The organism is Pseudomonas sp. IT-P294, assembly GCF_949767865.1.
Classification (GTDB): domain Bacteria; phylum Pseudomonadota; class Gammaproteobacteria; order Pseudomonadales; family Pseudomonadaceae; genus Aquipseudomonas.
Genome location: NZ_CATKQW010000033.1, coordinates 677,416 through 734,792, shown reverse-complemented (window position 1 = coordinate 734,792; position 57,377 = coordinate 677,416). Strand labels below are relative to the sequence as shown.

Sequence of the window (57,377 nt, the reverse complement as noted above, 5' to 3'; positions counted from 1 at the left end):
TGAGGATCGCCAGCCCGCCCACCAGCATGACGATCAACGCGAGTACCCAGGCAAAAATGGGCCGATCGATAAAGAATCTGGACATGCTCAGTTACCCCCAGCCACGGCACCGGCCAACGCCGGTGCCACGTTTTGAGCGGCGGTCACGGAGACCTTCATGCCCGGCTTGACGAACTGCAGCCCTTCAGTGATCAAGCGATCCCCCGCTTCGAGGCCACGCTCTACCAACCATTGGTTGCCCACTGTGCGATTGGCCGTCAGGGGACGCTGTTCCACGGTTCCGTCAGCGCTGACCACCAGTGCGCTGGGATTGCCCTTCAGGTCGCGAGTCACCCCTTGTTGCGGAGCGAGAATGGCGGCCTGCCGCACACCGCTCTGGAGTTTTGCCCGCACAAACATGCCCGGTAGAAGCAGGTGTTCAGGGTTGGGAAACACGGCACGCAGGGTCACCGAACCGGTGGAGGGATCGACTGACACCTCAGAAAACTTCAGGCGCCCAGGCAGTCCGTACGCGCTGCCGTTCTCCAGCGCGAGAGTCACCACGGCGGCGTCCGCACCCGCGTTCTCAAGGCGGCCTTGCTTGAGGTCTTCACGCAGCTTGAGCAGGTTCGCAGAGGACTCGGTGATATCGACGTAAATCGGGTCGAGCTGCTGAATGGACGCCATGGCTCCCGTTTGGCCGTTGTTCACCAACGCCCCTTCGGTCACGCTGGAGCGGCCAATGCGGCCGGCAATCGGCGCGAGCACACGGGTGTAACGCAGGTTGATCTCGGCACGCTTGAGATCAGCCTCCGCCGTCAATTGTCGCGCCTGCGCATCTTCGAACTCTTGACGGCTCACGGCCCTTTCTCCGATCAGCTGTCGATAGCGGTCTGCGAGGGAACGGGCTTGCTGAAACGAGGCGCGGGCACGAGCCACGTCTGCTTCGTACGGCGATGGATCAATGCGGTACAGCGGTTGGCCGGGTTTGACCTCGCTTCCTTCGTCGAACAAGCGCTGCTGAATGATTCCGTCCACTTGTGGCCGCACTTCAGCAACGCGAAAGGGTGCGGTACGCCCCGGCAGTTCGCTTTGCACGGTGTAAGTCTGTGATTGCAGCGTGACGACTCCAACCTGGGGCGGTTTGGCGACTTGCACGGGCGCCTCTTGCTTGCAGCCAGCCAACACGATCGACAGCGCCAGGGCGGAGACGATCAAGGGAACCGTCTGTGTATGTTTCATCGGGCATTCCTCATACTTTCGCCAGGCGATAGCAAGCCGTTGCCGGCCGAATCGGGGCGGGTTCTAAACGAAAATTTTTGTCAGTGGCCGCGGGATGCTGCTTTGACGACCGGGGTCAGTTGATGGGTGCCACTGTACGAACCCGGGCATGCGGGGAGAATCGCTGCCCTCTGCAAGGCTTCATTGCGCATTCGGCAACGCTGCTTTTACCCGAGCGGGTTATCAGGGCGGCCAGCCTCGTGCCTCGGTGGTATCGGCTGGCATTCGATTCGATCAAAGGCGACGCGCAAGGCGGTCTTGCCAACTGCACAGGACGTGCTTAGGGCGCTAGTATTTCCTGAAGAAACTCTATGAATACATTGATGCGACTGGAGCCACGGTGGTTAGGCAGATACAGCGCATTGATGCAGGTGCTTGCACTGCCGGGGTTGACCTCATATTGCTCCAACACCCGAGTGAGCCGACCCGCGCTGACATCCTCACGCACCAGCCAATCGGCCAATAGCGTCACCCCGCCACCGGCCAAGGCAGCTTCGCGCAGAATGTCGGCATTGTTGCTTTGCAGCCGTCCCTGCACATTCAAGCGGATGACGTCCTCATCGCCCTGGAATGTCCAGTTGTGGTGGCCCGTGCGGTAATCAAAACGCAAACACTGATGCTCCAGCAGGTCACTGGGGTGTCGGGGCAGACCGGTTCGAGTCAGGTATTCGGGACTCGCTACAACCCAACGCTGGAAATCACCCAGCCGCTTGCTGACGATGTCATCACTGACGACCGATGAACCGAGACGCACGGACACGTCGATTTGTTCGCTGAGCAGGTCACTGACCTCGTCGCTCAGCGAGAGGCTGATTTCCAGGCCGGGATGGCGCTCAAGCAACCGCCCCAAGTGCGGAGCGATGATTCGCCGGCCAAATTCCACCGGGACGCTGACCCGCAATCGCCCTTGAGCTTCGCTGCCACGGTCGGCAACGACGGCATCGGCTTCGTCAATGGCCTCCAGGATCGCCACGGCTTTATCGAAATAGTGCTGCCCCGCCACCGTAACGCTCGTGTTGCGCGTGGTGCGATTGAGCAGGCTGGCACCCAATTCGCTTTCCAGCCCCGCGACCTGCCGCGTCACGGACGACGTGGAGATGCCGAGCTTACGCGCCGCGGACGAGTACCCCCCACAGCGCACCGTTTCGACAAACATTTTCAGCGCCAGCAACTTGTCCATGAACGGATTCCGAGATCGAAAGGTAAAGGTAGCGACTGTGCATAACCAGTCAATGGAAGTCTTGCATGGCTGTGCTCAATGGCCTGATTGATTAAAGAGGCTTGCGATTCTTCAATTGATCGGATGATAATCAAAATCCATCAAATGATCGATTGATTAATAGAGCAGCGTGTCGGAACAGGTCCATGCCCATCGCGTGGACCGGTCGCTCTTAACCTGCGCAGCACCGAGGCGCGTACCTGAACTCGCGAAGACAACAATAAAAAGGAGATCGACGATGCAATGCCCCTGCTGTCTTTCAAAGACCCGTCGCCAACTGCTGGGCATCATGGCAGCTACCGCGGGTGGCCTGCTGGTAACCCGTTTATCACCCGCCTCGGCGGCACCGATCAAGAGAGGCGCCGATGTCCCGGTGCGATCAGTGGACATCCACGCGCATTACTACCCTGAAGAGTTCTTACACCTCTTGGGAAGTGAGGGCAAAGCGTTCGGTGCAAGCTATACCCGCCAGGAGACTACTTTCAGCTTCGCCACACCGGCCGGCGGATTAGGACCATTGCCCTTGAAATTTATCGACGTGCAGGCGCGCTTGCTCGATATGGACCACTCCGGCGTCGATGTACAGGCGCTGTCCCTTAGCGTGCCGATGGTGTACTGGGCAGATCGACAACTCAATGCCCGTCTGGCACGTGCCTGGAACGATGCCGCGTCGACTGTCCATCGCCAACATCCGCAACGTTTTGTGGTGCTGGCCACATTGCCAATGCTGGAGGCTGACGATGCCATTGCCGAGTTGGAACGCGCAGCCGAATTACCCGGGGTTCGGGGCGTGTACATGGGCACCAACATCAACGGCCTGGACCTGGACAATCCGCTCTTCGCGCCCGTCTTTGCCCGCATTGAACAGCTGGGACTCCCGGTATTCCTGCACCCTCAACAAACGGTCGGCGGCAGCCGCCTGAGCAACTATTACTTGAGCAACCTGCTGGGTAACCCGTTCGATACCGCTATCGCGGCATCACACCTGATCCTCGGCGGGGTGTTGGATCAATACCCACAACTGCATGTGTCATTGCCTCACGCCGGTGGGGCATTGCCGATACTCGTGGGACGTCTCGATGCCGGGTGGACCTCACGTCCTGAGACTCGGCGCCTGGCCCAAAAGCCGAGCAGCTACTTGACGCGATTCAGCTATGACACCGTGTCGCATTCCGGGCCGGTGCTGGACTATCTGATCGCCAACGTCGGCATCGACCATCTGGTGCTGGGCAGCGACTACTGCTTCGATATGGGCTATGAGCAGCCGGTGCGTTTTGTCGAAAGCATAGGCCTGGGTCCCCGCGAGAAGGCGGCAGTGCTCGGCGCCAACGCAGCCAGAATCCTGGGACTCCCCGCATAGCCTTGGCAAAACTCTCGATTTCCCTTTGGCCGGTCTGACCGGCCTTTTTTTTGCGTGTCGTTCAAGACTTTTTCAAATGGTACTTGTCGTTCTGCCAGGAAATACAATCCAGTTAATAAAACCAATTTGAGCAAATACCAATTAATTAACTCATCACTGGAAAAACTTGCAGAAACATCACTTTCGGTAATATTCAGTATCCAGTCTTAATATTTTTATAAACATCCTGACGACACCATAATCAGTTCCAGAAGCAAACAAAGAAACCTTGCTTTCTTTCTCACTCTTACTGGAAAACACCCTAATGAAATATGCAATGCTCGCCTCACTCATGATGTTTAGCGTTTACGCTTCAGCCCAGGATGGCGCCCACAACACTGCCTCTGCCCCTGAGCCAGAGCAGTACAATTATTCCGAACACCTGGATATTGCCAAGGTCATCGACATCACGACGGTAGAGGACACACAGAATGTTTGCGGTCCCGTGGGCGCGCACATGGTGTATGTAGATCACAAGGGCGTAACGCACGATCTGCAATATAAGATACTGAGCAGCGCCTGTCAGAATGGTTAATGTTTCAATGGACACAGGAACAAAAAAGGAGATAGCTTCGATCTGAAGCTAATCTCCTCTTTTATATTCAGCCTATAAAAACTGCACTAACACTACGGTTACAGCCCACTTTCATCCCGCGAATAAATCCGATGTGAGCCACACTTTCAGACCTGGGCGATCCCCATAATTCGATTGCCCATCCTCACCCCCCAATCGCCCATGCGACTGCCTTCTGCAAGTTGTTGTTTCTGCCAGGCTAGCAGGGCTTTATCAATGTCGCCGACGTCGTCGATTGCCTGAGCCAGAGACAATGCGTTGCGCGCCGCCTTGGCCGTACTTCCGGCGGTATGAGGACGCGGCACAAAAGCGGCGTCGCCAGTCAACAGCACACGACCAAACACCATTTGCGGGACGTTGAGATCGAGGATCGCTTGCACGAAAATATCTTTGGTCTGGCGAATCAGTTCCCGAAAAGCCGGGTTCGCCTGCCGCTCCCCCATTCCCCGTATGTAAGCATCCTGCCCGGTGGCCAAGGCCCCAGGTGGAATGGAGTGACTACGCCGATGGCCATCGCTGTCAGTGAGCACAGCGTCCAGTTCCGCCCCTTGCGCAGCTTTCAAGTACCACAGCCAATTGAACCGACGCTCGCCAGGATTAACGGAGCCATTCACACTCGGCACCATGTATTCCAGCATCAGCGATTCAGGGTCTTGTTGAAAAACGAAGTCCTCGTAAAGCTGCGTTTTGGCGAAGTCTGGAAGTTGCTCTTCATCGACAAGCCCACGCCACACCACATACCCCGAATACGTGGGTTCTGCCCCAGGCAACACCACGCTTCGCACGGTTGAGCCCGCGCCATCAGCGCCAATCAGCAGATCGGCCTCGGCCGTGCTGCCATCGGCAAAAATCGCAGTCACTCGGTGCTCATTCTGAGTCAGATCCACCAGCGTCTTGCCACGGTGATAATGCTCGGCAGGAAATGCAGAAAACAATGAGCTGTACAGTGTGTTCCAGGACGTCTGGGTTTGCGGCATCGGCTCTTTATGCATGACGCTACCGGCTTGATCCAGATAGAGACGATCATGGGACCGAACGCCGAGCGCACCTGCCGGATGAATGCCCGCAAAGCGAAAATGGTGCAGGACTTCCGCTTGCAGAACGATACCCCCACCACGGCTATCCATCGCCGCCGGGGATCGCTCGTAAATATCGACCTGCCACCCAATCGCACGTAATGCCGTGGCGGCGAACAGCCCTCCCAGGGAACCACCAATGACCAAGGCCTTCGGAACGCCTGAACTCTTCATTACCTTTCTCCTCGTTGCGTGGTGATTCCCCAAACGCCGGTTTACCGTTGCGTTATGCCAACACCGGATAGTCGATGTACCCCTTGGCGTCGCCGCCAAAAAAGCTGTTGCCGTCGGCCACGTTGAGTTCGTTGCGACCGCGCAAACGAGCCGGCAAGTCGGGGTTGGCAATAAACGGGCGACCAAAGGCGATAAGGTCCGCACGGCCCTGCGCGATGGCCTGTTCGGCCGTTTCGCCGGAATAACCACCCGCCAGCATCAGAACGCCATGGAAGTCACTACGCAGTTGCTTGATGATCGCGTCCCAGCGTGGATCGTTACTTTCATCGAGCACTGTGCCGACCATCATCGGTTCTACCAGGTGCAGGTAAGCGAGATTCCAGTGATTGAGCCGGGATGCAATGTAGCCAAAGGTTTGCTCCGGGGTGTCATCGCCCATCCCCATGAAACGCCCCATCGGTGTCAGGCGAACAGCAACGCGCTCGGCACCGACTTCCGCGGTCACGGCTTCCACGACTTCGAGCAGTAACCGCGCACGGTTTTCGATACTTCCACCGTAGCGATCACTGCGCTGATTGCTGGCGCTGTTGATGAATTGGTCGAGCAGGTAGCCATTGCCCGCGTGAATTTCCACACCGTCCATGCCAGCCAGCATCGCGTTGCGAGCGGCCTTGCGGAAGTCGGCAACGATCGCTTCGATCCCCGGAATGTCCAGTGCCTGAGGGACAGGTACATCACCCCAGACGCCCTCGCCTTGTTCATTCAGGATAAAAGTCTTGCCGGGCACCGGCTGCGCGGTCGGCGCCACCGGCAAGCCGCCGTTGGGCTGGAACACCGGGTGCGACACTCGCCCCACATGCCAGAGCTGCAGGAAAATCCGCCCGCCTTCTGCGTGCACAGCCTCGCTGACAGCCTTCCAGCCCTGAATCTGCTCGTCGCTATGGATGCCGGGCGTCCAGGCGTAACCCTGGCCCTGCTGGGAAATCTGCGTAGCCTCGGTAATGATCAATGCGGCACTGGCACGCTGACGGTAGTACTCAACGTTCATCGAGGTCGGTACGTTGCCCGGTTGTCCCGCCCGCGAGCGAGTCAGAGGCGCCATGGCGACACGGTGATTGAGAGTGAATTGACCAAGTTTGATCGGGCTGAACAAGTGATGAGTCATGATGATTTCCTGAATGGATAGGGATTGAACAAACGCCTTAAGCGGCTTGGCTTCGTTTCAGTATCTGGATCATTATTTCGATGGGCTGGGCGCCACTGATCACGTCATCTGCGATCTGAATACTCGGCACCGAGCGCACACCGGACGCCTTGGTTTGGGCTTCGAGTTTCAAGACTTCAGCCGTGCCTTCATCGGCCTTGAGAAAGTCGACAATGGCCGCACGGTCCTGCCCGGTTTCAGCAGCGATGTCGGCCAGCACAGCGAGGTCGCCGATATCCCGTCCCTCGCCGAAGTACGCCTTGAAAATGGCCTTGACCAGCGGGGACGCGTCTCGACCCGCCTGCTGTTCGCGCCATACCAACCGATGCGCGGCCAGGGTGTTGGGCGTTTTTTTGACGTGCTCATAATCGAACTCAAGACCGACGGCCTTACCGGCGTGGGTGACCTGTGCGTCCATGGCCTGGCTACGCGCCCAACTGCCGAATTTTCCAGAGCGATAGGCTTTGCGATCCATGCCTTGAACAGGCATGTCCGGGTTCAACTGATAAGGCAGGAAACTGATTGGGCGGTCCGTTGATAAACCCGAAGCGGCAAGAGCGCGTTCAAGATTTTCCTCACCGATCCAGCACCATGGGCAGATGAAGTCGTAAGTCACCTGAATTTTGGATGCGTGCAAACTCATGACGGTCTCCGTGGTTGAATGTTTCACCCCCCCAAGGTAGGTGCCGGAGCGCCGTCAGAGAATCCACCCGCTGCACAACGTTGCTTTTCGCAAAACGCAACGATGAGCCGATCACGCCTTGGATTGACGTTGCGACTTGAGTAATTCGGTGAGGAAATCAATGAACGCATTGATACGTTTCGAGCCGCGGTGATTGGGCAGGTACAGCGCCGAGATCGCCGAACTGGCACTGTTCGGATTGACGACAAAAGCGTCGAACAAGGACGTGAGGCGACCACTGTCGATGTCGTCATTGACCAGCCAATCGGGCAACAACGCCACCCCGCACCCGGCCAGTACCACTTCGCGCAGGACCTCGGCATTGTTGCTCTTGAATTGCCCTTCGACGGGCACGCGCAGCTCTTGGTCCTGCTCTGAAAATGTCCAGAACTGCTGCGGCGCGCCATAGTTGAAGCACATGCACTCGTGTTGCATGAGGTCCATGGGGCGGTCGGGAAATCCTCGAGCATTCAGGTATTCGGCGCTGGCGACGACTCGGCGCCGAAAGCTGCCGATGCAGCGGCTGACCAGCGTTTCCATCGCTGCTGGCGACCCCATCCGGATCGATAGATCGATGCGTTCGCCGAGCAAATCGACGATCTCGTCTGACAGCGTCATATCCAGTGCGAGCAGTGGATAGCGCGCTAAAAGTTCGCCAATGTGGGGGGCAATGAGACGGTGACCCAACGCCACGGGCACCGAGATGCGCAACTGTCCCGCAGGCACTTCACCGCGGTCCGAGACTGACTCATCCGCGTCAGCCATGGCACTCAGAATATCCCGGCTTTTCAGGTAGTACACACCCCCGGCATCCGTCAACGTGACTTGCCGGGTAGACCGATTCAGCAGCACGGCACCCAGGTCACCCTCAAGCCTGTCGATCATTCTGGTCACTGAAGAGGTCGCCAGATTGAGTTGCCTGGCGGCAGACGAAAAGCCCTTGGAATCTACCGACTGGATGAACATTTTCAGTGCGAGCAGCTTGTCCATGAAACCCCTTCAGTGGCGTCGGTACGATCCTTGAGGGTCTATCTTTGGGCATGGGCGCACGCTGCGCGAGTTAACGGTTGTTAATTCTGCCGCCGTTGCGCCTGGCGCAATGTAGCGTTGCGCCCTGATGGGGTACTCCATCACAACCACCCTCTCTAAGCTCACGCCATGGAAATCGCCGTACGCCAATCGCACGCGGTGGATTGAAAAATCTGTCGTTAATTCAGCTCGAGAGGTAAGGCGATGAAGCGCAAGACGATCATCGGTGCCGTTCTGGCAATCGGCGTCGTGGGGTTAGGGTTTGCGTTCTGGATGATGTGGAGGCCGGAAATTGCCACGGTCAGCCAGCCCTTGAATGCCGCTCGAGAAACCCTGGACAGAGGCCGCCGCGTCGTCGAAGCGGGAGACTGTGCGGTCTGCCACACACGGCCAGGGGGCGCCTACATGGCCGGCGGTTTGCCGCTGGTAACGCCTTTCGGCACCCTCTTCACCACCAACATCACCCCAGACCCGGAATCCGGTATCGGAAAGTGGTCGCTGGACGCCTTTGAACGGGCCATGCGTGAAGGCATCGCGCGTGACGGTCATTTCCTCTATCCGGCCTTCCCCTACGTGCATTATCGAAAGATGAGCGATGCCGATATTGCCGACGCCTATGCCTACCTGATGAGCGTGGACCCGATCAAATACACCGCGCCGCAAAACCACATGGTCTTCCCCATGAACTTCCGTCCGCTGGTGTCTTTCTGGAACTTGCTGTTTCTGCATGGGGATCCGCTGGAGCCACTTCCCAACCGGTCAGCACAATGGAACCGCGGACGCTATCTGGTCGAAGGAGCGGGACACTGTTCATCCTGCCATTCGCCCTTGAATCTCATTGGTGGAGAGAAAGGCAGCGAACTGTTCAACGGTGGCGTCGTCGACGGCTGGACCGCCCCTGCCCTGCGTGGAATGACCGAGGCGCAACACCCCTGGAATGAAGCCCAGTTGGTTGCCTATCTGACGGGCGAGGTCGCCGAAGGACACGGCGCAGCGGCGGGCCCGATGTTGCCGGTCAGCCTGAGCATCGCGCAATTGCCAGCGGAAGACGCCCATGCCATCGCGCAGTACATTCTTGACCTCAAGAAAACCTCATCGGATGCCCCATCGCCGCCCTGCACCTCTGGGGTCAAGCCCAGCGCCAGGGCGCTTCTGGGCGCCTCATTGTTCGACGGGGCCTGCGCGAGTTGCCACGGCAGCTCGGCACCGATGCGCGTCGTTGAATCGCGGCCGGCGCTGGCGAACACCTCGGCGGTGATGGCGGACTCGCCACGCAATTTGATCCAGACCATCCTGCAGGGCATCCCGATGTCCGGCGCCGCTTCCAGCCACTACATGCCTGCCTTCGCCCCTAGCCTGGACGACACCCATGTGGCTGCACTTGCCGAGTACTTGCGCAACGAGAGCTGTGCGAACCGACCCTGGACGGATCTCGACAAGACCATCAAAAGCATTCGGGCTCAGGAGCAGCAACCGTGATCACACTCGACATCAACGGCAAGACCCACGAACTGGACATCGCGGACGACATGCCCCTGCTGTATGCCTTGCGCAACCAGGTGGGGCTCAATGGCGCCAAATACGGCTGCGGTCTGGGTCAATGCGGCGCCTGCACTGTGTTAGTGAATGACAAACCAGTGTTTTCCTGCCTGACGCCGTGCGGCGCGCTGGCGGGCAAATCGGTACGCACCGTCGAGAGCCTGGGCAGCGCCGACCATCCGGGGCCGTTGCAGAAAGCCTTCATCGACGAACAGGCCGCCCAGTGTGGTTATTGCATCGCGGGAATGATCGTACGGGCACAGGCGCTGCTGGAGGCCAACCCTCATCCAGACGATGAAACGATCCTCCGCCACATGGCGCCCAACTTGTGCCGCTGCGGCACCCATGTGCGGATTCTCGCGGCAATCAAGTCGGTTGTCGCGCAGGGAGGCAAGGTATGAAAACTCCCGCGCAAAACGTCAATCTGAGCCGCCGTGCCTTCGTGATAAACGGGGCATTGGTGATGGGGTTCGCGATGCTTCCGGGCATTCCCCGCGCCTTCGCCGACACCGAAGTGGACACCTTGGGGACGGCAATCCTGGCACCCGATCTGCCCGGCAGCCTGCGGGCCACTCCCTATCTGGACGCCTGGATTCGCATCGATGCGAAAGATGGCATCACCGTCTACACCGGCAAAGTGGAGCTGGGCACTGGCGTCAAAACTGCACTCCTGCAGATCGCCGCCGAACGCCTGGAGGTCTCACCTGGGCTCATCCGTTTTCTCACTGCCGACACCGCACTGACACCCAATGAAGGGTATACCGCCGGCAGCCATACGATCGTCGACAGCGGCACCGCGCTGTTCAACGCGGCGGCCCAGGTTCGTCAGTTGTTACTCGAGTCCGCGGCACGCCAATGGCAGCTCACTATCGACAGCCTGACCACGCGGGACGCGGTGATCTACGATGCACAAGGCCGCAGCATGACCTACGCACAAGCCGTGGTAGGCGTTCAACTGCATCGCTTTGCATCGGCCAACTCGCCCTTCAAGCCAGCCAGCAGTTTCACTCTGATCGGCAAATCATTGCCTCGACTGGACATCCCGGCCAAAGTCAGCGGCGGTGCGGCCTATGTGCAGGACATGCGCCTGCCCGATATGCTGCACGCCCGTGTGATTCGCCCACCCCGGCGCGGCAGTCAGCTTCTGGACATTGACGAGACCGCCCTCAGGAAACTCCCCGGCGCGGTGAAACTGATCCGCAACGGCAGCTACCTCGCCGTGGTCGCCACCGATGAATGGCTGGCGATCAAAGCGATGCGCGAGGGCTACGCCACGGCCCGCTGGACAGCAGGTAACCCGCTACCTGACTCGACGCATATCCATCAACTGCTCACCGAATTGCCGGCGCGGCGCTACCCGGTGAGCGCCAAGGGTGACCTCCCGAAACCGGTGCCGAGTGCCTACAAGGCCCGGGTGACCAAGCAATACTTGATGCACGGCTCCATCGGGCCCTCCTGCGCAGTGGCCTGGTTCAAGGATGGAACACTGACCGTCTGGACCCACACGCAAGGTGTCTATCCGTTGCGCGCGGGCATCGCCGAGATGGTCGGCCTGCCGGTGGCTCAGGTGCGTTGCATCCACGCTGAAGGCTCCGGGTGCTATGGCCACAACGGCGCCGATGACGCTGCCGCCGATGCCGCGCTGATCGCCATGGCCGTTCCCGGCAAGCCGATTCGGGTGCAATGGATGCGCGAACAGGAAAATCTCTGGGAGCCCTACAGCTCGGCCATGCTTGCCGAAGTGGAAGCGGGACTGGACGACGGCGGGCGGCTTCGTGACTGGAAATACGAACTCTGGAGTACTCCGCACAACGAACGTATCGTCAATGCCGGGCGCCTTTTGCCGGCGTGGCTGTTGGCCAACCCCTTCACCCCAGCGCCTTCGGTCCCGATCGCACAGCCCGAAGGTGACGGCGACCGCAATGCCGTTCCGTTGTATGAGATACCCAACCTGAAGGTCGATATGAACTTTGTGCTGACCATGCCATTCAGGACCTCGGCCATGCGTTCGCTCGGTGCCCATATCAACGTGTTCGCCATCGAGAGCACCGTCGATGAACTGGCGACTCGGGCTGCCGTGGACCCGGTGCAATTTCGCCTCAATCACTTGAGCGATCCGCGAGCACGGGCGGTGGTCGAGCGCGTGGCCGCAGAGTTTCGCTGGCCGCAAAAAGCAACAGGGCCCGGCAGCGGAATCGGCTTCGCCTTCGCCCGCTACAAAAACATCATGGGTTACTGCGCGATTGCCGTGCAGTTGCATGTGCAGCGCCAGACCGGGCAGGTGACGATTGATCGCGTTGTCGCCGCCGTCGACGTGGGGCAAATTGTCAGCCCCGACGGCCTGCTCAATCAGGTCCAGGGCGGCATCGTGCAGTCCGCCAGTTGGACACTCTATGAACGAATCCTCTATGACGCCAGTGGCATGCACAGCTTCGACTGGAGCGGCTATCCGATCATGCGTTTTCCGGATGTGCCGCAACAGGTAGAGGTCCACATGATTGATCAGCCGGATCAGCCATTTCTCGGCGCTGCGGAAATCGTCCAGGGCCCCATGGCCGCAGCGTTGGGCAATGCCATCAACGATGCCACCGGCAAGCGCTTGCTGGATCTCCCGCTGGCCCGACGTGGCTGGCAGGATGCACTGGGGTCATGATCGATCCGGGCGGTGTCGACGTTATGCCCTTATTACTTGGCGAGCAGGGCTGACGTCGCCGTCCAAAGGGCTTGGCAGGCGGCGGCATTGTCGGCTGGAGGCGTCGGCCGTATGGGCTTTGCGTCCTTCACTGAAAAGTAGCCGCCCGATGCCGGAGAAAGGTCTGAATAGGTAGCCAGGCGTACGATGATATCCGCGCCACGTTGCGGATCACCGATGTCCAACCAGTTGAGCGTCCTTGCCAGCCACGCGCTCTTGGTTCTCGCGCTGGTCGAACAGTTCATCCACCTGGGACTGGTGGAGGCGCAACCGGATCCTTCGGATGGTCGAGGCACCCTTTTGAATGTGAGCCATCAAGGCCGGGCCAGAATCCGCCAGGCCATTGTTCACAAGGGCGACATTTTTCGGCAGCGTATCGACGACTGGAACGATGAGGATCTGGAACAGCTGACGCAACTGCTGCGTCGATTCAATGGACTATCAACGTGACGGAATAAAAAAAGGCGGTGAAGGATCACTTGCACCGCCCTACCCCAACCAAGGGAAATGTTGCTCTTCTATAAAACACGCCGTTGGAAGAGAACGACATGTACACGCAGCACTCGTTAAAGTGCTGCCTGTCAGTTACAGCGGCCAGTCACACACGACCGGACCGCCGAATACGTTTTTGATATCTGGATATCAGTTACGAAGCGGCCTCGATCAAAAAACTAAAACAACGCCAATTGGTAATTGATAATCACGCGATTCTCGTCTTGCTCACGGGCATTAGGGATATTGTTGCGCACCATTGCATTTTTCCACATCACGCCAACGCCTTTTAGGGGCCCCGATTGCACGACATAGGCCAGCGTAATATCTCGTTCCCATTCACTGGAATTGGTGGAAGCAACAGTATTGATATCATCGCCTTTAACGTATACAACCCCCGCCGTCGCACCGGGCAAGCCCAGTTTTGCAAAGTCATAAGAGTAACGGGCTTGCCATGACTTTTCGCCGGCACGAACGAATTTCTGAATCTGCATCTCCGTAATGGTGTAGGTGGTTGGGCCATCTCCCTGGTTCAAATAGGGAAAGTCACTTTTACCATTGCTGACTTCATAACCTGCACCAAAAGTGTGGCCCGCAACGGCGTAGGTAAATAATCCACTGAACAGATTATTGTCGACCTCACCTTTTAATGTCTTACCACCATAGTAGCCTGTCGTGAAATACGCAGGGTCATGGCCGTTTGCACCATCACTTCTACTATTGAAGTATCGAACATCACTGGTCAGGACTCCAGGACCGATCCCCCAGTTATGAATGAGTCCAAGAAAGTCCTGCTTATAGAAATCTTTTAGATTCCCATAATAGTATTGCAAGGTTAGATCTTTAGTCGGCTTATAATCGCCACCGGCGTAAATAAATTTATTACTGAAGCGTCCCGTGACCGCATTGTTCGCACCCGCGATGGACATGTTTTCATTGTTGCTGGAGTTACGCCCCTTCACCTCATCAATTTGGCCTCCCACCAACGTCAGATCTTTGATATCTGTCGAAGTAACCTGGGTTCCTTGCCAGGTTTGCGGCAATAATCTTCCATCATTACTGAAGATCACCGGCAGTTTCGGGACCAACGTTCCCAGCTTCAGCTCGGTCTTGGATATTTTTACTTTGCCGGTCAATCCCAGGTTGGAAAATTCGTCAACAGCATGGTTGCCGTCGCTTGGAAATACGATGCCACCGTAGTTTGTCCCCGTTGGGTTGCCATGCTTGCCAGTACTAGAATCCAGCTTGACACCCAACATGCCCAACGCGTCAACACCGAAACCTACAGGCCCCGGGGTGTAACCTGAGATAAATTCGAGCTGAAAGGCTTGTCCCCACTCAGCTTGATAACTCTGGTTAGCGGCTTTCTGAGCAGGTGTTGCTGAATCTCGGTAATCACTATTGATATAGAAGTTACGCAGTTTAAGCGCAGCTTTACTGTCATCGATAAAACCCGCCGCATGGGCTTGCTGCGCCAATACACACAAGGCGACTGCAACAGTCAAAGTACATTTCATTGTTTTTGCACCACAGTTGAGATTATTATTTTTGTCTAAACTATTCAGCGACTTTCAGGCGCAGGTATTCACATGAGCTGCACTTTCATGCAGCAACTAGTTAACGTGAACAGTAATAACCCGAACTAATCAGCTTTCAGCTGCGCATTCCACGTGGCTGGCGTACCCAGTTCAGAATCGACCAGCTGATTATCGAATCGATTGCGCTCATCAATGGCACTGACCGAGCGATCGGTAATAGAGAACCAAAAGATACCGACAAATGCCACGGCCATGGAAAACAAGGCCGGATATTCGTAGGGGAACCAGGCTTGCGGGTTGTGGAGAATCTTGACCCAAACGGTTGGGCTAAGAATGCAAAGCGTAATGGCTGATAGCAGCCCCAGCGATCCGCCAATTACGGCGCCTCGTGTGGTCAGGCCCTTCCAGTAAATCGACAATAACAGCACGGGGAAATTGGAACTTGCGGCGATGGAGAACGTTAAGCTCACAATAAATGCGATGTTCTGTTTTTCAAAAGCAATGGCCAATAGAATCGACAACACACCCAGCACGATGGTTGTAACGCGAGAGACGCGCATCTCTTCACGGTCGCTGGCGGTGCCCCGGCGCAAGGCATGTGCGTAGAGGTCATGTGAAACAGCAGACGAGCCCGCAAGGGTAAGCCCTGCCACCACCGCCAATATCGTCGAGAACGATACAGCACACATAAACCCAAGGAAAACATTGCCGCCAACGTTGTGTGCGAGGTGAATCGCAACCATATTAACGCCGCCCAATATGCCACCTGATGCATCGTGATAATCAGGATTGCTGGCAACCAGGGCGATGGTGCCGAAGCCGATAATAACGATCAGGGCATAACCAATGCCGACCAGACCGGTGGCATAAAGGATACTTTGGCGCGCAGCCTTGACGTTACCGACAGTGAAAAACCGCATGAGAATATGTGGAAGGCCCGCCGTGCCGAAGACTAACGCCAAGCCTAGGGAAATCGCAGACACCGGGTCAGTGATCAAACCACCTGGGCTCATGATTGCACCATGGGAAGGATGCACCTGGGTCGCTTGAGTAAACAGCTGGTTCAGGCTGAATCCGAATTGAGACAGCACCATGAAAGCCATAAAGACGCAGCCGGTCAGCAGCAATACGGCCTTGATAATCTGAATCCAGGTGGTTGCTAACATCCCGCCAAAGAAAACATAAATCACCATCAGCGTGCCCACGAGAAGCACCGCCGCGGTGTAATCAAAACCAAACAGCAACTCCACCAGTTTCCCGGCACCTACCAGTTGAGAAACCAGGTAAAGCAACACTATCACAATGGAACTGGAGGCCGAAAATGCTCGTATGGGTCGCTGTTTCAGCCGATAGGACAGTACGTCTGCCAGGGTATAGCGCCCCAGATTTCGCAATGGCTCCGCAATCAGAAACAGAATGATCGGCCAACTGGCAAGGAAGCCGATCGAGTAAATCAGACCATCAAATCCACTGGTGAAAACCAAGGCGGAGATACCCAGCAAAGACGCTGCGGACATATAGTCGCCCGCGATAGCCCACCCATTCTGGAAGCCGGTAATTTTTCCTCCTGCGGCATAGTGATCCGCGACGCTATTGTTTTTGCGTGCCGCCCACCGTGTGACGAACAGAGTGAAAATAACGAACGCCAAGAACAGGCCGATGGCAATGGGATTATGTTTTTGTACGGCAACAGGGGCGTCGGCCGCGTATACCGTTACCGAAGCAAGCATGGCGGAGATTGCAATAAGTAGACGCTTCATTTGTTGAAGCTCCTGATAATTGTTTTTATTTTAGGGTCGTAGCAGGTGTTAGTGCGCCAGACATAGACAGCCACGAGGAGAGTCGTGAAAGCGAGCATTCCAAAACCGATTGGCACGCCCCACGTCATCGGCTGCCCTACTGTGATAGGCGTACCCAAACGGGCAGGTATAAAGGCCAGGGAAAGAATAAAACCAAAATAGACAGTGAGCATAAGCGCCGTCATGCTCCACGAAAATAATCGGCGCTGTTTTACCAAAGCTCGAAACTCTGGATTTACGAGAATCGGATTTTGAATAGTGTCGTCAACCCGTTCAGCGGGCATGGTCGGGCCACCGTCTTGCGGATATGCATGTTCCATGGTGATCTCCTGCAAATAGCTTTTGGCTGAGTTAGAACTTCACGGGCACTGCAGTCTCACGCATCACGGCTTCCGGAGTCCGGTACAACTCCGCCATTTCGCGCTCTTCCTCGCTTTTCAGTTGCGCCTGCATATATGCGCCAAGATGCCTGGCGTGTTGAACAATCGATGCACCGAAACGACAACGTTGTTCGCTGTAGTCCGCTAATGCCTCTTCAACGGATGCATGTCGCTCCAGTGCCTCCACGATTGCCAAAGCGTCACCAGCGGCCTTGGTAACCCCCATCCCGCAATGAGGACGCGCCACAAATGCCGCGTCGCCGAGCAACGCGACACGTCCGAAATTCATCTTGGGAACTTCCAGATCGTAAATGGGCTGGAATAACGGCTGAGCCGCTTTCTTTACGACTTCGGCAAACTGCGGAGCCAGTAATGTCTCTGCGCACGTGTACATATTGTCGAGTACGTCACGGCGTATCAGGCCAGGAGGAATCCCACCTTCAAATTGTTTACCGCTTTCATCCCTCAGCAAATCCTTCAATTCATCGTCACCGCTGGTGCGGTACCACACAAAGTTGTAACGGCGCTCGCCGACGAGAGTGCTGTTGGAATGCCCGGCAACTGGATACCCCAAGATCTGTTCATGCGGGGGCAAACAAAACGCGAATTTATCGAACAGTGCGGCGTGGGCAGCGTCAGACAGAGCACTTTCATCGACTAACCCGCGCCAGGCGATGTAGCCGGCATATTGCAAGTGCACATCAGGTAAAAAATGTTGGCGAATCGTCGACCGAAACCCATCAGCCGCAATAATGACGTCTGCTTGATGAGTCGTCCCATCGGCCAATGTAACGCTGGCATGGGTTTCAGTACTTTCGACCGACACGACACTGCCACCGCAGCGATACAGTGAATCCGGGAATGCGCAGCGGAGCACTTGGTACATCTTCCCCCACGCGGTTAGCGTTTGTGGGAGTGCGTTCTCAAGTACGACATCGCCGTCCTGGGCCAAAGTGACGCGTGAAAGCACATCAATGCCTACAGATGCGTCGAGGGGAATTCCTGCTGCGGCCATCGCTTCGAACAATTCAGGGTGTGTAACGATTCCAGCGCCTCGTCCAGCGAGTTCATCCGGAACGCGTTCGAAGACCTCTACGTCCCAACCTTTGCGCAATAGCATGTTTGCTGCAAACAGGCCGCCCAGCGAGCCGCCGACGACAATGGCGCGGGGCTTGTTCAAGGAATTCATCATGGCTGCTCTCCCACCGTTGCAGCGACATGGGAGGCGTAAGAACCCACTGCTTCAATCTCGGAGGCCGGGAAATTGAGCTCGATGGTGACACCCGACGGATCTTCGATGAACACCTGATGCAGGCCAAGGCTCGGCACGGTGCGATCGCGCCACGCAATCCCTTCGGCTTTGAAGACGTTCCAGAACTCGACCAGGCCGGTGACTAAAAAAGCAATGTGATCAACCGTTCCAGTGCCTGTCAGCGGGACTTCTTTATCGCCCAGGTATTTCTTCAGGCCTTCAGGGTTGGAAGGATCAATCCCGATAATGTGGACCGTGCCGTAGTCCTTCTCATCCCCTCCCATGTACAACCAGACGCCAGGAAAATCGAATGGCGGCCGGTAGCCAGGAGTAAAACCGAGCACCCTTTCATAAAATCGACTGGACTTTTCCAGGTCGAATGACCGGATCGAGTAATGAGCGAGCTTCACGACTTGCATGGTGCCTCCAACAGTTTTTTGTATTTATTTATCAGTTGATAAACAATACGACCTGACGAAATTGAAGTAAATAGGTGGAGGACCAAATTTTTGCGGACAGACCTGAACCACGTCGCGGCGCCGCCAACAGAGGACGGGCTTCAGGTGTTGAGAAAGGGCTTTTCAGGGCAAAAAGGCGCGTGCGTCCCCCTTACCACCTGCTCAGTTGAAGGCTGAAACAGGTGATGAGTGGTCGACAAAAAAGCAGGCAACACAGGAGATCAGGAGGCAAGAAACAGGGGAATCTCAACCGATCAATTCAAGCGAGACTTCTCACCGAGGTCGTTATCGACTTGCTGCAGTACGTGGGGACTGCCGTTGAGGAACGCATCAACCATTTGCTCGATCAGCGCATCAATGTCCTCAGTCACTGGAAGATCATAAATCCATTTGCGCACGCCAATATAGAAAATGCTGGCATGCAGACTCCAGATCAGTTCGAGCTCTTTTTCATTGATCGTTTCACCGGAGGACGGCGCCAATCCATGAGCGTGGCGGATTTCTGCAATGACAGGAATGAAGACCCGCTCACGCAATTTAGCCAGATACCGATCATTGATACCTTCACGCGTCAGCCCGGCGAATACGAAGATACGAATCCATTCTCGGCGCAAAATCACGCGCGCGTATGAGGTGTAAAAATGCACCAGGCGAGACTGAAGGGGTTCGCAGCGATCCTTGATCATCGCCTCCCACGAGGAATCCCACTGATAGACCTCGTCGTACACGCGGTCTATCAATGCCTCTTTGCTGGGGAAATACCGATAGAGTAAAGGTTGGGTAATGTCCAGTTGTCGCGCCAGCTCACGGGTACTGCCCGAGAATCCGCACGTCGCAAAATGCTCAACGGCTTTCTGCACGATTTGCTTTTCCCTGACCTCAGGCGAAAGGCGTCGAGTCGTCGATTTGACGGGGTCTGCTGATTTCGCTGATTTCCCCGACTCGTTCTCGTCTCTATTTTTTGAGTCTTGCATAACGCCTCACTGGAGCTTCATTAAGGCATCATACAAAACAAAGGAACGCACTGGCTATGAACCACACCTATTTGGCCAGGCGGCTTTCAATATCCTCCTTGAACAAGGCGGGTCGGCTTAAATAATGCCCCATGGCCAACACTTCCATTTGGCCATCGATCTCCAGCGCAAATGCCGGAAAGCCTCGCGCATTCAGCGCTTCAAGCATCCCGTTGCTGCGGTTGATGTGGTCCTGCAATGAGTCTGCAGTGATCGAATCAAACGTTGCCATAAACGTATCGGGCTCAAACCCAAGCTCACTGGCAATGTCGGCGATTACGCCTCGATCAGCGATAGCCCGCCCCTCTTGGTAGTAAGCAATTTGCAGGCGCTTGAGCATTTCGATGCCACGTCCGGACAGCTGTTGAGCGGTCAACATCGCGGCAATCGGTGGTGAAGAGTCCAGCTGGACGTTCTCATGTTCCAGTACGCCTTGAACATAGGCGTCTGCGAAGGTTTGTTTGCTGAATGCCGTAATCCGAGCTTCGTGAGGACGAACAAAATCGCGCCACTCACCCGACATCAACTTGCTTTTGTCCCCCGAGAGCATGCCCACGCCATGGGCCTGAATTTCCAGGCCAGGAACAGCGGTGGCCGCCGTGATCATCGGCGCCGCGCCATAACACCAGCCACAGAACGGGTCGTAGACGTAATGCAGTGTCGCAGTGTTCATTCAAATCTCCGGGATCTGCCGTGCCTACACGGCCTGAAAACAGCAATGAGGAGATCAGCTCTCGGTTAAGCCTTCAGGCCCGAGCAATTCGCTGATGAAATCGATAAACGCATTGACGCGTTTGGAGCCACGATGGTTGGGAAGATACAGCGCGGAAATGGCGGAACTGGCATCGTTCGGATTGATAACAAAAGACTCGAATAATGAAGTCAAATCACCGCTGCCAATATCATCGTTGACGAGCCAGTCGGGTAACAGAGCCACACCGCCACCCGCCAGCGCAACCTCACGTAAAACCTCCGCATTATTGCTTTTGAAGCGGCCCTCAATCGGTACTCGAGTCTCCTCGCCGTCCTTTAAGAAAGTCCACACCTGTTGCTTTGGGCCATAGCTAAAACGCAGACACTCGTGCTGCATGAGGTCCATGGGATGTTCAGGAAAACCCTGTGCACTCAGGTACTCGGCGCTGGCCACCACTCGGCGTTTGAAATGACCGACGGGACGACTGACGACACCGTCCATGGCTGCTGCCGATCCCAATCGGATCGCCAGATCGACGCGCTCACCCAGTAATTCAACGATGTCGTCAGAGAGCGTCATGTCCAACACGAGTTGCGGGTATCGCTTCAAGAGCGAGGCGATATGAGGGGCAATCAGACGGCGCCCAAGTGCTACAGGCACAGAAATACGAAGGTGACCTGCAGGGAGTTCCCCACGGTCAGTGACCGAGGCATCCGCCTCGGCCACTGCATTCAGCACCTCCCGTGCTTTCAAATAATAGGCGGCCCCAGCGTCAGACAATGAGATTTGACGGGTGGAACGGTTGAGCAGGACAGCGCCCAACTCAGCCTCAAGTCCATCGATCATTCGAGTGACAGAAGATGTAGCCAGGCCCAGATGTCGAGCGGCAGAAGAAAAACCCTTCGAATCTACAGCCTGGACGAACATCTTCAATGCGAGCAGCTTGTCCATGACACTCCTTGACTCATCCGTTGTTCATCTTGAGCATGGCGCCAATTCGGGCCCGACGAGACACCACCGAAAAGACGACCAAAGCTACCAGCGACAATGCGCTTCCCACCGCAGCAATCGCCAACCAGCCGGCATGTTCATAAAGCGAACTGGCCACCGAAGAACCGATTGCACCACCAATAAAGATACTGATCATGTACAACGCATTCAGACGGCCTCTGTTGGCAGTGCCCAAGGCATAGACGGCTCGCTGACCCAGCACCATGTTCATCTGCACTGCAAAATCCAGCGCCACACCGGTGACCGCTAATCCAATCACACCGTAAAAGGGATTGATGAAGGCCGGGAGGAAACTCAATACACCCAGCACCATGGCCAACTGCGACGCTCGTCGAGTATGCCCCGCATCAGCGAGTCGACCACTGATAGGTGCGGCAATTGCACCGATGGCGCCGACCAGAGAGAAAATCGCAATCTGACTTTGCGTCAGGCCGAACTCACGACTCAATATCAGCGGAACAGCGGTCCAGAACAAACTGAACGCGGCAAACATCAGCCCTTGATAGAGCGCGCGCTGACGCAGCACGGGCTCGCGGCAAAACAGTTGTCCCAGGGACATCAGCAATTGACCGTACGATGCGCGATGGGTCGGTTGCCATTTGGGCATGGTCATGCCAATCACGATGGAGATAACGAGCATCAAGGCTGCGGCCCCGATAAACACTGCCCGCCAGCCGAAATGATCGGCAACTAAGCTCGACAGCGGCCGCGCAAGCAGAATCCCCAGCAGCAAGCCCCCCATAATCCCGCCAACCACCCGACCGCGCGACTCTTCCGGTGCCAGATGTGCGGCCAACGGGATGAGCATTTGCACGGAGACTGAGCTGAAACCGATGAGCGCCGATACCACTAGAAATACACTCGGCTGCTTGGACAAACCGGCGGCGACCAGGCTGAAGATCGTAATCACAATTGTCGTGATCATCAGCCGACGGTTTTCTACCAGGTCCGCCAAGGGCACCAGGAAAAACAAACCGAGCGCATAACCAATCTGGGTCAGCGAAACGATGAAGCTCGCGCTGCCACTCGACATGCCGATATCCGGGGCAATCAAGCTAATGATCGGTTGTGCGTAATAGATGTTGGCGACGATGGCTCCACAACAAAAGGCAAACAGAAGCACCAGCCCCTTTGTCATTGATGCTTTTTGTATCGTCGCTGCTGTATCACTTGTAGAAAGGCCCATGCCATAGACTCCTGAGTTTCGACAGCGGTGACTCTCCAGTGGAAGATCACTCGCATTCATGTTTTCCAGGACAACAACATAGGCGGCAGTGCACCTCGAGAGAATATGGAGAGGACGCAACGTCGTGTTGCGTCGTGCGCAAGAGATAAACGGGGTCAGTCAAATACCTCCGCTTGAATCAATGACGGGGAATTGATCGAGATGCCGCATTGTCGGCCCCTCCTCCTCATAACTTTTGATATCGATACCAGGCCTGAATGAGGCGAAACCACCGTCTATGGTCGGGCATCGACAAGCCGATCCGGCTGGGCGTAGACTACTATTGATCGACCGATCATTAAAAGGCCTTTTTCATAAAAATGGAGCGCCTTCACCTCTCCAGGCTCAGCAGTTTCAACCAAAAACACCCCCTGCTTTTATGCAACGCTGAGCCAATGAGCTCGAGGTAAAAATGGGTGGGTCACAATAAAATCTCTTGAGTGAGGCGAAACTCATCGTGACGCTTAATCTTCGTAGCAAAGTCATCCTTCTGGCGATCATCCCCGGCCTTTTACTAGCGGCGATGGTCAGTGGCACCACCTTTTGGGTTTTGCAAAAGCTGGCATCCGAAGAGGTCGCGCAGACGCGCGAGCTCCTGATCGATGAGCGAAAAACTTCACTAAAGCACTATATGGACATTGCCCAAACGTCGATTCAGCCGATCTATGACGCTTCCCGCTATGGGGATCTGGAGGCTCGCGATCAGGCCGTCAAAATTCTGCGGACGCTGAGTTTCGATAAACAAAACTACTTTTACGGCTATGACTCCTCGTCTGTTCGAGTGTTCTCTGCAAACCTGAACACCGATATCGGCAAGAGTTTTGTCGATAGCAAAGATGCCAACGGCGTGTATGTCATTCGCGGGCTGGTTGAAGCAGCCAAGACCGGCACTCATTTTTTTCGCTACGACTGGCAGACGCCCACCAGCCCTAAACCTACGCCCAAACTTGGTTACACCGTTTACCTGGACAAGTGGGACCTGACCGTGGGTACCCAAGTGAACCTGGACGATCTGGAAGTTCAGGTGCAGGCCATTGCCAGTGAGCGTTACGAGCGAATCGGCCAGTACACAGCGTACGTACTTGCCCTTGCCGGTTTCTTGCTGGTACTGGTCGCCTTAGTAGGAATCTGGCTTGGCAACGGACTGGTGAAACCTGTACTCGCTATCAAAAAAAACCTGGACGACATTGCCGCTGGAAATGGCGACCTGACACACCGTTTGCCAGTTTCGAGCAATGATGAGCTGGGCGATTTGGCTCACTCGTTCAACGTATTTGTGGAAAAAATTCATAGCCTTGTACGTCAGATTGCCGAGATGACCGGGCAACTATCCGAGCTGGTCGAAGATATGTCGGCCCAGGCACAACGGTCGGAGCAGGCCATGGATCGTCAGCGCCATGAGACGGATCAGGTAGCGACAGCCATTCATGAAATGTCCACGGCGGCGCACCAGGTTTCCGTCAGTGCCCAAGGTGCTTCACACGCAGCACGAGAAACCAGCGATGTAGGTGGGCAAGCAAGAGATGTCGTCAACAAGAGCATCGAAAGCATTCATTCGTTAATTGAGGAAATCGGGCAAAGCAGCACGTCTTTGGACAGCCTGAACAATGACGTGCAGTTGATTGCCGGTGTAGTTGACGTCATTCGTTCTATTGCAGAACAAACCAATCTATTGGCTTTGAACGCTGCAATAGAGGCAGCACGAGCCGGTGACGCGGGGCGTGGATTTGCGGTGGTTGCTGACGAAGTTCGAGCCCTGGCCAGCCGTACGCAAAAGAGCACTCAGGAAATCCATGGGATGATCAGTCTGCTTCAAAAAGGCACTCAAGACGCCATGATCACGATGGGCCGCTCCAGCGAATCAGGAAAAACAACGGGACAGTTGGCAAACCAGGCAGGGTTGTCTCTGGATGCCATCAGCCAACTCATTTATACAATTAATGACATGAACGCTCAGATCGCCAGCGCTTCCGAAGAACAGACTGCCGTTGCTGAGGAAGTAAACCGCAGCATGACTCATATCTCCCAGGCGGCTGATGTGGTCGCCAATGACGCCAAAAGCACCGCACGAACCTCCCGGAGCCTCACAGATTTGGGCAATCGGCTGGGCCATTTGGTTGGGCAGTTTCGGATTTAGACGTGAGCCTTTGCATTAGTTTGCGAATTTGAGACGGGCTCTCTCCAACCTCGCCGAATAGGCAAAAAAAACTCCGTGGTGTTTCGCCACGGAGTCTTTTTCTTCGCCAAAAACAGTCACTGATAGAGGACCAAAAAAGCCTCGACTACTCGGATGAAAATTTCACATCCACGATTTTGTTTTCCAGGAACGCAACATCCAGATAATTTACTTTTCCGGCAATTGCCTTGTAGGTCCGGCGAGTAACTGCGTTCTCCTTTGTCTCCCCAACTTGCACCAACTGAGTATCATTGGAGACCTTGCTGAATGACGCCTCTATCTCTGACACGTGTTTATCGTTAAATGCCTTGCGTATTTCCGGGCTTAACATTGGATCGCTTTTACCATCCATCAAGGCAATAACTGCTGCCTTAGTCTTTTGAGTCTCAGCCGCTGAGCCTTCGATTTCTTTTTCAAGAGGCAACAGATTTGGATCAATAATCCCGGCAATGCGCTTAACTATGTAATTGCTACGAGCTGTCTCGAGATTCGCCAGAAAACCAATGGAAATACCGTTATCGAACCTAGCGTAGTGCGCATGAAAGCCCTGGAACGATCCCCCATGATCGATCAGCCGATGTCCATTCACGATATTGTTGCGCCATCCGAATCCATAACCGGTAATGGGTTGACTGCCGTCAGCCATCAACGGCACTTCCCACTCGGTATCAATTGACTCTTTAGACAATGGCTTGCCTTTTGAAAGGCACGTGTCCCAGGCAGCCAGGTCATTGATCGTCAGCAACAGACTCCCGTCGGCTGTCTGAGCCAGGCTTTGCGAGACCGGCCCCGGGTTTTCCAGCTGTCCATCACTGGAGACATAGCCGGACGCCCGATTGGGGATAATAGTTTTCAGCATATTGACTTGCGCCGTTTGCATATCGCACTGGCTGAACAACCTTTCCCGAAGCAGATCTCCGTAAAATCTTCCGCTCGCACGCTTGATCAGCATCCCCAGCGCGACATAGCCTGAGTTGCTGTAGCGGTACTGAGTTCCCGGTGCAAAATCCAGTTTCTTGGACGCAAGAAGACCGATAAGTTGTTCGTCGGTGTAGTCTTGTTTTATATCAATACTATTGAACTGCTCATAGTCGGGTATGCCAGAACGCTGCTGCATGACCTGGCGAATGGTAATACCGTCCCACATGCCTTTGGCTTCGGGAAAATAGGGTGCAATCGGATCATCAAGCTGAAGCTTGCCGTCTTGTACCAAGAGCATAATGACGGAAGAGGTAAACATTTTCCCAACTGAGCCAGATTGGAAGACAGTCGCCGTCGTTGCAGGCGTTTTGGTTTCCAGATTACTGAATCCGTAAGCAGAGGTATAAAGTGGCTTCCCGTCTTTAAGAATTGTAATTGCTGCCCCCGGAATACCCTGTTCTTTCATAAGGGCACCCATAACATCATCGACTTCATGGGCGCTCGAGAACGGCGCGGCATGACACGCAACTCCCCACACCAAACTTGTAAGTAACAAACCTTTTGAGAGTACAAATGTTCGCTTTTTAGAATTTTTATTCATTGTAATTCTCCAGAAAATTTCTAGTGGCTGATCATTTCTGTGGTCGGTGGACGCTAGTTATTTGGTGTGAGTATTCAGATTCTCCTTTAAGCAAAAAACCACGGTGGGCTCTGCCATTATCTATACAGATCTAATCTGGATTAATAATTCCATAATGGACAATTACGTCCACATCGTCAAGCTTTCGAGAGACGGTTTTTCGAACAAGGAAACGGAAAAATGAGCGCGATCGGCGGAAGGCATTTTTGCTGTACTGATGACACCAGAGTGATCGCTCACAGGCAGAAATCGGCCAGAAGTAGACACCTGAAATGCCCCCCGACCTTTACATCGCTCTGGACGAGATCGCATTGGCCATCGTGCCTTGAGCAAGCACGGCTAGGCGCATTCGCGCCGCTATAGTCGATTCTATGACCGATCGTACTTCCAGGAGCTTTTCCCAGTGTCTGACATGCCGAGCAATTTCGCTTACACAAAACGCTTCAACGCCGTACTCACCTACATTGATGCCAATCTCGAAGGTGACCTGTCGGTGAAGACGTTGAGCCATGTGGCGAACTTTTCGGCGTTTCACTTCCATCGACAATTCACGGCGTTCGTTGGAGTGCCTGTCTCACGTTATGTGCAACTGATGCGACTACGTCGCGCGGCACATCGCCTGGCCGCCGTCACTGATCATTCGGTACTGGACGCCGCACTCAGTGCCGGCTTTGAAAGTCCCGAAGCATTTTGCAGGGCGTTCAGGCGGGCGTTCGGTACGACGCCGAGTGCGTTCAGGAAGGAACCGAACTGGCAGGTCTGGAATGCGGTATTCGCAATCCCCCACTTTTCCAGGACTATCGTCATGCAAGTAAGAATCGTAGATTTCCCTGAGGTCAAAGTAGCAGCGCTTGAGCACCGTGGACCACCCGGGCTCGTCAATGAAAGTGTGCGCAAGTTCATTGAGTGGCGCATGCAGAGCGGACAGTCGCCGGTGGCATCGAGTCGCACCTTTGGCATTCCCTATAGCAACCCCGATACGACACCTCCACAAGCATTCCGCTTCGCAATCTGCGGCGAGATTCACGAGGTTGTGAAGCCGAATGAGTTCGGCGTTCACCAGATCGTCATTCCCGCCGGCCGCTGCGTCGTGGTGCGACACACGGGGTCACCTGATCACATCGGCGAAACGATCTATCCGATTTACCGCGATTGGCTTCCTGCCAGCGGAGAGGAGCTTCGTGACCATCCACTGTTCTTCAATTACCTGAGCGCCTATCCCGAGACACCGCAGGATCAATGGCAAACAGATGTGTATGTTCCGCTGCAATAGCGGAGCAAGCAGCTTTCGAGCCTGAGCTGAGGTTGACGAGTGTCAGTTCGGGGTCGGTTGCCTCTGCGACCCTCTGGAAGAGGTGATCGAGCATTGCTACAAGAGGCTTATGTTAAGCCTGCTAGAGCTTGTGCTTACGCAAGCGTCTGGAATGCTCAACGGTTTTTGCTCGGGAAAATGGCGAGCGTCCGAGCTCAACTCCGGCGCAAGAGTGTATGAGGAGCCACACCAAAAGCTTTGCGAAAAGCATGGCTGTAATGGGAAAAATCGGAGAATCCGAAATCCAGTGCAGCTTGGGAAATGCTGCGAACCTGGCCACGTTCGATCGCCTCGCGGCTGGCGATCAGGCGCTCTTTCCAGATCTCCGCAACCGGCGTTTTCTGGTAACGGGCGAAAGCGCGCGTGACGGTTCGCGTGGACACATAATGCACTTGAGCGATGCGCTCGATCGAGAGGTCCGGATCGGTCAGATTCTGGTGGATGTAGTTCATGATCCGACCATAAAGATCCAGCTCCTCATGGGTCGTCTTGAGATCCTGGAGTTCCAGGCTGATCGCCAGCAGATCCAGCAAGGTATTGGAGAAGCGACTGGATAGCCCCTCGTCTTGAAAGCTCGCGGGAATGCTCGCCGCTTGACGCAACATCTCGCGCAACGGAATCACCCCTGGACGGCGATCGTCCAGAACCACGGCTGTGCAGCCTCCAATACCTGGCAACCGCTGGCTGAGCAACTGTCTCGGAATGCGGACCAGGTGGTTTTCGGTACCACCCAGGCTGAATCTGAACGTCTGGGATGCGTCATAAAGAAACAAATTGTCCGCCGCCAGAGTTGCCCTGCGCCCTGCCTGCTCCAGTTCACCAAAGCCTCGCCGGGTGAAACCCAGCCATAAATCCTCATCAGGACCGCTGCGCAAATGCTGGGGTGAACGCTCCCAAAAATGCAGTGGCGAGGACAGCGTACAGATGTCCAGCGGACCCATGCCGTGCACCTCTAGCGCCCCGTCGAAATCGCTCTGCGTCAATGGTTTGCTGTCCGCCGCCAAGCAGTGTCGGCACACCACTTCTTTCCAGTAATCAAAGCGACGTGGAGCCGCAACGGCGAGGGTTGAATACTGATTGCTATGACTCATGGCATTCACCTCACGGTGGCGACTGAACAATAAGGGTGACGGAAACATTGGTTCCCTGTTTAGCAAATAGCAGGCCACTCCAGTTTTGTACTGCCAAGGTTATGTGAGCCTGAGATATCAGACCCGCGCGCGCTCGGGAAAGAGTCTGCGTGAGGCTGTCACACGGACGACTCCTGCCCGTTATCGTTACATGCATTCGCAGTGCACGCACCCATTCAGCCCATCCTAATCCTGTTTTCAGGGCCTGTCCTTTCTAGCCAAACGGTTGTCCGTTCGAGCCAAGCGTACGGTGCCGTCCCCGCCTAACTTCTACCCCACACCGTGCCACTCCAACCACAGCTGATGAGGTGTCCCATACAACCGCCAGAGCAGCAGCGACAGTCCGATTCATCCTGGCTTTTGCAGATGCGCGACCTGGCACCTGAAGAGTTCGCCACCTACCTGTTAGAGCTGGGGACTCAGGTGCTGCGGCGTCGACTGGTTGCACCAACCGCCAGACAGCCGCGCCCGTCGAAACGTTGAACAGATAACCGCATACCAAAAAAAACAAAGGAGCCCACCATGGAATCTGCGATCGATAAGCACCTCAAATGCCCGCGCACGTTGTCTCGTCGCGTCCCCGATGAATACCAACCCCCCTTCCCCATGTGGGTTGGACGCGCCGATGAGCAACTGGAACAAGTAGTGATGGGGTATTGGGGTGTGCAATACCGCGGGGAGGACCAGCGTGAAGCAGCCCTGAACGCCATGCGCCACATTGCCGCCAGCCTGAGTTTGCCCGATGGCCCTCTGAGCCATGACCTGACTCACCACACTGACAACAGTGGTTACGACAACCTGATGATCGTCGGTTACTGGAAAGACCCCGCCGCGTATTGCCGCTGGCTGCGCACGCCTGAGGTCATCGAATGGTGGTCTTCAGAGGATCGGGTGAGCGACGGCCTGGGTTACTTTCGGGAAATTGTCGCGCCGCGAGCCGAGCAGTTCGAGACGCTGTATGGCTTTCGCGATGAGTTGCCCGGTGTTGGCGCCGTGATGGACAGCATCAGCGACGAAATCGAAGAGCACGGTTACTGGGGATCGATGCGTGACCGCTTCCCGATATCCCAGACCGACTGGATGGCTCCTTGCGGCGAACTGACGGTCATCGCTGGCGACCCGGCCAAAGGTGGGCGCGTGGTCGTGCAAGGCCACGACAATATCGCGCTGATCCGCTCCGGGCAGGATTGGGCGGATGCCGGCGACGACGAACGATCACTCTATCTCAACGAAATTCTGCCGACGCTGCAGGCGGGTATGGACTTCTTGCGCGACAGTGGCAAGGACCTGGGTTGTTACAGCAATCGCTTCGTAAACTACATCGACCTGGACGGCAATTTCCTGAACCTCAGCTACAACATTGGCCACTGGCGCTCCCTGGAAAAACTCGAGCGCTGGGCCGAATCCCATCCGACCCATCTGCGGATCTTCGTCACCTTCTTTCGTGTTGCCACCAGCCTGTCGAAGCTTCGGCTCTACCACGAAGTTTCGGTCTCCGACGCCAAGGATCAAGTGTTCGAGTACATCAACTGCCACCCGCAGACCGGCATGTTGCGTGACGCGTTGATCCCTAAGACCTGACGTCTGACGCAACCCGGCGTTCACGGGCGGTCTTGATTCGAATTCCGCCCTGACACCGTTATCCCCCCCGCACATTTTTTTCGGCCCCCCATCTCCAGCGCATGGGGTTGGGGGCCCTTTTGCCAGGAAATCGATCATGAAGTTGAGTCACTTTTTACTCGTGCTGGGCATGCTGCCCTTTGTCAAAAGCCAGGCCATCGAGGTAGCTCCAGGCGATTTCGAGCCATTGCCGGCCGGCGCCAACGCCTTGCTGCTCTACTACCAGCATGCCGACCGCTCGGAACTGTACCAGAACGGCCATAAGGTCTCCGACGACGCCCGGCTCAGTTCTGACATTGGCATCCTGCGTTATGTGCACGCCATCGGCCTGTCAGAAAACCTCTCATGGGAACCGCAGATTCTGTTGCCCTTCGGTCAACTGAACGCTTCCGGAGATGTCGGTACGTTGGGCGATACTCGTGGCATCGGCGATCCGATCATCACCGCCCCGCTGAAGTGGACGCTGCCGACCGCGAACAAGGACATCTTCTCTTTGGCACCGTACCTGTCCTTTCCGGTGGGGAGCTACGATAAAAACGATGCCCTGAACCTTGGCGAGAACCGCTGGCGCGCCACGCTACAGGCGGCGTACATCCACCATTTCTCCCCGAAATGGGCCCTGGACACCGTGGCTGAAGCCTCATGGGTGTCGGCCAACAATGACTTCGGCTCGACCGGGGCAAAGCTGGAAGAAAACACCCGCTACGAGTACCAGGCCGCCGTGCGCTACAACTGGACGCCGAGCACCACCTTCGCCATTGGCGGCGGCTACATCACCGGCTCGGCGACCACCGTCAACGGGGTCGATCAGCACGATGGGGTATCCACCTCCTATGGCCGTTTCACCGTCACGCACTTCATCGAGCCCACGCTGCAGATTCAGGCCCAGATCGGCACTGACATCGAGGTCGAACAAGGCTTCAAGGAAGACGCACGCCTGAACCTGCGCGTCTTGAAAGTGTTCTGAGCGCGCCACGCTCGGCAGGTTGTCCTTTTCAACCAAATGGCTGTCCTTCTCAGCCAAGCAAATGCCAAGACGGATGCCTAACTTGAACCTTGTTACCCACATCGATTGATGTCGCTCCAGGTACCGGCCGAGTGTTTTGCTAACACCGTCGAACGCTCCCGTACTGACTGACCCGTCGTCGATCACAGACAAAAAGAATAGGAAAATCATGGCCATTGTTCGCCCTACCCTCGATCAACTGCAGGACATCGCTGGCCGGCTGAATATGCAGCTGCCCCATGAGCAGGCAGCGGAATACCTGGCACTTATGCAGCCAAGTTTCGACGCCTATGACTTGGTCGACGAGTTGCCGGATTTCACTCCGCCGGTGCGGTACGACCGCAGTTCGGGCTACCGCCCTTCACACCCGCAGAACCTGCTCAACGCCTGGTATTACAGGACTGAAGTCAATGGCGCCCGTGAGGGCAAGCTTGCAGGCAAGACTGTTGCGCTCAAGGACAACATCGCCTTGGCTGGCGTCCCGATGATGAACGGCGCCTCAATCCTGGAAGGGTTTGTACCGTCGTTTGACGCCACCGTGGTGACCCGCTTGCTGGACGCCGGGGTCACCATTCTGGGCAAGGCGACCTGCGAGCATTACTGCCTCTCCGGTGGTAGCCACACGTCTGATCCGGCCCCCGTACACAACCCATACCGGAACGGTTTCGCTGCTGGAGGTTCCTCCTCCGGTAGCGCTGCATTGGTGGCAGCCGGCGAGGTGGACCTGGCGGTTGGCGGCGATCAAGGCGGTTCGATCCGCATCCCTTCAGCGTTCTGCGGCACCTATGGCATGAAGCCGACCCACGGTTTGGTGCCTTACACCGGGATCATGGCGATCGAAGCCACCATCGACCATGTCGGTCCCATCACCCGCAACGTACGTGACAACGCGCTGATGCTGGAAGTCATGGCCGGTGCCGATGGACTCGATCCTCGCCAGGCCGCACCTCAGGTCGACGCCTACTGCGACTACCTGGATCGAGGTGTGAGCGGGCTCCGGATCGGCGTCCTGCAGGAAGGCTTCCAGCTGGCCAATCAGGATCCACGCGTTGCCGACAAGGTACGCAGCGCCATCGCCCGCCTTGAGGCTTTGGGCGCTCGCGTCGAGGAAGTCTCTGTTCCAGAGCACAATCTGGCGGGTTCGCTGTGGCACCCCATCGGCTGCGAAGGCCTGACCATGCAGATGATGCATGGCAATGGCGCAGGTTTTAACTGGAAGGGTCTCTACGACGTCGGCCTGCTGGATAAACAGGTCGGTTGGCGCGAACAAGCGGACGCTTTATCCGCGTCGCTCAAGCTCTGCATGTTCGTCGGCCAGTACGGCCTGGAACGCTACAACGGTCGTTTCTACGCCAAGGCACAGAACATCGCACGCTTCGCCCGGGCCGGTTATGACAAGGCACTGGAGACCTACGACCTACTGGTCATGCCGACCGTACCGATCATCGCCCAGCCCCACCCCGAACCCGATTGTTCGATCACTGAGTACGTGGCCCGGGCGCTGGAAATGATCGGCAACACAGCGCCTCAGGACATTACCGGTCATCCGGCCATGTCGATCCCATGCGGTCTGGTGAACGGTCTGCCGGTGGGGCTGATGTTCGTTGGCAAACACTATGCCGAAGGCACGATTTACCAGGCAGCAGCAGCGTTCGAGGCCGCAGTCGACTGGAAGACGTTGTAAGGCTGCCTCCCCCCAAGCCTCCCGTACATCAATAAAAAACCGGGGGGCTGATCTTCACCTTTTTTAACCGTGTTAACCGATGAGGAGTTACATCATGAGCGCCACTGTATCCCCAGCATCCACTTCGACGCCCAGCGAGCGGGCCTGGGCCTTGTTCAAGGTTTTGAAAGATAAAGAACTGATTCCGGAGGGCTATATCGAGCAGCTAACCGAACTGATGGAGTACCAATGGAGCCCGGAAAACGGCGCCCGTGTAGTCGCCAAAGCCTGGGTCGATCCACAGTTCCGGGAACTGTTGCTCAGAGACGGCACCGCAGCGTGTGCGCAGTTTGGTTTCACCGGCCCGCAAGGCGAATACATCGTGGCTCTGGAGGATTTGCCCCAGCTGAAAAATGTCATCGTCTGCAGCCTGTGCTCCTGCACCAACTGGCCCGTCCTGGGGTTGCCGCCGGAGTGGTACAAGGGTTTTGAATTCCGTGCACGTCTGGTTCGTGAAGGACGTACCGTGCTGCGTGAGATGGGCACAGAGTTACCAAGCGATGTGGTCGTCAAAGTCTGGGATACCAGCGCAGAAAGCCGCTATCTGGTCCTGCCCTTAAGGCCCGAAGGCTCCGAGCACATGAGTGAAGAAGAGCTTCAGAAACTGGTGACCAAGGATGTGCTGATCGGGGTTGCCCTGCCCCACGTACGTTGACCCAAAAGACTCTTCATCTTCTTCTAACTTTCGGAGGTTTTTATTATGGATGGCTTTCACGATCTCGGCGGTTTTCAAGGCTTTGGCAAGGTTCCCCATGTCATCAATACTCAGGACTACAAGCAAGTATTCAAACAGGAGTGGGAACACCTGGCTTACAGCCTGATGTTTATCGGCGCCGACCAGCTGAAAAAATTCAGCGTCGACGAAATCCGTCACGCCGTCGAACGGCTTGATGTCCGCCAGCACGTCGGCACGCAATATTACGAACGCTACGTCATCGCCACGGCCACGTTGCTGGTCGAAACCGGCGTCATCACCCAGGACGAACTCGATCAGGCGCTGGGCTCACCCTTCAAATTGGCCAACCCTCCCCACGACAAGGGCCGCCCTGCCATCACCGGCCGCCCGCCATTTGAAGTCGGCGACCGGGTAGTGGTTCGCGACGAATACGTGGCCGGCCATGTGCGCATGCCGGCCTATGTACGCGGCAAGGAAGGCATCGTCCGACACCGCACCTCGGAAAAATGGCCGTTCCCGGATGCCATCGGTCACGGCGATTTGAGCGCGGAGCACCAGCCGACCTATCACGTTGAATTCCGTGTAAAGGATCTGTGGGGCGATGCCGCGGACGATGGCTTCGTGGTCGTCGACCTGTTCGAAAGCTATCTGGACAAGGCCGTCGATGCGAAAACGGTGGCCGCATGATTGACGGGGCCCAGTTGGTTCGATTGCCGGTGACGGTCCTTTCGGGCTTCCTCGGCTCCGGCAAGACGACCCTGCTCAACCACATCCTGCGCAACCGCGCAGGTATGCGGGTGGCGGTCATCGTCAACGACATGAGCGAAGTCAACATCGACGCCGAGGACGTGGCACGCAACGTGTCGCTGCACCGCGGTAGCGATGAACTGGTCGAGATGAGCAACGGTTGCATCTGCTGCACGCTGCGCGCTGATCTGCTTGAGCAGATCAGCCTGCTGGCGCGTCAGCAGCGCTTCGATTACCTGCTGATCGAGTCCACCGGCATCTCCGAACCGATGCCGGTCGCCGAGACCTTCGCCTTCCTCGATTCGCAAGGATTCAGTCTGAGCGAACTGGCGCGGCTCGACACCTTGGTCACCGTTGTCGATGGCAGCAACTTCCAGGCGCTGCTGGCCTCACGGGATACAGTCGGCGACGAGGACGAAACGGGCACGCCATTACGTCACTTGTCCGACCTGCTGATCGAACAGGTTGAATACGCCAACGTCATCCTCGTCAGTCGGCTGGACGTGATTGGCGAGAAAGGCTTTCTGGAACTGAGCGCCGTTCTTGCGGGCCTCAATCCGCAGGCCGAAATCCTGCCCATGGACCACGGTGACGTCGATCTGTCGAAGATCCTCGACACCGGCCGCTTCGATTTGCCGAGTCTGGTGCAGTCACCCGGCTGGATGAAAAGCCTGGAATCGAGTGACGATCGTCCTCCCGAGTCGGACACCTATGGAATTGCTTCGTGGGTATATCAGGAGCGTGCGCCATTCCATCCGCAACGTCTGCTGGAGTTCCTGCAGCGGCCTTGGCAAAACGGGCGGCTACTGCGTTGCAAAGGCTACTTCTGGGTTGCCAGTCGGCATCTGGACATTGGCATGCTGGTGCAAAGTGGCGGGCAATTTCGTTGGGACTATGTCGGGCGCTGGTGGACATTCATTGCCCAATCGCAATGGCCTCAGGACGACTATCGCCGCGAAGGAATAATGGCCAAATGGAACGAAATCACCGGGGATTGCCGACAGGAAATCGTCTTCATCGGCCAGGGTATCGACCTGGATAATTTGAAGCTGCAACTGGATGCTTGCCTGCTGACTCCGCAGGAGATCTTGGAAGGTCCACAGACGTGGCCAACCTTGCCAGGCGCAACATCCTTTGACCTCAAGGCATTGTCGCCCTGACCGCTCGGCAGTCTACCTACCAATGCACCCACTTTAGCGAGGCCGGGCAAGCCTCGTTATGACCTTTAACTTCAATTTTCACGGACTGAGAGGCGCTGTATGTTGTTCTTCAACAGAACTACCCATCGGGCACTGGCCTCACTCGCCGATAGGCTGGATCGACCCGAGATCGCTGGCTCGGCAATCCCTTCCGACCGCCCGGTGTTGCGGCACATTCTGACAAGGGTGGAGAGTCTCCTCAACGAGCGACGAGGCCTGCTAGCGCGAGAAGAGAACCTGAGCCAAAACCTGGAACAAATCACCTTACGGCTCGCTGAGCGCGACGCTCAACTGCAACAACTCCAGACACGCTGGGAACTCGCCGTTCAAGGGACAGGAGACCTGTTCTGGGAACTCGATCCAGGCACAACTACCCAGCCCGATCCCGGTAGCGCACTGCGCTGGTCAGGTTCCTGGACGATCCCGACACAGTTGCCTGCCCAGCTCAATCTCTGGAGCGAGCGACTACACCCGGATGACCGCCAGCGCAACCACGATGCCTTGTCGAAACATCTCGCAGATCGCAGCGGCCGGACCAGCTACGATCTGGATGTTCGAATGACCTTCGAAGGTGAATATCGCTGGTGCCGCATCCGCGGTGAATCCCGTCGCGATGCCCAGGGCATGCCAGTGGCCATCGCCGGAGTGTTGCGCGACATCCACGCGCAACGCTTGCAGGACGAAGCGCTTTCACTGGCGGCCACCCGTTTCGAGATTGCACGGGAAATGCTCCACGACGGGCTCTGGGACATCGAGGTAGTGGCTGGCGATCCGGCCAATCCGAAGAACGCCATCTGGTGGTCTTTACAGATGCGACGCCTGCTCGGCCACACTACGGCCGAAGAATTCCCCAATACTTTGGAAGCCTGGTCGTCACGCCTGCATCCCGAGGACAGTCAACGCGCTATCGGCGCCTTCGTCGCACACGTCGATGACCGTACAGGAAAGACCCCCTTCGACGTCGCCTACCGACTCAGACACAAGAGCGGTGAATACCGTTGGTTCCGCGGCCGTGGCCAGACCCGACGCACGGCTGACGGTTCGCCACTACGTGTAGTTGGCGCTATCACCGACATTCACGCGAGTCACGAGGAGAGCCAGTTGCGTGAGACCCAAGAACGACAACATCAGGCCATGCAGGGAAACCTCACCAAACTGACGCAGATCGTTGCCGCCATACAGGGCATCGCCAACCAGACCAACCTGTTGGCCCTGAACGCGGCCATTGAGGCCGCACGCGCAGGCGAGGCAGGACGCGGCTTCGCCGTGGTCGCCGACGAGGTTCGCAAACTCGCCACCCGAACCAGTCAGGCGACTCAGCAGGCGGCAGACATGATAGAAGGCTACTGACTCGACCGCGGCTTTTTTGTTTTCGGCTCCACCACACCCTTTGCTCCGAGTTGGGAGGCTCCGTGAATCCGGGCATAGCCCGAGCGGGACCACGAGAAAATCGTCTGATCCCGAAGCAATTGCGGACCTGAATATCAGCGAAATCACCGGGTAGTTTTGCGCAGGCACAAAAAAGCCGATCTAACTGATCGGCTTAAATGTCTGATATTAATCGGGAATAATGTTCGGGACGGAGTGATTCGAACACTCACGCCCTAGCCCCCCATCTCCTTTTTCATACCTCTTGAAAGCTTCCAAAATTTTACAGTGAGGTCCCGAGGCTCAACGCCCAAACCCAGTGCATTGCTTCAGATCAAAACGACTGTGGGAGCGCTCGCGATGGCGGTGCAACATTCAACGGGAATGTTGAATGTGATGCCCTCAACGCGAGCAACCTCGCTCCCATAGGTTATTCATAACGGATCGAGAATGAAGTCTGTCAATGACGCAGCAATTTGCGCAATGGCACGCCGTCCTTGAGCACCGGTGATTTGATGACGATGTAACTGAAATACTTGGAAATGCCGATGTTCTTGTCCAGCAGGCTTTCGATGACTTCCTGGTAGTGCTGGATGCTGCGTGTCATGAAACGCACCAGGTAATCGTAGCCACCGCTGATCAAATGGCATTCAAGCACTTCATCCACCTGGCGGATGTTGGACTCGAACTTGGCGAAATCTTCGCGCTTGTGGTCGCTCAAGGTGATCTCGGTGAAGACCGTGACCGAGTCAGTGATCTTCGCCAGGTTCAGGTGCGCCTTGTAGCTGGAAATATACCCCGCCGACTCCAGTCGCTTGACCCGTTGCAGGCAGGGACTGGCCGATAATCCCACGGCATCGGCCAGGCTGACGTTGGTCATGCGGCCGTCTTTTTGCAGCTCAACCAAAATGCTGATGTCGATCCGGTCCAGTTTCACTAAACCTTCCATTGCGTACCTCGTGACTGCCGTTTGTAGGACAATCTTCTAGCAAAATCAGCGCCGTAAAGACAGCTGATGCTGAGCCACCAGATCCGCCATGCTGTTGATGCAGTAATCCGCCGCGCAAGGGGATGGCTTATTTTCACGTGCACGACTGATCAGGCATACATTGGCGGCCAACCGCCGACCGGCAGAAGGCCGCGTCACTTGCAGGATATCTCCGGCTTCAAGTCCGTTGGCTTTTAACCAATCCTGATCCTGCAATGGATCGCTGGCCAGTGAAATGAAATCGTCGGGCATAATCCCCAGCCGCTCACAGAGCAGCGCTCGATCTTCAACATCCCGATCGCCCTGCACCAGCAGGCGATAGAACTTGCGCAGGTACAGCATCGCCCCCGGCGCATCCTCGAACAGCGACCAATTGGCGACCGAACGGGCAAAGCTCATGCCCTCCTCCCAGCTGGCTTTGAGCCCCCAGCATTCAGCCAACTGGCGATGGGCGAAACACAGCAGACCACTAAAACCCAGTTCACCGAAGCGCGGATACAGTGCGCGCAACACCTCGCTGTATTCGGCCAGCACCTGTTCCTTGTCCGGGTGTCCGCCCCGGCTGTCGAGCAAGGGTTGCAATGCCGCCCAGACTCCCGAATCCCGATCGACCAGAACCTCGTCGCAATGAATGAGCAACGCTCGATATTCAGTCAGCCCCATGATGTGCAAAGCCTCCGATGATGCATTTCATCCATGCTCCATAAACGCGCACGGGCGATGCCTTGCGGCACCGCCTCGAGCGGGCACGAACTCATTTCAAGACGCGTGCCAATGCGGCTTCCAGAATCTGCAAGGCTTCGTCGACCTGTTCATCTGTTGTCACCAACGGCGCGAGGAAGCGCAGCACGTTTCGGTGGACACCGCATTTGATCACCAGTAAGCCGCCGGCCCGGGCTTCATCGATCAGCCGCTGATTCAAGTCGGCGTCTGGTGTGCGAGCCTCGTCATCCTTGATCAGCTCAAGCGCCAACATGAAACCGGTGCCGCGTACGTCGCCGATTTGCCAGTGACGAGCCTGCAAACGCAACAGCCCCTGGCGCAAACGCTCGCCCAGTGCTTCGCTCCGGGCAAGCAATTGTTCTTGCTCGTAGGCTTCTATCACCGCCAGTGCCGCAGCGCAGGACAACGCGTTACCGCCGTAGGTGCCGCCCAGACCGCCTGGCAGCGGGGCGTCCATGATCGCTGCCTTGCCGACCACACCCGACAGCGGCAATCCACCTGCCAGACTCTTGGCGACCGTCACCAGATCCGGCTGAATCCCGGCATGCTGGAAACCGAACCATTTGCCGGTACGGCCGAAACCGGTCTGGATTTCATCGAGGATCAACACAATGCCGTGCTTTTCAGTCAGAGCACGCAGAGCCTGGAGAAACTCCGCCGGTGCCGAGAGGAAACCGCCATCGCCCTGCACCGGCTCGATAATGATGGCCGCGACCCGCTCCGGCGCCACCTGAGTGGCGAACAACTCGTCGAGAGCCTTGAGTGCCATGTCGCTGCCGACACCGCGATAGGCATTCGGGTACGGGGTGTGGAACACCTCCGGCGCGAACGGCCCGAAGTTCTGCTTGTAAGGCTGGCTCATGCCGGTCAGCGTAGTGCCAAGCAAGGTGCGACCGTGGAAGCCGCCGCGAAAGGCGATAACGGCCGAACGGTTGGTGTGGGCGCGGGCGATCTTGATCGCGTTTTCCACGGCTTCGGCGCCTGAGGTGAAGAACGCTGCTTTATACGCGTCCTGACCGCCTATCATTTCGCACAGGCGTTGGGCCAGGTCGAGGTAAGGCTTGTAGGCAACCACCTGGAAACAGGCGTGGGAGACCTTTTGCAATTGTGCCTGCACGGCCGCGACCACTTTGGGGTGATTGTGGCCGATGTTTAGCACGCCAATACCGCCGACGAAGTCCAGGTAGCGCTTGCCGTCCACATCCCACAATTCGGCACCTTGGGCGCGATCGATCACCAATGGGTGAGCGGTAATCAGGCCACGTGGCACGAATTGATCGCGCTGACGGAGCAAATGAGGGGTTTCGTCGACTTTGCTATTCATGGCATATCCCATCGTGAGTCCGGCAACCGGGAGGTGGTTGCGATGGTGTTCAGGTTAAGCCTTGCGCGAAACGATCTACGCCGAACTTGGGCCCTGAGAAATTCGGATCAACTGTTTTCACCCTGCCAAACGGCAGATTCCTTCAGCAGGCCGAATCTGCCGGAGCATCGCCAATAAAACCTCGTGCAACCCGTTTAACCCGGTGCTTTCGACAGATCCTGCGCTGGCATTGCGCGAGGATGGAGAGCACCTTCACCCTTTCAGGAAATGCCCATGGCCCTGCTTTACAAAGCTGACCCTGTACGCGGCGAGCAGTGGAAAGCGCTGTTCGCCGAGCACGCCCCGGATATCGAATGGCGCGCCTGGCCGGACATCGGCGACCCCACGGACATCGAGTATCTGGCCGCCTGGCAGGCGCCCGACGATTTTGAGGCGTTGCTGCCCAATCTTAAAGTGCTGTTCGCCCTGTCCGCCGGGGTCGATCAACTGGACCTCGCACGCTTGCCCGTCAGTTTGCCGCTGGTGCGCCTGCTGGATCCGGGCATCACCCGCGGCATGTGCGAGTACGCCTGTTTCGCTGTGTTGAGCCTGCATCGGGACATGCTCCGTTATCGCCAGCAACAAATGGCTCGCTGCTGGCAGGCGCACTTGCTGCAACCGGCGAACAAGCGTCGGATCGGGATCATGGGCCTCGGCACCCAGGCCCAGCAGATTCTGGCGGCGTTACGCCCCCTGGGGTTTGCATTGTCAGGTTGGGCCCGCAGTGTCCATCAGATTCCTGATGTGGATTGCTATGCCGGCAATGAGCAACTGCCTGCGTTCCTTAGCCAGTGCGACATTTTATTGTGCGTGCTGCCGCTGACCGAACAAACCCAGGGCATTCTCGATGAAAAACTGTTTCGCCAACTACCCCATGGCGCGGCGCTGATCAACATGGGCCGTGGCGGGCATCTGGTGGAAAGTGATCTGCTGGCGGCCCTGGACACCGGGCAACTCAGCGGCGCGGTCATCGACGTGCTACAGCAAGAGCCGGCGCCGGCGGATCATCCATTCTGGCACCATCCAAAGATTCTGCTGACCCCGCACATCGCGGCCATGACCCAGCCGGAAAGTGCGTTCAGGGTGTTGCTGGAGAATATTCGGCGACATCAACGTGGAGAGCCGATGGTGGGTGAGATCGACCGCACCCTGGGTTACTGAATACCGCGCAAATCCACTGTGGGAGCAGGCATGCTCAAGTCCACGGTGGATCAGCGGCGTGGATCAAAGTCGCTCGGCAATTGCTCTGCCCACCTTCTGTGTTGAGCCCTTCCCGCCCACGTCCGGCGTGATTGGCACCTCGGCGATCACCCCGATCATGCTTTCAACGCAGCTTCCAGAAATGCCACTAACGCCTGTACACGCGGACTGCGAAGTTTGCGTGAGGGGACCAACAGGTTGATCGGAGCGCTGTCGAATTGCCAATCCGCCATCACCCGTATCAGGCTGCCGCTGGCAATAGCGTCACTTACGTCCCATTGCGAACGTAAAACCAACCCCAAGCCTTGCTCGGCCCAACGCCGAGCTACGCTTCCGTCGTTACTCAACAACATGGGTTCGATGCGCAGCGTTTTCCGCTCCGCCCCCTTACGCATATGCCACAGCGTGACATCTTCATCATTTTCACGAATGCAAATGTAACGATGCTCGGTGAGTTGGTCCGGCGACGACGGCACACCGTGATGCTCTAGATAGGCCGGACTGGCGCATAACCATCGGTTGTTTTGCGTGAGAGGCTTGGCGATCCACAGGCTGTCATTGAGGTGACCGATGTGAATCACAGCATCGCTGTCGTGACGATCAGGCCATGGCGTTTCGCGCAAATCCAGGTGCAGGCACAGCTGTGGGTGCAACCTGGCAAAACGAGCCAGCAGCGGCGCAATGCGTTGTCGCCCATAGCCGAACGGCGCCGCTAACCTGAGTGTGCCAACCAGTCGCTCGTCTTGCTGCTTGAAAGATTCCGGAAGCGCCTCCAACTGTTCCAGCAAGAGCGCGCTTTCTCGGGAAAAACGCTCGCCATCGGCGGTGAGACTCAGGCGCCGGGCATCGCGATTAGCCAAGGTCAGACCGAGCAGCGTCTCCAGCTTACGCAGACGCATGGACAACGCCGGTGGTGAGACATTCAGAATTCTGGCAGCAGCGCTTAAAGACTCGGAGCGCGCCAGCGTTACAGCCAGACGTAGGTCTTCGACGGAGATCATTCAATTTTACTTAATGATTGATGACTATCCATTGAACCATAACTTAATGACAGCTGAGTAGAGTGACCCCTGTACCCAGCCACCCGAGTTCTGTCATGCCAACTTCTATTGCCTCCCTCGATACCCCCGTCGCGATAGTCGATGTCTCGCGAATGCAGCGCAATATCCAGCGCATGCAGCAACGCATGGACACCCTGGGTGTGCGTTTGCGCCCGCACATCAAGACCAGCAAATGCCTCCCCGTGATCAAGGCACAGATAGCCGCTGGCGCAAGCGGCGTCACAGTTTCCACCCTGAAAGAAGCTGAGCATTGTTTCGCTGAAGGCATCAGCGACATTTTTTATGCCGTTGCAATAGCGCCTGGCAAATTGGCCCAGGCACTGACACTCAGGCGCAAAGGCTGCCGGCTGAGCATGCTCACCGACAGCGTCATCGGGGCTCAAGCCATCGTCTCCTTCGGACAGCAGAACGACGAACGATTCGAGGTCTGGATCGAAATAGATTGCGACGGCCATCGATCAGGTCTGACCGTTGAAGACAATGCACTCATAGACGTCGCACGGGTCCTTTCCGAAGGGGGCATGCAATTGCGAGGCGTGATGACCCACGCCGGATCCAGCTACGAACTCGACAATCTTGAAGCTCTGCAGATTTTGGCCGAACAAGAACGCTTCCTCTGCGTCAGTGCCGCCAAAAGAATCCGCGAAGCCGGGCTGGTGTGCCCGGAGGTCAGCATCGGCTCCACTCCCACGGCACTATCGGCACTGAGCCTGGAAGACGTCACTGAAGTACGCGCAGGCGTTTATGTGTTCTTCGACCTGGTGATGCACAACATCGGCGTCTGCCAGACAGACGAGTTGGCACTGAGCGTGCTGACCACCGTCATCGGCCACCAGCAAGATAAAGGCTGGATCATCACCGATGCCGGCTGGATGGCCATGAGTCGTGATCGAGGCACGCAGCGCCAGCGACAGGACTTCGGTTACGGACAGGTGTGTACCGAAGCTGGCGACTGGATCGAGGGCGCGCTGGTCACTGGCGCCAACCAGGAACACGGCATCATCACTCTTGGAGCGGCCGAGAGCGCCAACATCGTAGCGCGCTTCCCCATCGGCAGCCGTCTGCGCATTCTGCCCAACCATGCATGTGCCACAGGCGCGCAATTCCCGGACTATCACGCCTGTGACGCCGAGGGCGTCGTGCACACATGGAGTCGCTTACATGGCTGGTAATCAAGCAGGTTCGATCGACTTAATCCAAACGGCTAACGCCGCAGCTCCGGGTGGACATTACTCCCAGGCGGTAGCGCACGAGGGTGTTTTATATGTGTCCGGGCAACTGCCGGTACGCGCGAATGGCGACCACAGTGTCGACCAACCGTTTGAGGTTCAAACATCAATCGCCCTCGACAACCTCGTGGCGATCCTCAGCAAAGCGGGCCGGAGCACGAATGATCTCCTGAAGGTCACGGTCTATGTCGTAGGGATAGAACACTGGCCCACCTTTGATCGAATTTATGCCCGTTACCTGGGTGAACATCGGCCAGCACGCGCCGTAGTGCCTGTTCCGGTCTTGCATCATGGTTACTTGATCGAAATCGAAGCGCTGGCCCGCGGTGAACAAAAGGAAACCTGCCAATGACGGTTGCCAGGGCCGGTATTGCTCTCAGGCCGGGGCCGAAGTGATTGCCGCGGCGGCCGGCGTCAGTGTGCAACAGGTCGGTCGGCAACGGGGTCAGGCCCCGGTCAAACCCTTACCGATGACGATCATCGAGGAGCCATTATGAAACCGCAAAAAAGTGATGTTCTGATTATCGGCGGAGGCATCATGGGCTCGACGTCGGCGTTTTTCCTGCGCCGGCGTGGGCACTCAGTCACTCTGCTGGAGCGTGACCAGATCGGTCAGTACGCCAGTGGCGTGAACTTTGGCAACGTGCGACGCCAAGGGCGGTACCTCGGGCAGCTGGAACTGGCCAACCGTTCCTGGGCGCTGTGGAAACGACTGCCGGAGCTGATCGACGACGACCTAGAGTTCATCGCCAGCGGCCATATGCGTGTGTGTTATCGCGAAGATGAAATTGCTGAACTGGAGGCCTATGCGGCGGCCCCGGAGGCCCGTGAACTGGACTTGCAGATCCTCACGGGCAAGGCTTTGCATGCACGCTTCCCGTTCCTCGGCCCGGAGGTCAAGGGCGGTTCCTACGCGCCTCACGATGGTCACGCCAACCCGCGTCTGGCAGCGCCGGCGTTTGCCCGGGCAGCCCGGCGCCTCGGCGCGCGGATCGAAGAGCGCACCGAGGTCGCCGAGGTGCAGAAGGTCGATGACGAATTCCACGTCACGACCACCGATGGTCAGCTGTTCGTCGCCCAGCAACTGTTGATCACCGCGGGCGCCTGGGCCGCCAAGCTGTCCGAACAATTCGGCGAACCGGTGCCGCTGGAACCCAATGGTCCGCAAATGTCGGTGACCGAGCCGGTGCCCTACGCCTTGCCGACGGTGATTGGCGTGTTTACCAAAATCAAGGAAGAGGTGATCTACTTCCGCCAGATCCCCCGCGGCAACATCATCATCGGCGGCGGCAACCGCTGCAAACCGGACATGCTCAACCGGCGAGCCTACTTCCAGCCGGAAAGCCTGCTCAACCAGATGCGGCAAATGCGCCGCCTGCTGCCAGGGGCCGAAAAGTTGAACATCATCCGGGTGTGGAGCGGCATCGAGAGCTATACGCCAGACTCCCTGCCGGTCATCGGCCCCAGCGGTACCGTCGACGGCTTGTTCTACGCCTTCGGCTTCTGCGGCCATGGCTTCCAGCTTGGCCCGGGCGTCGGCGACGTGATGGCCGAACTGATCAGCACCGGCAGCACCAGCACCTTGATCAGTCCATTCGATATACGTCGGTTTACTAACCCATCCGCGATTGTGATGCCTTTATCTGCGAACCTCCTCAGCACAGGCAAACTTATATGAGCCGCACACCGCAACTCCCTGATCGCCCCGCTCAAGATCGCCATCTTCAAGGAGGCTCCATGCCTGCAACGTCAGATTCTGCCTATCTGTACCGCACTGTAACCGCGGCGGACATGCCCGCGGCACACGCCCTCTCCTTGCACCTGAAATGGCCTCACCGAGAAGAAGACTGGGCCATGGTACAGCGCACGTCCGAAGGCTTTGTCACGGAACATAATGGACAGTTGGTCGGCGTAGCATTCGCCTGCCATCAAGGCGCTTATTCCTCAATCGGCCTAGTGATCGTGAGTGATGAGCACCAAGGAAAGGGGATCGGACGTCGACTGATGAACCTGTGCCTGGAAGCCACTGCTCCACGCACGCCAATTCTCAATGCCACCGAGTCAGGCGCACCGCTTTATGCAAGCATGGGATTCGTCGACTTCGCGCGAATCCAGCAGCATCAAGGCGTGCCGCAGGCACCTGCGCTGATCCCTTTGATCAAGGGCTCGTATTGCCGCGCATTAAGCCCGGCCGATTACCCGAAGCTGATTGAATTGGCCAATGCTGGTAGCGGCCTGGACCGCACAACGGTACTTAACGATTTGCTCCCGATGGCCGAGTACATAGTCGGCATTGAGGTGGATGGAAAACTACAAGGTACTGCCCTGCTCCGTCGTTTTGGTCGTGGCCATATCATTGGTCCGGTTGTCGCGCAAAACCTGGAACAGGCCCAACACTTGATTACCCACCTTCTGAGTTTGATACCTGGTGCCTTTGTTCGCTTCGACATTCTGGCCGATTGCGGGTTGGCCGACTGGCTGGAGAGCCTGGGGTTGCAGTGCGTCGACATAGCACCGCGAATGGTTCTCGGAGTCCCCCCGCAATCAAGCGGTGGAATCAAGCAGTTTGCTCTGGTTACACAAGCTATCGGCTAGCGATCACGACCACCAGCAAGGATTTTATCGCACGCAATACCAACGTGAACGGCTCAGTTGCATTGATGCAACGTTAGCGAGGCAGATACAGCAGATTATCCCTTGCCGACTTGAATAACGGCATATGTTGCCTGGCCCGCTTTGTTAGCTTATTGAGGAAACAGGGCATAAGGATGTACTGGTCGCGACGGCGATGCTCTGGTGACTCACTACCTCCCCGGCCATGCTGTTCGCAGTGCCTATTACCGCTCCAAGGAGCTAGTTGGATGACAACACAATCTTCGAATAGCTACAGCGTTGATCCGGAAACATCTCACAAGTTTTATATCAACGGCCGTTGGTCTTCCCCTGCAATCCCGGCAAGTTTGCCGGTGGTCAATCCGGCAAGTGAAGAGGTCGTTGCGCAGGTCGCGCGAGGGTCTGCCGAGGATGTTGATCAGGCAGTAGCCGCGGCACGGGCAGCGTTTCCTGGTTGGTCTGCTTCCTCGACAGAATCGCGTGCGCTTATCCTTGGAAAGATCTACGAACTTATCCTTGAGCGCAAAGAGGCTCTTGCACAGGCCCTCTCTCTCGAAATGGGCGCTGCCATCGGATTCGCACGGGCGATGCAAGTGCCACTGGCGGCCGAACACGTTCGGGTCGCACGTGATCTCCTGTCGACCTATCGTTTCCAAACGGTTGAAGACGGCACCGCGATCCAACGCGAACCAATAGGCGTCTGCGGCCTTATCACCCCGTGGAACTGGCCGCTGTATCAAATCACCGCGAAAGTCGCTCCGGCTATTGCTGCCGGATGCACAGTAGTCCTGAAGCCAAGCGAACTGTCGCCTCTGAGCGCCCTTCTTTTTGCACAACTGGTGCATGACGCAGGCCTACCGCCCGGCGTCTTCAATCTGGTGAACGGAAGTGGTCCCGAGGTCGGCGCAGCCATGGCGGCGCATCCCGATATCGACATGATTTCCATAACCGGCTCAAACCGCGCAGGCGCTCTGGTTGCACAGGCGGCCGCCCATACGGTGAAACGCGTCACACAAGAGCTGGGAGGCAAGTCGCCGAATCTTCTGCTTCCCGATGCCGACTTCGCCAAAGCGGTCCCGCTGGGAGTGATGTCTGCGTTTCGCAACGTCGGACAGTCCTGCAGCGCCCCGACACGAATGATCGTCCCAAAGGACAGGCTGGCCGAGGTCGAATCTCTGGCTGCAGCAACCGTCAATGCAATCATCGTTGGTGACCCGCAGTCGGAAGATACGGTGCTGGGTCCTATCGCCAACGGAGCCCAGTTCAATCGCGTGCAAGCAATGATCGAGGCTGGCCTTGATGAGGGCGCAAAACTCGTTTGCGGCGGACCAGGACGTGTGCCGGGCCATGAAAAGGGCTTCTACGCCCGACCGACTGTTTTTTCCGAGGTGGATTCCGGAATGCGGATCGCCCAAGAAGAAATTTTTGGTCCAGTGCTGTGCATCATTCCCTATGAGACGGTCGATGAGGCGGTCACTATCGCAAACGATACGGTATATGGTCTGGGTGCCCATGTTCAGGCTCAGGACCTTGATCTTGCACGTACCGTTGCCTCTCGTATCCGAGCCGGACAAGTGCATTTGAATTACCCTGCGTGGAATCCAATGGCTCCGTTCGGCGGCTACAAGCGCTCTGGTAATGGTCGTGAGTATGGTGTCTACGGGTTTGAAGAGTACCTGGAAACCAAAGCAATCATCGGGTTTGGCGAAGCGCCAGGCCTCCCTTCGCGCGCATAGAACATACTTGCCGCTGCCGGTATTGCGGCTCACAAACAATCCGGGTGTCAGGCTGTGAGGTTATTACCTCACGAGCCTGCATTTCAGCAGTTCCCGCCAGCTCCCGATTTCACTCACTTACAGAACTCCGTGGAACTCTGCGGCTCAGTATTTTGAGCGAAAAACAAGGTTCATATATTGGATGTGATAAAAAAAGCCCGCAGTGTGGACGGGCTAAAAGGGTGAAGTAGCAGAAATGAAGAAGGCTTCCAAGCCGATCTGTTGTTGCCTCAGTTCAAAGTGCTGCAACGATTGCCATACCGACATCCTGGGTCGAGCCCTGCCCTCCCAGATCGGGGGTAATCGGGCCCTCGGCGATAACCCGCTCGATGGCCTTGAGAATGCCGTCATGCGCTGCGCGATAACGCTCATCACCGTGGCCCAGGAAATCCAGCATCAACGCCCCGGACCAGATCATCGCAATCGGGTTGGCGATGTTCTGCCCGTATATGTCCGGCGCCGAGCCATGCACCGGCTCGAACAACGACGGAAAGCGCCGCTCGGGATCGAGGTTGGCCGACGGCGCGATACCGATGGTGCCGGCGCAGGCCGGCCCGAGATCGGAAAGAATGTCGCCGAACAGATTCGACGCCACCACCACATCAAAACGGTCCGGTTGCAGCACGAAACGCGCGCACAGAATGTCGATGTGCTGTTTGTCCCAGGTGATGTCCGGGTATTGTTCAGCCATCAATGCGGTGCGCTCATCCCAATACGGCATGCTGATCGAGATCCCGTTGGACTTGGTCGCCGCCGTCAGCCGCTTGCGGGGTCGGGTCTGTGCCAGGTCAAAGGCGTATTTGAGAATCCGGTCGACGCCACGGCGGGTGAACACCGATTCCTGCAGCACGAACTCATGGTCGGTGCCTTCGAACATTTTGCCGCCGACCGAGGAATATTCACCCTCGGTGTTCTCGCGGATCACCACGAAATCGATGTCCCCCGGTTTGCGTCCGGCGAGTGGGCACGGCACGCCAGGAAACAGGCGCACCGGGCGAATGTTCACGTACTGGTCGAAGTCGCGGCGAAACTTCAGCAGTGAACCCCACAACGAAATGTGGTCCGGCACCTTGTCCGGCCAACCCACGGCACCGAAGTAGATCGCATCGAAACCCTTGAGCTGTTCAAACCAGTCATCGGGCATCATCTGCCCGTGTTCCAGGTAGTAATCGCAGTGTGCCCAGTCGAGCACTTCGATGCTCAAATCCAGCTGCCATTTCTTCGCGGCCTGTTCCAGCACCCGCAACCCTTCCGGCAGCACTTCCTTGCCAATACCATCGCCGGCAATCGCGGCGATTTTGAATGTCTTGCTCATCGATCATGCCTCGCAAAATGTCTGTGCCATCGTGGGTCGGGTTACAGCCCACCGATGTGGAAGGCTTTGACTTCCAGGTATTCGTCCAGGCCGTACTTGCTGCCTTCACGGCCCAGGCCTGACTGCTTGATGCCGCCGAACGGGGCGACTTCCATGGAAATGATCCCGGTGTTGAGCCCGACCATGCCGAACTCCAGCGCCTCACCGAAACGCCAGGAACGGCGCAGGTCCTGGGTGAAGAAGTAGGCACCCAGGCCGTAAGGGGTTGCATTGGCTAGCGCGAGCGCTTCGGCTTCGTCGGTAAAGCGCATCAGCGGCGCCACCGGGCCGAAGGTTTCTTCGTTGGCCAACAGCATGCCGGCGTGGGTATCGCCCAGAACCGTGGGCTGCACGAACTGACTGTCGCCATCAGGAATACCGCCGCAGAGCAACCGCGCGCCCTGACTCAAGGCATCGTCGATGTGTCGGGCGACCTTGCTCACGGCAGCCGGGTTGATCAGCGGCCCGATGGTGACATCGGCGTCCAGACCATTGCCGACCTTGAGTTTGCCCACCTCCTCCACCAGACGTTGAGCGAAGCGCTCGTAGATGCCGTCCTGCACCAGAATCCGGTTGGCGCAGACACAGGTCTGGCCTGCGTTGCGAAACTTGCTGAGCATGATCCCGGCCACAGCCTGCTCAAGGTCAGCGTCGTCGAACACAATGAACGGCGCGTTGCCGCCCAGCTCCAGGCTCAAGCGCTTGATGTGCTCGGCGCTCTGGCGCATCAGCAGCCGACCGACAGCGGTCGAGCCAGTAAAGGAGATTTTCCGTACCGCCGGGTTGCCGGTCAGCTCCTCGCCGATCCCGGCGGGCATGCCGGTCAACACGTTGAACACCCCGGCCGGAATGCCGACACGCTCGGCCAGTACCGCCAGGGCCAGGGCCGACAACGGCGTCAGGTCCGAGGGTTTGACGATGATTGGGCAGCCGGCCGCCAAGGCAGGTGCGCATTTGCGGGTGATCATCGCGTTGGGGAAGTTCCACGGGGTAATCGCGGCGCAAACTCCAACCGGTTGCTTGAGTGTCAGCAGTCGGCGGTCACTGCTGGGGGCCGGCATGGTTTCGCCGTAGACCCGCCGGGCCTCTTCGGCGAACCATTTGACGAAACCAGCACCGTAGCGGATTTCGCCTTTGGCCTCGTTCAGCGGTTTACCCTGTTCGCAGGTCATGATCAGCGCCAGGTCGTCGAGGTTGTCGATCATGGCTTGATACCAGCGCTCCAACAGCGCCGCACGTTCTGCTGCCGGTCGTGCGCGCCAGGCGGGCCAGGCTTTTTCGGCGGCTTCGATGGCACAACGGGTTTGCGCGCCTTGCATGGCCGGCACGCGAGCCAGCAACTGGCCGCTGGCTGGGTCGATGACGTCCAGGGTCGCGTCGTTGTCGGCGCCGATCCACTGCCCGTCCACATACGCGAGTTCTGCCAAAAGGCTGGGGTCTTTCAAACGATTCTTGAGCATGGTCGAGTCCTGATCCGAGACACGTTCCAGTCTAGGGTGATGCTTCGGATGAGGATGCTGAAAGCGCCATTTGGGCGGTGTTGGATGCTGAAAATCGGGGTGGGACGGCAGGCTCTACCGAGGGGATATAAGGCCTGTCAGACAAACGCAAAACCCTGTGGGAGCGAGCTTGCTCGCGATGAGGGCCCGACATTCAACATTGATGTTGACTGATAGTCCGCAATCGCGAGCAAGCTCGCTCACACACTTGATCTCTGTTTGCCCTAGAACCTATCAACACCACCGTTCTACAATTTCAGGGAACCGAGCAACCCTTCAAGAAACCGTTCCCCAGCCTCCATCTGGCTGATCTCGATAAACTCGTCCGGCTTGTGCGCCTGTTCAATCGACCCCGGCCCGCAAACCACCACTGGCACATCCAGACGCTGCTTGAACAACCCGCCTTCGGTACCAAACGAAACCTTGGATGTACCGGTATCCGGCGCGGCGAAGCTCTTCAGAAAGCGCACCGCTTCGACGCTCGGGTGGGTGTCGAGGCCGGGGTAGACGTTCAGGGTTTCGATCTCGATGTCCGCAACACTGGACAGGCGCTTGGCCTCACGAACGATCACCTCTGCACGCTCTCGCATCTGTTCCAGAAACTGATCCAGGTCGTCGGCCGGCAAGTTGCGCACTTCGAAATCCAGGGTGCACAGGTTCGGCACGATGTTCAGAGCTTTGCCGCCGACAATTTGCCCGACATGCACGGTGCTGTAGGGTACGTCGTAGTCCGCATCCTGGGCGCCCTGCTCTTGCAGTTGGAGCTGACTTTGGCGAAGTGCCGTGATGAAATCGCACGCCACGTGAATAGCATTGACCGAGCGCGGTGCCAGGGAAGAATGCGCTTCCAGGCCACGACAGTAGGTGCGGTAGGAGCCCTTGCCCTTGTGCCCGAGCACGAATTGCATGTTGGTCGGTTCACCGATCATGCACAGAAACGGCCGCACCGGTGCCAGATGCAACACGTCCAGCAACCGTCGCACGCCGACACAACCGATCTCTTCATCATGGGACAGCGCCAGTTGCAACGGTCGGCTCAGGGAATGGTCGGCGGCGTCGAGCATCGCGTCGATGGCCAAGGCGATGAAGCCTTTCATGTCGCAACTGCCGCGACCGTAAATCTTGCCATCCAGCACCGTCGCCTGGAACGCTGGAAAGGTCCACGCCTGCCCCGCCGCAGGCACCACGTCGGTATGCCCGGACAGCAGAATTCCTGGCAACTCTCGCGGGCCGGTGCTGGCGAACAGATTGGCTTTTCTGCCGGTCTCGTCCTTGACGATCAGCGACTCGATGCCCTTGGTCAGCAGCAGGTCGCGCACGTAGTCGATCAGGGCCATGTTCGACTCCGACGACACGGTGTCGAAGGCCATCAAGCGTTTGAGGATATCCAGTACGCGGGGTTTCATGAGGCCATGCTCCGTTGCTCGGCTGAAAGGGCAAATCGGCGGATGGAGAACGGCTCAATCGAAGTGCTGGTGCTGCCGGTGCTGATCAGTTCGGCCATCACGTCGCCGACGCCCGGGCCGAGCTGGAAGCCGTGACCGCAGAAGCCGAACGCGTAGAACAAGCCGTCGACGGTGCCACTCGGGCCCATCACCGGCAGGGAATCCGGCAGGTAGCCTTCGATGCCACTCCAGACCCGGATGATGTTCAGGTTGCCGACACCCGGCAGCAGGCGGCGCATTTGATTGACCTGGTTGAGAATGCTGCGCGGCTCCACGTAGGCCCGACGATTGAGCATGTCCGGTTTACTGCGATAGCCGCCACCGATGACAATGTTGCCGCGAGGGATCTGGCGGAAGTAAATCACTTCCTCGGGAATCTTGGTGTACACGCCGATCACTGTTGGCAAGGCGTAAGGCACCGGTTCGGTCACGGCCATTTGGGGGCCGTGGGTGTCCAGCGGCACCGGTTCGCCGAATTGCAGTGACAGCTTCTGCCCCCAGGCCCCGGCGGTGATCAAGAGTTGTGCGGCGCTGAACTGGCGACCGTCAGTGGTGGTGACGCTGAACTCGCCACCGACCTTTTGCACCTCGGCCACTTCAGTCTGCTCCTCGATCTGCGCGCCGAGACGCCGTGCCGCCCGGGCAAACGCCGGGGCTGCCAGACGTGGATTGGCGTGACCGTCGTGGGGCGCATAGGAGCCACCCTTCACATCCGGCCCGAGGAATGGAAAACGCCGATGCAACTCGGCACCGCGATAAATCCTCAGATCCAGTTGCGCCGCCTCAGGCGCCGCGGCATAGGCCTCCAGCTCGGCGATTTCATCTTCGCGATAACACACACGCATGTGGCCGCTGGCGATGAACTCAAGGTCATCGTCGATCAATTCCGGCAGGCGCTTCCACAGCGCCCAGGAACGGTTGGCCAGTTCCAATTGGCCCAGATACCGCCCCTGACGCCGGACATTGCCGAAGTTCACGCCGCTGGCGTACTGACCAATCTGGTCGCGCTCCAGCAGGATCACCGATTGCCCGCGCTGGCGCAGGAAAAACGCTGCCGCCGAGCCCATCAGGCCACCGCCGACGATAACGACATCGGCTTTGTGTACGGTCATGGCGACACCTCCTCGGTGAGCATCGAAAGGGGTTTGACCGGCGCCTGGCTGCGTTGGCGTCCAACCTGTTGCACGCTGACACCGGCCGCTGCAGCGATCACCTCCGCACCGGCCTGGGAGCAATAACGGCCCTGGCAACGGCCCATGCCGACCCGACTGAATGCCTTGGCACGATTGACTTCGCAGGCGCCCTTCTCGCTGACTGTACGGCGCAGTTCACCAACACTGATCATCTCGCAACGGCAAACGATGGCGGTGTCCGGCAAGGCTTTGGCAAGTTCGGCCGGCCAGGGAAACGCCTGAGCCAAACCGAAGCGAAACCGGTCCATCACCGCCAAGGCGTGGCGTTGTTCATCGCGCAAACCGGCGTTCACCGGTTGGTGCAGGTCTTCCAGCAACGCCATGGCCACCAGGCGTCCGGCGTGTTCAGCGGCGTCCGCACCTCGAATCTTCGAACCGTCACCCGCGGCATACACACCGCTGACCGACGTCCGACCTTCCTCATCAACCGCCAGCCACCATTGGCCGGACGCCTCGTCGAAGCGCATGCGACAACCGGCCAGATCCGCCAGTTGGGTTTCCGGGCGCAAGTGATAACCCAGCGCCACGGCATCGCTCTGCACATTCAACGTCTCGCCGCGTGCGGTCAGCACCCGCACACCACTGACACCACTGGCCGCATCGCCCAGCACCTGTAGCGGCTTGATGCCGAGGTGCACCGGAATCTTCGCCCGATATAGCTGCGCTAACAGTTTCATCCCGGCGAGCAGTAATCCTGGACGCGCCAGCAGTTTCGACAAGGCACCGATACGTTTGCTCAGCGGTGACGTGTCGAGCACCGCCGCCACCTTCGCACCCGCCTTGACGTACTGACTGGCGACCAGGTACAGCAACGGTCCGCTGCCCATGAACACCACGCTGCGGCCAATGGAAACTGCCTGGGACTTAAGCGCAATCTGCGCCCCGCCGAGGCTGTAGGTGCCCGCCAATTGCCAACCTTCAATCGGCATCAGGCGGTCGGTGGCACCGGTACAGAGGATCAGCGCATCGTAATCCACCGTCGAGTGTTTGCCCTGGCTGACGCAGCACAACTGCCTAGGTGTCAGGTTCCACACCAATGTGTCCGGGCGGTAGTCGATCCGTTCGCGCAGGTGATCAAAACTTTCGTGCAGGTCCCGAGCCTTGGCAGCTTCGGTGCCGTACAGCGTGGCGTAATCCCTGGTGAAACCTTCGGGCTGCCGGCGATAGATCTGTCCACCATCGCGGCGATTCTCATCGATCAGGATCGGCTTGAAGCCCGCTGCCAACAAGGTCTCGGCACAGCGAATACCCGCCGGCCCGGCCCCAACGATGACTATCCGTGCAGTGGCCATGTCGCCTCCGGTTGTGTGGTAACGATGTCCAGTCCTTCACGGACTTCATTGGAGCAAGCACGCAGACGCTCGCCACTGCGGGTCCAGACCCAGCAATCCTGGCAAGCGCCCATCAGACAGAAACCCGCGCGCCGGCCGGAATCGAACTCCGATTGGCGCAACGCGTTGCCCTGGGTCAGCAATGCCACCATCAGCGTGTCGCCCTGCAACGCCTCGATGGGTACACCGTCCACCTTCAAACTGATGGTTGGCCGGCCCTGCTCGGCCAGCCTCACAAAACGCCCCTTCATGCATAGGCTCCCTGAGTCATGGTGATCAAATCCAGCTGGGTTTTCAGCAACTCGGCGCTGTCATGATGGCAAAGGATTTCACTACCGCCATCAATGGTCCGGCGGTTCGGCGCCGTGCTATTGCACAAGCCATCGACCCGCACCGGACAGCGGCTGAGAAAGGTGCACAACTCCGGCACATTGGCCTTGGCGCCAATCGGCGGCAGCGTGCCGCAGGTTGTGCTGCAGGTTTCCAGCCAGCCTTGACGCAGTTCCGGCACCGAATGGATCAACAGGTCTGTGTACGGATGGAAGGGTGCCTGGGCAAATGACTGGCGAGTGCCGGCCTGGACTTTGTGGCCGCTGTACATCACCACAATGTCATCGCATAGCGCCCGCACCGTGGAGATATCGTGGCTGATGAACAGATAGGAAACCCCCAGCTCCTGACGCAGGTCGCGCAGCAGTTCAAGAATGGCTGCTCCGACCACGGTATCCAGCGCCGAGGTCACCTCGTCACAGAGGATCAGATCAGGTTTTGCCGCCAGCGCCCGGGCCAGGTTGACCCGTTGCTTTTGACCGCCAGACAGTTCATTCGGGCGCCGTTCGGCCAGGGTTCGGGGCAAGCGCACCAGGTCCAGCAACTCGCCGATACGCTCACGCAACGCCGCGCCCTTAAGGCCGAAATACATCTTCAGCGGCCGGCTCAGAATGGTGCTGACGCTGTGCATCGGATTGAGCGCGGTGTCGGCGTTTTGAAAGACCATTTGGATGCGACGGAACTGTTCGTCGGTGCGCTCGGACAGGCTGCCGCCCAGTGGCTGACCATCGAAAGTCAGCCCACCGAGGGCCGGTGTCAGCAACCCCGCCACTACCCGCGCGAGGGTCGATTTGCCGGACCCCGACTCACCGATCACGCCGATGGCCTGGCCCCGGCGCACAGTCAAGTCGATGTCTTCCAGCACGCGGATCGCCGGCATGCCGTGCATGTCCTTGTTGCCGTAACCGGCGGTCAGGCCCTTGATGGTCAGCAATGGCGTGTCTTGCGCCATATCGCAGGGCGGGCGAATCGTCGTATCCGGCCGCGCCGCCGCCAGCAGACTGCGGGTGTATTCATGGGCCGGGCCTTTGAGTAACGGCGCGGTGGCGCTCTGTTCGAAGATCTGGCCGCCGTTGAGCACGACGATCTGATCAGCCATCTGCGCCACCACTGCCAGGTCGTGGGAAACATAGACCGCCGTCGCCCCGCGTTCACGCACTACACGTTTGAAGGCTCGCAGCACATCGATCTGGGTGGTGACATCGAGGGCCGTGGTCGGTTCGTCGAGCACCACCAGCAACGGGTCGCTGATCAACGCCATGGCCGCCATCACCCTTTGCAGTTGCCCGCCAGACACCTGGTGCGGGTAGCGTTGGCCGATATTGTCCGGGGCCGGCAGCGCCAGGTCTCGGAACAATTGGATGGCTTTGGCTTCAAGCTCCGCACGAGTGCCCAGGCCATGAATCAGCGCGCCCTCCACCACTTGGTCGATCAACTTCTTCGCCGGGTTGAACGCCGCCGCCGCGCTTTGCGCGATGTACGACACCCGGTTTCCGCGCAGTCCCTGCAATTCTTTTTCACTGAGTGCGAGCATGTTGTGCTCGCCGACCTGCACCACACCACCGGACAACCTGCAGCCGCGTCTTGCATAGCCCAGCAGCGCCAGGGCGATGGTGGTCTTGCCGGAGCCAGACTCGCCAATCAACGCCAGCACTTCACCTTTTTCCAAGGCGAAGCTCACGCCTTTGACGATTTCCGTTTCGCCACGCTCGCCACAGGCGACCACACGCAGGTCTTGGACTCGAATCAATTCACTCATTTCAATGACCTCCCGTACGGCGACTACGTCGGGATGACAGTCTGTCGATAAACAAATTCACACCGATGGTCAGGGTGCCGATGGCCAGGGCCGGAATCACGATGGCCGGCGCGCCCTGGTTGAGGCCGCCGATATTTTCCCGCACCAGCGAACCGAGGTCGGCATCTGGAGGCTGCACGCCGAGGCCAAGGAAACTCATGCCGCTGAGCAGCAACACGATGAAGCCAAAGCGCAGGCCAAGGTCGGTCAACACCGGATTGAGCATGTTGGGCAAAATTTCTACGCA

Annotated in this window: 50 protein-coding genes and 3 pseudogenes (2 of these 53 only partly in view); 23 read left to right on the top strand and 30 right to left on the bottom strand. The window is 57.5% G+C overall.

What is annotated here, in order from left to right:
• The 3 genes from ACM6I0_RS22580 to ACM6I0_RS22570 all read right to left on the bottom strand — a co-directional run.
• Positions 1-85, bottom strand: the start of a protein-coding gene (locus tag ACM6I0_RS22580) for an efflux RND transporter permease subunit (protein ID WP_414923320.1). It extends 3,074 nt beyond the left edge of the window; the window shows 85 of its 3,159 coding nt (coding positions 1-85); its start codon is at positions 83-85; its stop codon lies off the left edge, out of view.
• A 2-nt stretch (positions 86-87) separates the two neighbouring features.
• Positions 88-1,221 (bottom strand): efflux RND transporter periplasmic adaptor subunit, encoded by a 1,134-nt coding sequence (locus ACM6I0_RS22575; RefSeq protein ID WP_285433052.1) that lies wholly within the window; start codon positions 1,219-1,221, stop codon positions 88-90.
• Between the two features lie 319 nt (positions 1,222-1,540).
• The gene (locus tag ACM6I0_RS22570) at positions 1,541-2,440 is read right to left on the bottom strand and encodes a LysR family transcriptional regulator (RefSeq protein WP_285433053.1); all 900 of its coding nucleotides are present in this window, start codon (positions 2,438-2,440) and stop codon (positions 1,541-1,543) included.
• A gap of 277 nt (positions 2,441-2,717) precedes the next feature.
• Here ACM6I0_RS22570 and ACM6I0_RS22565 point away from each other — a divergent pair, with 277 nt between their 5' ends.
• Positions 2,718-3,839 (top strand): amidohydrolase family protein, encoded by a 1,122-nt coding sequence (locus ACM6I0_RS22565; RefSeq protein ID WP_414923319.1) that lies wholly within the window; start codon positions 2,718-2,720, stop codon positions 3,837-3,839.
• A gap of 304 nt (positions 3,840-4,143) precedes the next feature.
• Positions 4,144-4,413 carry a DUF2790 domain-containing protein gene (locus tag ACM6I0_RS22560; RefSeq protein WP_414923318.1) on the top strand — a complete coding sequence of 90 codons (270 nt, stop codon included), beginning with the start codon at positions 4,144-4,146 and terminating at the stop codon, positions 4,411-4,413.
• A 146-nt stretch (positions 4,414-4,559) separates the two neighbouring features.
• Here ACM6I0_RS22560 and ACM6I0_RS22555 read toward each other — a convergent pair whose 3' ends face one another.
• The 4 genes from ACM6I0_RS22555 to ACM6I0_RS22540 all read right to left on the bottom strand — a co-directional run bounded on the left by ACM6I0_RS22555 (position 4,560) and on the right by ACM6I0_RS22540 (position 8,578).
• On the bottom strand, positions 4,560-5,702 hold the full coding sequence (locus tag ACM6I0_RS22555) for an FAD binding domain-containing protein (RefSeq protein ID WP_414923317.1): 1,143 nt from the start codon (positions 5,700-5,702) through the stop codon (positions 4,560-4,562).
• Positions 5,703-5,754: 52 nt separating this feature from the next.
• Complete coding sequence (locus tag ACM6I0_RS22550; RefSeq protein ID WP_285433057.1) at positions 5,755-6,867, bottom strand: alkene reductase; 1,113 nt, start codon at positions 6,865-6,867, stop codon at positions 5,755-5,757.
• 37 nt (positions 6,868-6,904) lie between these two features.
• A complete protein-coding gene (locus tag ACM6I0_RS22545) occupies positions 6,905-7,549 on the bottom strand; it encodes a DsbA family oxidoreductase (RefSeq protein ID WP_414923316.1) in 645 nt (214 codons plus the stop codon).
• A 111-nt stretch (positions 7,550-7,660) separates the two neighbouring features.
• Positions 7,661-8,578 carry a LysR family transcriptional regulator gene (locus tag ACM6I0_RS22540; RefSeq protein WP_414923315.1) on the bottom strand — a complete coding sequence of 306 codons (918 nt, stop codon included), beginning with the start codon at positions 8,576-8,578 and terminating at the stop codon, positions 7,661-7,663.
• A 243-nt stretch (positions 8,579-8,821) separates the two neighbouring features.
• Between ACM6I0_RS22540 and ACM6I0_RS22535 the strand changes: the two genes are divergently transcribed.
• The 4 genes from ACM6I0_RS22535 (at position 8,822) to ACM6I0_RS22520 (ending at position 13,298) form a co-directional block, all read left to right on the top strand.
• The gene (locus ACM6I0_RS22535) at positions 8,822-10,096 is read left to right on the top strand and encodes a c-type cytochrome (RefSeq protein WP_414923314.1); all 1,275 of its coding nucleotides are present in this window, start codon (positions 8,822-8,824) and stop codon (positions 10,094-10,096) included.
• A complete protein-coding gene (locus ACM6I0_RS22530; protein WP_285433061.1) occupies positions 10,093-10,557 on the top strand; it encodes a (2Fe-2S)-binding protein in 465 nt (154 codons plus the stop codon). The genes ACM6I0_RS22535 and ACM6I0_RS22530 overlap by 4 nt, the downstream gene beginning before the upstream one ends.
• Entirely contained in the window at positions 10,554-12,809 is a 2,256-nt protein-coding gene (locus ACM6I0_RS22525; RefSeq protein ID WP_285433062.1) for a xanthine dehydrogenase family protein molybdopterin-binding subunit, read from the top strand. The genes ACM6I0_RS22530 and ACM6I0_RS22525 overlap by 4 nt, the downstream gene beginning before the upstream one ends.
• A gap of 216 nt (positions 12,810-13,025) precedes the next feature.
• Entirely contained in the window at positions 13,026-13,298 is a 273-nt protein-coding gene (locus ACM6I0_RS22520; protein ID WP_414923313.1) for a MarR family winged helix-turn-helix transcriptional regulator, read from the top strand.
• Between the two features lie 221 nt (positions 13,299-13,519).
• On the opposite strand, the gene ACM6I0_RS22515 is transcribed toward ACM6I0_RS22520, so the two are convergent.
• The 9 genes from ACM6I0_RS22515 to ACM6I0_RS22475 form a co-directional block, all read right to left on the bottom strand.
• On the bottom strand, positions 13,520-14,857 hold the full coding sequence (locus ACM6I0_RS22515) for an OprD family porin (RefSeq protein ID WP_414923312.1): 1,338 nt from the start codon (positions 14,855-14,857) through the stop codon (positions 13,520-13,522).
• Positions 14,858-14,982: 125 nt separating this feature from the next.
• Positions 14,983-16,638 carry a cation acetate symporter gene (locus ACM6I0_RS22510; protein ID WP_414923311.1) on the bottom strand — a complete coding sequence of 552 codons (1,656 nt, stop codon included), beginning with the start codon at positions 16,636-16,638 and terminating at the stop codon, positions 14,983-14,985.
• Positions 16,635-16,997 (bottom strand): DUF485 domain-containing protein, encoded by a 363-nt coding sequence (locus tag ACM6I0_RS22505; protein ID WP_285433065.1) that lies wholly within the window; start codon positions 16,995-16,997, stop codon positions 16,635-16,637. The genes ACM6I0_RS22510 and ACM6I0_RS22505 overlap by 4 nt, the downstream gene beginning before the upstream one ends.
• A gap of 31 nt (positions 16,998-17,028) precedes the next feature.
• Entirely contained in the window at positions 17,029-18,249 is a 1,221-nt protein-coding gene (locus ACM6I0_RS22500; RefSeq protein ID WP_414923310.1) for an FAD binding domain-containing protein, read from the bottom strand.
• Positions 18,246-18,728, bottom strand: a complete 483-nt coding sequence (locus ACM6I0_RS22495) for a VOC family protein (protein ID WP_285433067.1) — start codon at positions 18,726-18,728, stop codon at positions 18,246-18,248. Before ACM6I0_RS22495 ends, ACM6I0_RS22500 begins: the two co-directional genes overlap by 4 nt.
• A 293-nt stretch (positions 18,729-19,021) precedes the next feature.
• Positions 19,022-19,741 carry a TetR/AcrR family transcriptional regulator gene (locus tag ACM6I0_RS22490; protein ID WP_285433068.1) on the bottom strand — a complete coding sequence of 240 codons (720 nt, stop codon included), beginning with the start codon at positions 19,739-19,741 and terminating at the stop codon, positions 19,022-19,024.
• Between the two features lie 67 nt (positions 19,742-19,808).
• Positions 19,809-20,453 carry a DsbA family protein gene (locus ACM6I0_RS22485; protein ID WP_414923309.1) on the bottom strand — a complete coding sequence of 215 codons (645 nt, stop codon included), beginning with the start codon at positions 20,451-20,453 and terminating at the stop codon, positions 19,809-19,811.
• 54 nt (positions 20,454-20,507) lie between these two features.
• Positions 20,508-21,425 (bottom strand): LysR family transcriptional regulator, encoded by a 918-nt coding sequence (locus tag ACM6I0_RS22480; protein ID WP_285433072.1) that lies wholly within the window; start codon positions 21,423-21,425, stop codon positions 20,508-20,510.
• Between the two features lie 13 nt (positions 21,426-21,438).
• A complete protein-coding gene (locus ACM6I0_RS22475) occupies positions 21,439-22,671 on the bottom strand; it encodes an MFS transporter (RefSeq protein WP_285433196.1) in 1,233 nt (410 codons plus the stop codon).
• 562 nt (positions 22,672-23,233) lie between these two features.
• Between ACM6I0_RS22475 and ACM6I0_RS22470 the strand changes: the two are divergent.
• A pseudogene (locus tag ACM6I0_RS22470) lies at positions 23,234-23,989 on the top strand (cache domain-containing protein); the annotation flags it as partial.
• A gap of 36 nt (positions 23,990-24,025) precedes the next feature.
• Positions 24,026-24,847: a methyl-accepting chemotaxis protein gene (locus ACM6I0_RS22465; RefSeq protein WP_414923342.1), complete on the top strand. Its 822-nt coding sequence runs from the start codon at positions 24,026-24,028 to the stop codon at positions 24,845-24,847.
• A 145-nt stretch (positions 24,848-24,992) separates the two neighbouring features.
• Here ACM6I0_RS22465 and ACM6I0_RS22460 read toward each other — a convergent pair whose 3' ends face one another.
• Entirely contained in the window at positions 24,993-26,408 is a 1,416-nt protein-coding gene (locus tag ACM6I0_RS22460; protein WP_414923308.1) for a serine hydrolase domain-containing protein, read from the bottom strand.
• 442 nt (positions 26,409-26,850) lie between these two features.
• Between ACM6I0_RS22460 and ACM6I0_RS22455 the strand changes: the two genes are divergently transcribed.
• Entirely contained in the window at positions 26,851-27,720 is an 870-nt protein-coding gene (locus tag ACM6I0_RS22455; protein ID WP_414923307.1) for an AraC family transcriptional regulator, read from the top strand.
• A gap of 194 nt (positions 27,721-27,914) precedes the next feature.
• On the opposite strand, the gene ACM6I0_RS22450 is transcribed toward ACM6I0_RS22455, so the two are convergent.
• Positions 27,915-28,850, bottom strand: a complete 936-nt coding sequence (locus tag ACM6I0_RS22450) for a helix-turn-helix domain-containing protein (RefSeq protein WP_285433198.1) — start codon at positions 28,848-28,850, stop codon at positions 27,915-27,917.
• 561 nt (positions 28,851-29,411) lie between these two features.
• Here ACM6I0_RS22450 and ACM6I0_RS22445 point away from each other — a divergent pair.
• The 8 genes and pseudogenes from ACM6I0_RS22445 to ACM6I0_RS22410 all read left to right on the top strand — a co-directional run.
• A complete protein-coding gene (locus ACM6I0_RS22445) occupies positions 29,412-30,470 on the top strand; it encodes a phenylacetaldoxime dehydratase family protein (protein WP_414923306.1) in 1,059 nt (352 codons plus the stop codon).
• Positions 30,471-30,606: 136 nt separating this feature from the next.
• Positions 30,607-31,476 (top strand): transporter, encoded by an 870-nt coding sequence (locus ACM6I0_RS22440; RefSeq protein ID WP_414923305.1) that lies wholly within the window; start codon positions 30,607-30,609, stop codon positions 31,474-31,476.
• A gap of 208 nt (positions 31,477-31,684) precedes the next feature.
• Positions 31,685-33,199 (top strand): amidase, encoded by a 1,515-nt coding sequence (locus ACM6I0_RS22435; RefSeq protein WP_414923304.1) that lies wholly within the window; start codon positions 31,685-31,687, stop codon positions 33,197-33,199.
• A gap of 94 nt (positions 33,200-33,293) precedes the next feature.
• On the top strand, positions 33,294-33,893 hold the full coding sequence (gene nthA, locus ACM6I0_RS22430; protein ID WP_414923303.1) for a nitrile hydratase subunit alpha: 600 nt from the start codon (positions 33,294-33,296) through the stop codon (positions 33,891-33,893).
• Between the two features lie 45 nt (positions 33,894-33,938).
• On the top strand, positions 33,939-34,601 hold the full coding sequence (nthB, locus tag ACM6I0_RS22425) for a nitrile hydratase subunit beta (protein ID WP_414923302.1): 663 nt from the start codon (positions 33,939-33,941) through the stop codon (positions 34,599-34,601).
• A complete protein-coding gene (locus tag ACM6I0_RS22420; RefSeq protein ID WP_285433083.1) occupies positions 34,598-35,821 on the top strand; it encodes a GTP-binding protein in 1,224 nt (407 codons plus the stop codon). Before nthB ends, ACM6I0_RS22420 begins: the two co-directional genes overlap by 4 nt.
• A 99-nt stretch (positions 35,822-35,920) precedes the next feature.
• A pseudogene (locus tag ACM6I0_RS22415) lies at positions 35,921-36,913 on the top strand (PAS domain-containing protein); the annotation flags it as partial.
• 12 nt (positions 36,914-36,925) lie between these two features.
• A pseudogene (locus ACM6I0_RS22410) lies at positions 36,926-37,198 on the top strand (methyl-accepting chemotaxis protein); the annotation flags it as partial.
• A 490-nt stretch (positions 37,199-37,688) separates the two neighbouring features.
• On the opposite strand, the gene ACM6I0_RS22405 reads toward ACM6I0_RS22410, so the two are convergent.
• The 3 genes from ACM6I0_RS22405 to gabT form a co-directional block, all read right to left on the bottom strand.
• Complete coding sequence (locus ACM6I0_RS22405) at positions 37,689-38,177, bottom strand: Lrp/AsnC family transcriptional regulator (RefSeq protein ID WP_090182530.1); 489 nt, start codon at positions 38,175-38,177, stop codon at positions 37,689-37,691.
• Between the two features lie 45 nt (positions 38,178-38,222).
• Positions 38,223-38,879, bottom strand: coding sequence for a 2-haloalkanoic acid dehalogenase (locus tag ACM6I0_RS22400; protein WP_222585777.1), 657 nt, complete (start codon positions 38,877-38,879; stop codon positions 38,223-38,225).
• Positions 38,880-38,970: 91 nt separating this feature from the next.
• Positions 38,971-40,263 (bottom strand): 4-aminobutyrate--2-oxoglutarate transaminase, encoded by a 1,293-nt coding sequence (gene gabT / locus ACM6I0_RS22395; protein ID WP_414923301.1) that lies wholly within the window; start codon positions 40,261-40,263, stop codon positions 38,971-38,973.
• 273 nt (positions 40,264-40,536) lie between these two features.
• Between gabT and ACM6I0_RS22390 the strand changes: the two genes are divergently transcribed.
• Positions 40,537-41,463, top strand: a complete 927-nt coding sequence (locus ACM6I0_RS22390; RefSeq protein ID WP_414923300.1) for a 2-hydroxyacid dehydrogenase — start codon at positions 40,537-40,539, stop codon at positions 41,461-41,463.
• A 155-nt stretch (positions 41,464-41,618) separates the two neighbouring features.
• Here ACM6I0_RS22390 and ACM6I0_RS22385 read toward each other — a convergent pair whose 3' ends face one another.
• Positions 41,619-42,503: a LysR family transcriptional regulator gene (locus ACM6I0_RS22385; protein ID WP_285433087.1), complete on the bottom strand. Its 885-nt coding sequence runs from the start codon at positions 42,501-42,503 to the stop codon at positions 41,619-41,621.
• Positions 42,504-42,598: 95 nt separating this feature from the next.
• On the opposite strand from ACM6I0_RS22385, the gene ACM6I0_RS22380 reads away from it, so the two are divergent.
• The 5 genes from ACM6I0_RS22380 to ACM6I0_RS22360 all read left to right on the top strand — a co-directional run bounded on the left by ACM6I0_RS22380 (position 42,599) and on the right by ACM6I0_RS22360 (position 48,141).
• The gene (locus ACM6I0_RS22380; protein WP_414923299.1) at positions 42,599-43,735 is read left to right on the top strand and encodes a DSD1 family PLP-dependent enzyme; all 1,137 of its coding nucleotides are present in this window, start codon (positions 42,599-42,601) and stop codon (positions 43,733-43,735) included.
• Positions 43,725-44,144 (top strand): RidA family protein, encoded by a 420-nt coding sequence (locus tag ACM6I0_RS22375; RefSeq protein WP_414923298.1) that lies wholly within the window; start codon positions 43,725-43,727, stop codon positions 44,142-44,144. The genes ACM6I0_RS22380 and ACM6I0_RS22375 overlap by 11 nt, the downstream gene beginning before the upstream one ends.
• Positions 44,145-44,285: 141 nt before the next feature.
• Positions 44,286-45,470 carry an NAD(P)/FAD-dependent oxidoreductase gene (locus ACM6I0_RS22370; RefSeq protein ID WP_259150070.1) on the top strand — a complete coding sequence of 395 codons (1,185 nt, stop codon included), beginning with the start codon at positions 44,286-44,288 and terminating at the stop codon, positions 45,468-45,470.
• A 59-nt stretch (positions 45,471-45,529) separates the two neighbouring features.
• Positions 45,530-46,387, top strand: a complete 858-nt coding sequence (locus tag ACM6I0_RS22365) for a GNAT family N-acetyltransferase (RefSeq protein WP_414923297.1) — start codon at positions 45,530-45,532, stop codon at positions 46,385-46,387.
• A 266-nt stretch (positions 46,388-46,653) separates the two neighbouring features.
• Complete coding sequence (locus tag ACM6I0_RS22360) at positions 46,654-48,141, top strand: aldehyde dehydrogenase family protein (RefSeq protein WP_285433092.1); 1,488 nt, start codon at positions 46,654-46,656, stop codon at positions 48,139-48,141.
• A gap of 274 nt (positions 48,142-48,415) precedes the next feature.
• Here the strand turns inward: ACM6I0_RS22360 and ACM6I0_RS22355 are convergent, their stop codons facing one another.
• The 8 genes from ACM6I0_RS22355 to ACM6I0_RS22320 all read right to left on the bottom strand — a co-directional run.
• The gene (locus ACM6I0_RS22355) at positions 48,416-49,495 is read right to left on the bottom strand and encodes a tartrate dehydrogenase (protein ID WP_285433093.1); all 1,080 of its coding nucleotides are present in this window, start codon (positions 49,493-49,495) and stop codon (positions 48,416-48,418) included.
• Positions 49,496-49,536: 41 nt separating this feature from the next.
• Positions 49,537-50,994 (bottom strand): NAD-dependent succinate-semialdehyde dehydrogenase, encoded by a 1,458-nt coding sequence (locus ACM6I0_RS22350; RefSeq protein WP_285433094.1) that lies wholly within the window; start codon positions 50,992-50,994, stop codon positions 49,537-49,539.
• 287 nt (positions 50,995-51,281) lie between these two features.
• On the bottom strand, positions 51,282-52,439 hold the full coding sequence (gene argE, locus ACM6I0_RS22345) for an acetylornithine deacetylase (protein WP_285433095.1): 1,158 nt from the start codon (positions 52,437-52,439) through the stop codon (positions 51,282-51,284).
• The gene (locus ACM6I0_RS22340; RefSeq protein WP_285433096.1) at positions 52,436-53,590 is read right to left on the bottom strand and encodes an NAD(P)/FAD-dependent oxidoreductase; all 1,155 of its coding nucleotides are present in this window, start codon (positions 53,588-53,590) and stop codon (positions 52,436-52,438) included. Before ACM6I0_RS22340 ends, argE begins: the two co-directional genes overlap by 4 nt.
• Entirely contained in the window at positions 53,587-54,963 is a 1,377-nt protein-coding gene (locus ACM6I0_RS22335; RefSeq protein ID WP_414923296.1) for an FAD-dependent oxidoreductase, read from the bottom strand. The genes ACM6I0_RS22340 and ACM6I0_RS22335 overlap by 4 nt, the downstream gene beginning before the upstream one ends.
• The gene (locus ACM6I0_RS22330) at positions 54,945-55,253 is read right to left on the bottom strand and encodes a (2Fe-2S)-binding protein (protein ID WP_222585763.1); all 309 of its coding nucleotides are present in this window, start codon (positions 55,251-55,253) and stop codon (positions 54,945-54,947) included. The genes ACM6I0_RS22335 and ACM6I0_RS22330 overlap by 19 nt, the downstream gene beginning before the upstream one ends.
• Positions 55,250-57,091 carry an ABC transporter ATP-binding protein gene (locus ACM6I0_RS22325; protein ID WP_259150079.1) on the bottom strand — a complete coding sequence of 614 codons (1,842 nt, stop codon included), beginning with the start codon at positions 57,089-57,091 and terminating at the stop codon, positions 55,250-55,252. The genes ACM6I0_RS22330 and ACM6I0_RS22325 overlap by 4 nt, the downstream gene beginning before the upstream one ends.
• A 1-nt stretch (position 57,092) precedes the next feature.
• Positions 57,093-57,377 carry the 3' end of an ABC transporter permease gene (locus ACM6I0_RS22320; RefSeq protein WP_414923295.1) on the bottom strand. It continues 591 nt past the right edge of the window, so only the last 285 of its 876 coding nucleotides appear in the window; its start codon lies beyond the right edge, outside the window; the stop codon is at positions 57,093-57,095.

Excerpts from the sequence above, each read along its gene's own strand:
- ACM6I0_RS22575 (WP_285433052.1), bottom strand. The coding sequence starts at position 1,221 with ATGAAACATACACAGACGGTTCCCTTGATCGTCTCCGCCCTGGCGCTG.
- ACM6I0_RS22570 (WP_285433053.1), bottom strand. The coding sequence starts at position 2,440 with ATGGACAAGTTGCTGGCGCTGAAAATGTTTGTCGAAACGGTGCGCTGT.
- ACM6I0_RS22565 (WP_414923319.1), top strand. The coding sequence starts at position 2,718 with ATGCAATGCCCCTGCTGTCTTTCAAAGACCCGTCGCCAACTGCTGGGC.
- ACM6I0_RS22560 (WP_414923318.1), top strand. The coding sequence starts at position 4,144 with ATGAAATATGCAATGCTCGCCTCACTCATGATGTTTAGCGTTTACGCT.
- ACM6I0_RS22555 (WP_414923317.1), bottom strand. The coding sequence starts at position 5,702 with ATGAAGAGTTCAGGCGTTCCGAAGGCCTTGGTCATTGGTGGTTCCCTG.
- ACM6I0_RS22550 (WP_285433057.1), bottom strand. The coding sequence starts at position 6,867 with ATGACTCATCACTTGTTCAGCCCGATCAAACTTGGTCAATTCACTCTC.
- ACM6I0_RS22545 (WP_414923316.1), bottom strand. The coding sequence starts at position 7,549 with ATGAGTTTGCACGCATCCAAAATTCAGGTGACTTACGACTTCATCTGC.
- ACM6I0_RS22540 (WP_414923315.1), bottom strand. The coding sequence starts at position 8,578 with ATGGACAAGCTGCTCGCACTGAAAATGTTCATCCAGTCGGTAGATTCC.
- ACM6I0_RS22535 (WP_414923314.1), top strand. The coding sequence starts at position 8,822 with ATGAAGCGCAAGACGATCATCGGTGCCGTTCTGGCAATCGGCGTCGTG.
- ACM6I0_RS22525 (WP_285433062.1), top strand. The coding sequence starts at position 10,554 with ATGAAAACTCCCGCGCAAAACGTCAATCTGAGCCGCCGTGCCTTCGTG.
- ACM6I0_RS22520 (WP_414923313.1), top strand. The coding sequence starts at position 13,026 with ATGTCCAACCAGTTGAGCGTCCTTGCCAGCCACGCGCTCTTGGTTCTC.
- ACM6I0_RS22515 (WP_414923312.1), bottom strand. The coding sequence starts at position 14,857 with ATGAAATGTACTTTGACTGTTGCAGTCGCCTTGTGTGTATTGGCGCAG.
- ACM6I0_RS22510 (WP_414923311.1), bottom strand. The coding sequence starts at position 16,638 with ATGAAGCGTCTACTTATTGCAATCTCCGCCATGCTTGCTTCGGTAACG.
- ACM6I0_RS22505 (WP_285433065.1), bottom strand. The coding sequence starts at position 16,997 with ATGGAACATGCATATCCGCAAGACGGTGGCCCGACCATGCCCGCTGAA.
- ACM6I0_RS22500 (WP_414923310.1), bottom strand. The coding sequence starts at position 18,249 with ATGATGAATTCCTTGAACAAGCCCCGCGCCATTGTCGTCGGCGGCTCG.
- ACM6I0_RS22495 (WP_285433067.1), bottom strand. The coding sequence starts at position 18,728 with ATGCAAGTCGTGAAGCTCGCTCATTACTCGATCCGGTCATTCGACCTG.
- ACM6I0_RS22490 (WP_285433068.1), bottom strand. The coding sequence starts at position 19,741 with ATGCAAGACTCAAAAAATAGAGACGAGAACGAGTCGGGGAAATCAGCG.
- ACM6I0_RS22485 (WP_414923309.1), bottom strand. The coding sequence starts at position 20,453 with ATGAACACTGCGACACTGCATTACGTCTACGACCCGTTCTGTGGCTGG.
- ACM6I0_RS22480 (WP_285433072.1), bottom strand. The coding sequence starts at position 21,425 with ATGGACAAGCTGCTCGCATTGAAGATGTTCGTCCAGGCTGTAGATTCG.
- ACM6I0_RS22475 (WP_285433196.1), bottom strand. The coding sequence starts at position 22,671 with ATGGGCCTTTCTACAAGTGATACAGCAGCGACGATACAAAAAGCATCA.
- ACM6I0_RS22465 (WP_414923342.1), top strand. The coding sequence starts at position 24,026 with ATGACCGGGCAACTATCCGAGCTGGTCGAAGATATGTCGGCCCAGGCA.
- ACM6I0_RS22460 (WP_414923308.1), bottom strand. The coding sequence starts at position 26,408 with ATGAATAAAAATTCTAAAAAGCGAACATTTGTACTCTCAAAAGGTTTG.
- ACM6I0_RS22450 (WP_285433198.1), bottom strand. The coding sequence starts at position 28,850 with ATGAGTCATAGCAATCAGTATTCAACCCTCGCCGTTGCGGCTCCACGT.
- ACM6I0_RS22445 (WP_414923306.1), top strand. The coding sequence starts at position 29,412 with ATGGAATCTGCGATCGATAAGCACCTCAAATGCCCGCGCACGTTGTCT.
- ACM6I0_RS22440 (WP_414923305.1), top strand. The coding sequence starts at position 30,607 with ATGAAGTTGAGTCACTTTTTACTCGTGCTGGGCATGCTGCCCTTTGTC.
- ACM6I0_RS22435 (WP_414923304.1), top strand. The coding sequence starts at position 31,685 with ATGGCCATTGTTCGCCCTACCCTCGATCAACTGCAGGACATCGCTGGC.
- nthA (WP_414923303.1), top strand. The coding sequence starts at position 33,294 with ATGAGCGCCACTGTATCCCCAGCATCCACTTCGACGCCCAGCGAGCGG.
- nthB (WP_414923302.1), top strand. The coding sequence starts at position 33,939 with ATGGATGGCTTTCACGATCTCGGCGGTTTTCAAGGCTTTGGCAAGGTT.
- ACM6I0_RS22420 (WP_285433083.1), top strand. The coding sequence starts at position 34,598 with ATGATTGACGGGGCCCAGTTGGTTCGATTGCCGGTGACGGTCCTTTCG.
- ACM6I0_RS22405 (WP_090182530.1), bottom strand. The coding sequence starts at position 38,177 with ATGGAAGGTTTAGTGAAACTGGACCGGATCGACATCAGCATTTTGGTT.
- ACM6I0_RS22400 (WP_222585777.1), bottom strand. The coding sequence starts at position 38,879 with ATGGGGCTGACTGAATATCGAGCGTTGCTCATTCATTGCGACGAGGTT.
- gabT (WP_414923301.1), bottom strand. The coding sequence starts at position 40,263 with ATGAATAGCAAAGTCGACGAAACCCCTCATTTGCTCCGTCAGCGCGAT.
- ACM6I0_RS22390 (WP_414923300.1), top strand. The coding sequence starts at position 40,537 with ATGGCCCTGCTTTACAAAGCTGACCCTGTACGCGGCGAGCAGTGGAAA.
- ACM6I0_RS22385 (WP_285433087.1), bottom strand. The coding sequence starts at position 42,503 with ATGATCTCCGTCGAAGACCTACGTCTGGCTGTAACGCTGGCGCGCTCC.
- ACM6I0_RS22380 (WP_414923299.1), top strand. The coding sequence starts at position 42,599 with ATGCCAACTTCTATTGCCTCCCTCGATACCCCCGTCGCGATAGTCGAT.
- ACM6I0_RS22375 (WP_414923298.1), top strand. The coding sequence starts at position 43,725 with ATGGCTGGTAATCAAGCAGGTTCGATCGACTTAATCCAAACGGCTAAC.
- ACM6I0_RS22370 (WP_259150070.1), top strand. The coding sequence starts at position 44,286 with ATGAAACCGCAAAAAAGTGATGTTCTGATTATCGGCGGAGGCATCATG.
- ACM6I0_RS22365 (WP_414923297.1), top strand. The coding sequence starts at position 45,530 with ATGCCTGCAACGTCAGATTCTGCCTATCTGTACCGCACTGTAACCGCG.
- ACM6I0_RS22360 (WP_285433092.1), top strand. The coding sequence starts at position 46,654 with ATGACAACACAATCTTCGAATAGCTACAGCGTTGATCCGGAAACATCT.
- ACM6I0_RS22355 (WP_285433093.1), bottom strand. The coding sequence starts at position 49,495 with ATGAGCAAGACATTCAAAATCGCCGCGATTGCCGGCGATGGTATTGGC.
- ACM6I0_RS22350 (WP_285433094.1), bottom strand. The coding sequence starts at position 50,994 with ATGCTCAAGAATCGTTTGAAAGACCCCAGCCTTTTGGCAGAACTCGCG.
- argE (WP_285433095.1), bottom strand. The coding sequence starts at position 52,439 with ATGAAACCCCGCGTACTGGATATCCTCAAACGCTTGATGGCCTTCGAC.
- ACM6I0_RS22340 (WP_285433096.1), bottom strand. The coding sequence starts at position 53,590 with ATGACCGTACACAAAGCCGATGTCGTTATCGTCGGCGGTGGCCTGATG.
- ACM6I0_RS22335 (WP_414923296.1), bottom strand. The coding sequence starts at position 54,963 with ATGGCCACTGCACGGATAGTCATCGTTGGGGCCGGGCCGGCGGGTATT.
- ACM6I0_RS22330 (WP_222585763.1), bottom strand. The coding sequence starts at position 55,253 with ATGAAGGGGCGTTTTGTGAGGCTGGCCGAGCAGGGCCGGCCAACCATC.
- ACM6I0_RS22325 (WP_259150079.1), bottom strand. The coding sequence starts at position 57,091 with ATGAGTGAATTGATTCGAGTCCAAGACCTGCGTGTGGTCGCCTGTGGC.